The 57,671-nt window shown below is 60.4% G+C and carries 46 protein-coding genes (1 of these 46 cut by a window edge); 17 read left to right on the top strand and 29 right to left on the bottom strand.

All coding sequences use genetic code 11. The features are described from left to right. Nucleotides 1-42: 42 nt before the first annotated feature. The 3 genes from ACFOZ5_RS13050 to ACFOZ5_RS13060 all read left to right on the top strand — a co-directional run bounded on the left by ACFOZ5_RS13050 (nt 43) and on the right by ACFOZ5_RS13060 (nt 2,442). A complete protein-coding gene (locus ACFOZ5_RS13050) occupies nt 43-603 on the top strand; it encodes an aminoacyl-tRNA deacylase (RefSeq protein ID WP_379888007.1) in 561 nt (186 codons plus the stop codon). 93 nt (nt 604-696) lie between these two features. Further along, the gene (locus ACFOZ5_RS13055; RefSeq protein ID WP_379888009.1) at nt 697-2,004 is read left to right on the top strand and encodes an FAD-dependent monooxygenase; all 1,308 of its coding nucleotides are present in this window, start codon (nt 697-699) and stop codon (nt 2,002-2,004) included. Nucleotides 2,005-2,076: 72 nt separating this feature from the next. Then, nucleotides 2,077-2,442 (top strand): histidine triad nucleotide-binding protein, encoded by a 366-nt coding sequence (locus ACFOZ5_RS13060; protein ID WP_379888011.1) that lies wholly within the window; start codon nt 2,077-2,079, stop codon nt 2,440-2,442. A gap of 40 nt (nt 2,443-2,482) precedes the next feature. On the opposite strand, the gene ACFOZ5_RS13065 is transcribed toward ACFOZ5_RS13060, so the two are convergent. Further along, on the bottom strand, nt 2,483-3,742 hold the full coding sequence (locus ACFOZ5_RS13065) for a hypothetical protein (RefSeq protein ID WP_379888013.1): 1,260 nt from the start codon (nt 3,740-3,742) through the stop codon (nt 2,483-2,485). A gap of 192 nt (nt 3,743-3,934) precedes the next feature. Here ACFOZ5_RS13065 and ACFOZ5_RS13070 point away from each other — a divergent pair, with 192 nt between their 5' ends. Further along, entirely contained in the window at nt 3,935-5,407 is a 1,473-nt protein-coding gene (locus ACFOZ5_RS13070) for a hypothetical protein (protein WP_379888015.1), read from the top strand. Nucleotides 5,408-5,505: 98 nt separating this feature from the next. On the opposite strand, the gene ACFOZ5_RS13075 is transcribed toward ACFOZ5_RS13070, so the two are convergent. From ACFOZ5_RS13075 to ACFOZ5_RS13085, 3 genes are all read right to left on the bottom strand, one after another. After that, nucleotides 5,506-6,645: an acyl-CoA dehydrogenase family protein gene (locus tag ACFOZ5_RS13075; protein ID WP_379888016.1), complete on the bottom strand. Its 1,140-nt coding sequence runs from the start codon at nt 6,643-6,645 to the stop codon at nt 5,506-5,508. Between the two features lie 14 nt (nt 6,646-6,659). Next, nucleotides 6,660-7,838 carry an acyl-CoA dehydrogenase family protein gene (locus tag ACFOZ5_RS13080; RefSeq protein WP_379888017.1) on the bottom strand — a complete coding sequence of 393 codons (1,179 nt, stop codon included), beginning with the start codon at nt 7,836-7,838 and terminating at the stop codon, nt 6,660-6,662. A gap of 343 nt (nt 7,839-8,181) precedes the next feature. Further along, nucleotides 8,182-9,630, bottom strand: coding sequence for a rhomboid family intramembrane serine protease (locus tag ACFOZ5_RS13085; protein ID WP_379888019.1), 1,449 nt, complete (start codon nt 9,628-9,630; stop codon nt 8,182-8,184). A gap of 267 nt (nt 9,631-9,897) precedes the next feature. On the opposite strand from ACFOZ5_RS13085, the gene ACFOZ5_RS13090 reads away from it, so the two are divergent. After that, nucleotides 9,898-10,104, top strand: coding sequence for a hypothetical protein (locus ACFOZ5_RS13090; protein WP_379888021.1), 207 nt, complete (start codon nt 9,898-9,900; stop codon nt 10,102-10,104). A gap of 103 nt (nt 10,105-10,207) precedes the next feature. Here the strand turns inward: ACFOZ5_RS13090 and ACFOZ5_RS13095 are convergent, their stop codons facing one another. The 4 genes from ACFOZ5_RS13095 to ACFOZ5_RS13110 form a co-directional block, all read right to left on the bottom strand. Then, on the bottom strand, nt 10,208-10,609 hold the full coding sequence (locus ACFOZ5_RS13095; RefSeq protein WP_379888023.1) for an MAPEG family protein: 402 nt from the start codon (nt 10,607-10,609) through the stop codon (nt 10,208-10,210). Nucleotides 10,610-10,614: 5 nt separating this feature from the next. Beyond that, nucleotides 10,615-10,857: a GlsB/YeaQ/YmgE family stress response membrane protein gene (locus tag ACFOZ5_RS13100; RefSeq protein ID WP_379888025.1), complete on the bottom strand. Its 243-nt coding sequence runs from the start codon at nt 10,855-10,857 to the stop codon at nt 10,615-10,617. 166 nt (nt 10,858-11,023) lie between these two features. Continuing rightward, complete coding sequence (locus ACFOZ5_RS13105) at nt 11,024-11,623, bottom strand: class GN sortase (protein ID WP_379888027.1); 600 nt, start codon at nt 11,621-11,623, stop codon at nt 11,024-11,026. Nucleotides 11,624-11,625: 2 nt separating this feature from the next. Further along, nucleotides 11,626-13,752 (bottom strand): marine proteobacterial sortase target protein, encoded by a 2,127-nt coding sequence (locus ACFOZ5_RS13110; RefSeq protein ID WP_379888029.1) that lies wholly within the window; start codon nt 13,750-13,752, stop codon nt 11,626-11,628. Between the two features lie 207 nt (nt 13,753-13,959). Here ACFOZ5_RS13110 and pdsR point away from each other — a divergent pair, with 207 nt between their 5' ends. Then, nucleotides 13,960-14,661: a proteobacterial dedicated sortase system response regulator gene (gene pdsR / locus ACFOZ5_RS13115; protein WP_379888031.1), complete on the top strand. Its 702-nt coding sequence runs from the start codon at nt 13,960-13,962 to the stop codon at nt 14,659-14,661. Between the two features lie 3 nt (nt 14,662-14,664). Then, the gene (locus ACFOZ5_RS13120) at nt 14,665-16,674 is read left to right on the top strand and encodes an ATP-binding protein (protein ID WP_379888033.1); all 2,010 of its coding nucleotides are present in this window, start codon (nt 14,665-14,667) and stop codon (nt 16,672-16,674) included. Here ACFOZ5_RS13120 and ACFOZ5_RS13125 read toward each other — a convergent pair. The 4 genes from ACFOZ5_RS13125 to ACFOZ5_RS13140 form a co-directional block, all read right to left on the bottom strand. Beyond that, the gene (locus ACFOZ5_RS13125; RefSeq protein WP_379888035.1) at nt 16,667-17,440 is read right to left on the bottom strand and encodes an ATP-binding protein; all 774 of its coding nucleotides are present in this window, start codon (nt 17,438-17,440) and stop codon (nt 16,667-16,669) included. The genes ACFOZ5_RS13120 and ACFOZ5_RS13125 overlap by 8 nt on opposite strands. Next, nucleotides 17,437-18,171: a spermidine synthase gene (locus ACFOZ5_RS13130; RefSeq protein ID WP_379888037.1), complete on the bottom strand. Its 735-nt coding sequence runs from the start codon at nt 18,169-18,171 to the stop codon at nt 17,437-17,439. Before ACFOZ5_RS13130 ends, ACFOZ5_RS13125 begins: the two co-directional genes overlap by 4 nt. 152 nt (nt 18,172-18,323) lie before the next feature. Further along, nucleotides 18,324-20,060 carry a methyl-accepting chemotaxis protein gene (locus ACFOZ5_RS13135; RefSeq protein WP_379888039.1) on the bottom strand — a complete coding sequence of 579 codons (1,737 nt, stop codon included), beginning with the start codon at nt 20,058-20,060 and terminating at the stop codon, nt 18,324-18,326. Between the two features lie 232 nt (nt 20,061-20,292). Further along, entirely contained in the window at nt 20,293-20,733 is a 441-nt protein-coding gene (locus ACFOZ5_RS13140) for a VOC family protein (protein ID WP_379888041.1), read from the bottom strand. Between the two features lie 262 nt (nt 20,734-20,995). On the opposite strand from ACFOZ5_RS13140, the gene ACFOZ5_RS13145 reads away from it, so the two are divergent. From ACFOZ5_RS13145 to ACFOZ5_RS13155, 3 genes are all read left to right on the top strand, one after another. Beyond that, a complete protein-coding gene (locus tag ACFOZ5_RS13145; RefSeq protein WP_379888043.1) occupies nt 20,996-21,508 on the top strand; it encodes a hypothetical protein in 513 nt (170 codons plus the stop codon). Between the two features lie 110 nt (nt 21,509-21,618). Beyond that, entirely contained in the window at nt 21,619-22,551 is a 933-nt protein-coding gene (locus ACFOZ5_RS13150) for an aldo/keto reductase (protein WP_379888045.1), read from the top strand. After that, nucleotides 22,551-23,234 carry a DUF6064 family protein gene (locus ACFOZ5_RS13155; RefSeq protein ID WP_379888047.1) on the top strand — a complete coding sequence of 228 codons (684 nt, stop codon included), beginning with the start codon at nt 22,551-22,553 and terminating at the stop codon, nt 23,232-23,234. The genes ACFOZ5_RS13150 and ACFOZ5_RS13155 overlap by 1 nt, the downstream gene beginning before the upstream one ends. Here the strand turns inward: ACFOZ5_RS13155 and ACFOZ5_RS13160 are convergent. From ACFOZ5_RS13160 to ggpS, 5 genes are all read right to left on the bottom strand, one after another. Beyond that, a complete protein-coding gene (locus ACFOZ5_RS13160; RefSeq protein ID WP_379888049.1) occupies nt 23,210-23,812 on the bottom strand; it encodes a methyltransferase family protein in 603 nt (200 codons plus the stop codon). The two genes, ACFOZ5_RS13155 and ACFOZ5_RS13160, sit on opposite strands and share 25 nt — an antisense overlap. Nucleotides 23,813-23,920: 108 nt before the next feature. Further along, nucleotides 23,921-25,231: a glycerophosphodiester phosphodiesterase family protein gene (locus ACFOZ5_RS13165; protein WP_379888051.1), complete on the bottom strand. Its 1,311-nt coding sequence runs from the start codon at nt 25,229-25,231 to the stop codon at nt 23,921-23,923. An 85-nt stretch (nt 25,232-25,316) separates the two neighbouring features. Beyond that, nucleotides 25,317-25,568: a YkoF family thiamine/hydroxymethylpyrimidine-binding protein gene (locus ACFOZ5_RS13170; RefSeq protein ID WP_379888053.1), complete on the bottom strand. Its 252-nt coding sequence runs from the start codon at nt 25,566-25,568 to the stop codon at nt 25,317-25,319. A gap of 64 nt (nt 25,569-25,632) precedes the next feature. Further along, nucleotides 25,633-27,078: a sucrose phosphorylase gene (gene gtfA / locus ACFOZ5_RS13175; RefSeq protein ID WP_379888055.1), complete on the bottom strand. Its 1,446-nt coding sequence runs from the start codon at nt 27,076-27,078 to the stop codon at nt 25,633-25,635. Nucleotides 27,079-27,113: 35 nt separating this feature from the next. Next, a complete protein-coding gene (ggpS, locus tag ACFOZ5_RS13180) occupies nt 27,114-29,396 on the bottom strand; it encodes a glucosylglycerol-phosphate synthase (protein ID WP_379888057.1) in 2,283 nt (760 codons plus the stop codon). A gap of 259 nt (nt 29,397-29,655) precedes the next feature. On the opposite strand from ggpS, the gene ACFOZ5_RS13185 reads away from it, so the two are divergent. After that, the gene (locus ACFOZ5_RS13185; protein ID WP_379888059.1) at nt 29,656-31,533 is read left to right on the top strand and encodes an MFS transporter; all 1,878 of its coding nucleotides are present in this window, start codon (nt 29,656-29,658) and stop codon (nt 31,531-31,533) included. Here ACFOZ5_RS13185 and ACFOZ5_RS13190 read toward each other — a convergent pair. From ACFOZ5_RS13190 to aceE, 4 genes are all read right to left on the bottom strand, one after another. Further along, nucleotides 31,524-32,393 (bottom strand): DUF1853 family protein, encoded by an 870-nt coding sequence (locus ACFOZ5_RS13190; RefSeq protein WP_379888061.1) that lies wholly within the window; start codon nt 32,391-32,393, stop codon nt 31,524-31,526. The two genes, ACFOZ5_RS13185 and ACFOZ5_RS13190, sit on opposite strands and share 10 nt — an antisense overlap. A 64-nt stretch (nt 32,394-32,457) precedes the next feature. After that, nucleotides 32,458-32,811, bottom strand: coding sequence for an Hsp70 family protein (locus ACFOZ5_RS13195; RefSeq protein WP_379888063.1), 354 nt, complete (start codon nt 32,809-32,811; stop codon nt 32,458-32,460). A gap of 411 nt (nt 32,812-33,222) precedes the next feature. Beyond that, the gene (locus ACFOZ5_RS13200; RefSeq protein ID WP_379888065.1) at nt 33,223-34,530 is read right to left on the bottom strand and encodes a 2-oxo acid dehydrogenase subunit E2; all 1,308 of its coding nucleotides are present in this window, start codon (nt 34,528-34,530) and stop codon (nt 33,223-33,225) included. A gap of 10 nt (nt 34,531-34,540) precedes the next feature. Further along, nucleotides 34,541-37,189, bottom strand: a complete 2,649-nt coding sequence (aceE, locus tag ACFOZ5_RS13205) for a pyruvate dehydrogenase (acetyl-transferring), homodimeric type (RefSeq protein ID WP_379888068.1) — start codon at nt 37,187-37,189, stop codon at nt 34,541-34,543. A 402-nt stretch (nt 37,190-37,591) separates the two neighbouring features. Between aceE and malT the strand changes: the two genes are divergently transcribed. The 3 genes from malT (at nt 37,592) to malK (ending at nt 43,311) form a co-directional block, all read left to right on the top strand. Then, a complete protein-coding gene (malT, locus tag ACFOZ5_RS13210; RefSeq protein WP_379888070.1) occupies nt 37,592-40,345 on the top strand; it encodes an HTH-type transcriptional regulator MalT in 2,754 nt (917 codons plus the stop codon). Between the two features lie 209 nt (nt 40,346-40,554). Beyond that, complete coding sequence (locus ACFOZ5_RS13215; RefSeq protein WP_379888072.1) at nt 40,555-42,177, top strand: alpha-glucosidase; 1,623 nt, start codon at nt 40,555-40,557, stop codon at nt 42,175-42,177. Between the two features lie 18 nt (nt 42,178-42,195). Then, nucleotides 42,196-43,311: a maltose/maltodextrin ABC transporter ATP-binding protein MalK gene (malK, locus tag ACFOZ5_RS13220; RefSeq protein WP_379888074.1), complete on the top strand. Its 1,116-nt coding sequence runs from the start codon at nt 42,196-42,198 to the stop codon at nt 43,309-43,311. Nucleotides 43,312-43,465: 154 nt separating this feature from the next. Here malK and malG read toward each other — a convergent pair whose 3' ends face one another. The 3 genes from malG to malE all read right to left on the bottom strand — a co-directional run bounded on the left by malG (nt 43,466) and on the right by malE (nt 47,186). Beyond that, the gene (gene malG, locus ACFOZ5_RS13225; protein ID WP_379888077.1) at nt 43,466-44,356 is read right to left on the bottom strand and encodes a maltose ABC transporter permease MalG; all 891 of its coding nucleotides are present in this window, start codon (nt 44,354-44,356) and stop codon (nt 43,466-43,468) included. 20 nt (nt 44,357-44,376) lie between these two features. Continuing rightward, the gene (gene malF, locus ACFOZ5_RS13230; protein WP_379888079.1) at nt 44,377-45,873 is read right to left on the bottom strand and encodes a maltose ABC transporter permease MalF; all 1,497 of its coding nucleotides are present in this window, start codon (nt 45,871-45,873) and stop codon (nt 44,377-44,379) included. A gap of 116 nt (nt 45,874-45,989) precedes the next feature. Then, nucleotides 45,990-47,186, bottom strand: a complete 1,197-nt coding sequence (malE, locus tag ACFOZ5_RS13235) for a maltose/maltodextrin ABC transporter substrate-binding protein MalE (protein WP_379888081.1) — start codon at nt 47,184-47,186, stop codon at nt 45,990-45,992. Nucleotides 47,187-47,603: 417 nt separating this feature from the next. Here malE and ACFOZ5_RS13240 point away from each other — a divergent pair, with 417 nt between their 5' ends. Beyond that, complete coding sequence (locus tag ACFOZ5_RS13240) at nt 47,604-49,697, top strand: alpha-amylase (RefSeq protein ID WP_379888083.1); 2,094 nt, start codon at nt 47,604-47,606, stop codon at nt 49,695-49,697. Nucleotides 49,698-49,755: 58 nt separating this feature from the next. On the opposite strand, the gene ACFOZ5_RS13245 is transcribed toward ACFOZ5_RS13240, so the two are convergent. Together ACFOZ5_RS13245 and edd are read right to left on the bottom strand one after the other, a co-directional pair. Then, complete coding sequence (locus tag ACFOZ5_RS13245) at nt 49,756-50,721, bottom strand: glucokinase (protein ID WP_379888085.1); 966 nt, start codon at nt 50,719-50,721, stop codon at nt 49,756-49,758. Next, entirely contained in the window at nt 50,718-52,538 is a 1,821-nt protein-coding gene (gene edd, locus ACFOZ5_RS13250; protein WP_379888087.1) for a phosphogluconate dehydratase, read from the bottom strand. Before edd ends, ACFOZ5_RS13245 begins: the two co-directional genes overlap by 4 nt. Before the next feature lie 159 nt (nt 52,539-52,697). Here edd and gap point away from each other — a divergent pair, with 159 nt between their 5' ends. Further along, the gene (gene gap / locus ACFOZ5_RS13255; protein WP_379888089.1) at nt 52,698-53,696 is read left to right on the top strand and encodes a type I glyceraldehyde-3-phosphate dehydrogenase; all 999 of its coding nucleotides are present in this window, start codon (nt 52,698-52,700) and stop codon (nt 53,694-53,696) included. Then, nucleotides 53,696-55,144, top strand: coding sequence for a pyruvate kinase (pyk, locus tag ACFOZ5_RS13260; protein ID WP_379888091.1), 1,449 nt, complete (start codon nt 53,696-53,698; stop codon nt 55,142-55,144). Before gap ends, pyk begins: the two co-directional genes overlap by 1 nt. 139 nt (nt 55,145-55,283) lie before the next feature. Here pyk and ACFOZ5_RS13265 read toward each other — a convergent pair whose 3' ends face one another. The 3 genes in view from ACFOZ5_RS13265 to zwf are tightly spaced (at most 2 nt apart) and all read right to left on the bottom strand, a layout consistent with a single transcriptional unit that may run on beyond the window. After that, nucleotides 55,284-55,952, bottom strand: a complete 669-nt coding sequence (locus tag ACFOZ5_RS13265) for a bifunctional 4-hydroxy-2-oxoglutarate aldolase/2-dehydro-3-deoxy-phosphogluconate aldolase (protein WP_379888093.1) — start codon at nt 55,950-55,952, stop codon at nt 55,284-55,286. Nucleotides 55,953-55,954: 2 nt separating this feature from the next. Further along, a complete protein-coding gene (pgl, locus tag ACFOZ5_RS13270) occupies nt 55,955-56,668 on the bottom strand; it encodes a 6-phosphogluconolactonase (RefSeq protein ID WP_379888124.1) in 714 nt (237 codons plus the stop codon). Beyond that, on the bottom strand, nt 56,661-57,671 hold the 3' portion of the coding sequence (gene zwf / locus ACFOZ5_RS13275) for a glucose-6-phosphate dehydrogenase (protein WP_379888094.1). The gene runs 465 nt beyond the window's last position; 1,011 of the gene's 1,476 nt are visible here — the last part of the coding sequence; the start codon falls outside the window, past its right edge — the gene reads right to left on this strand; it ends in the stop codon at nt 56,661-56,663. Before zwf ends, pgl begins: the two co-directional genes overlap by 8 nt.

Consider the following 57,671-nt stretch of genomic DNA (forward strand, 5'->3'; position numbering starts at 1 on the left):
GTCGTGGCACAGTCAATACGTCGCACTGGCAGGAGGTACCCTATGCCGGGAAAACAGCTGAAAGCATTCCTCGAAAAATCCGGGGTCGACTTTATCGCCCTGTCACATCCCCCCGCCTACACTGCCCAGCAACTCGCCCACCATGGCCACATACCCGGAGACCGGGTGGCCAAAACCGTCATCATCGAACTGGATGGCAAGATGGCCATGCTGGTCATGCCCTCCACCTGGCGCATTCACTGGGACCGCCTGAGCGATGTACTGGAAACCGACTTCCTGGAGTTGGCGGACGAAATGGAATTCAAGGACCGCTTTCCGGACAGTGAAGTGGGCGCCATGCCCCCGTTCGGTAACCTGTGTGGCATGGCCGTCTACTGTAGCGAGGCCCTGACCCGACAGGCGGACATCGCCTTCCCTGCCGGCTCCCATGAGGAGTCCATCCACATGAAGACGGAAGACTTCCTGGCCCTGGTGGATCCGGTGGTTATCGAAAAAGGCTTTATCCGTCCCGGTGCCCGAAAACCGGCGTGGATGCAACGGCGCCGGAAAGCCACACTCCCGTCGGACCAACAGATTGAGCACTGGGAACTGGCGGGTTATTGATACCGGGCATGGATAGCCGCTTGCCTGCACCGGCAAGGTCCGTAAACTGGGGGTCTGAATAGCAGCCTGTCGGACTTAAGGCCGATTCTTCTTATGACCCAGACCTTCGATTTTATCGTAGTCGGCGCCGGCATGGTCGGCGCCGCCATTGCCAACGGCCTTGCCGGTAGGGGCCACACGATTGCCCTGATTGACCAGGCAAATGCCCCGGCTTTCAATGATCATGACGACCCCGATATCCGGGTATCGGCCCTCAGCGTGGGCAGTGAAACCTACCTCCGCAGCCTCGGCGTCTGGCACGATATGATGGCCATGCGGGCAACCCCATACCTTCGCCTGTCTGTGTGGGAAGCCCGCGACCATCCGCTCAGTCAGTGGCTGCCCGGCCAGCCGCCAAGAACCACCTTCTCCGCATCAGACCTGAAAACCTCGCACCTCGGCCACATCGTGGAAAACCGCGTCACCCAGGCCGCACTCTGGAAGCGAGCCAGCGGACAGGAAGCAATCACCGTGTTTTCCGGCTCCGGCGTCCACCGGCTGCACGAGCAGAGCGACAGTATTACGGTCATGCTGGAAGATGACATCGCCATCCAGGGCCGGCTGGTGATCGGTGCCGATGGAGCTGGCTCGAGAGTCCGCCAACTGGCCGGCATTGGTGTCACCCGTGACCAGTATCAGCAACAGGCGCTGGTAGCCAGCGTTCGCTATCGGGGTGCGCCACAGGACATAACCTGGCAGGCGTTTCACAGCTCCGGCCCGCGGGCCTTCCTGCCACTGCACGACGCCGGCCCGGCCCATGCCGGAGAGAGCTGGGCATCACTGGTGTGGTACGACGCCCCGCAAACCCTGGCAGAACTCAAGGCCCTGCCGGAAACGGACTTCCTGGCCCGGGTTCAGGCAGCCTTCCCGGACGAGCTGCCCCCGCTCACTGCCGTTTCGGCCCGGGCCAGCTTTCCCATTGCCCGCCAGCATGCACATCAATACGCCCGGGGCCGTGTGGTACTGGCCGGGGACGCCGCTCACACCATCAACCCCCTGGCCGGCCAGGGAGTCAACCTGGGCTTCCAGGACGCCCACTGTCTGCAGGAACTGCTGGACGAAGCCCGGCGCAACGGGCAGGATCCGGCGGCACCTGAGTTACTGGCCCGCTACGAGGAACAGCGCCGCCCGGCCAATCGTCGCATGATGCTGACCATGGATGTGTTCTACCATCTGTTCAGCAATTCGCTGACACCAGTATGGGCTGCCCGTAACCTTGGTCTGGGCCTGGCCCAGAGCCTGCCGTTCGCCCGCAACCGGGTGGCCCGGTACGCCATGGGCCTGGATGAGGGGTTGCCGGCGCCGGTCGAGGCATTGCTGAACCGGGCGCCGGCCCTGGGGCGCCTGACCGGGCTCAGGTAGCACCCCGGTCACCCGGGACGCTTCAGAAAGGCACAACGGATTACCACCCACACAACCAACAAGGACCCAGACATGGCGGAAACCATTTTCGACAAGATCATCAACCGCGAGATTCCCGCAGACATTGTCTACGAGGACGACATCAGCCTGGCGTTCCGGGATATCAACCCCCAGGCACCGGTGCACCTGCTGATTATCCCCAAGAAGGCGATCGCCACCATCAACGATATTGAAGAGGGTGACCGCGAGCTGGTGGGTCACCTGTACTGGGTGGCGGCAAAACTGGCCAAGGAGATGGGCTTTGCCGACGATGGCTACCGGGTGGTGATGAATTGCGGCGAGAACTCCGGTCAGACGGTGTTTCACATTCACCTGCACCTGCTCGCCGGCAAGCCCCTGGGCTGGCCGCCCTATACCGACCGTATGAAACAGGGCTGACGGCTGACAAGGGCCCGTATACCGGGCCCTTCAGCCTCCCTCAGTCGGTGGTGAGCCGCGCCTGCTGGATCCGTGCCAGCGGAATGGGCACCACCATGGTGCCGCCATGCAGACGCCGGTTGAACTGCACACGGCCATTCTCGATGCGCTTGATGCGACCGTCCAGACTCTGACCATCGGTCAGGGTGAGGCGCACATCCTGGTTCAGGTGCTTATGAAGGCTTCCGGTAATATCCCGTGGATCCGCAGTCCGGGTTTCCTCTTCCTGTCCGGTGTCTTCCACCACGTCCTCAACCACCGGTTCCACACTGGTGACACTGAATGACCGGGGTTCGACACCCGCTACCGCAACCGACGGGCTCAGGCGGCCTGACAGATAGGTGGGGTCCATGCTCATGGTACGGTCGTTGGCATTCAGAGTCGGATAGGGGTCGATGGCCAGGGTCAGGGTATCACTGGCTCCGGAGGTGAAGCTCCGGTAGGCGTTCACCAGGGTCTCGCTGGGCTCAAGGCCCTCCCGGTTCCATTCCCGCATCCAGGCCTGCTGGTGGTACTCGGGGTAAGTGGAGCGAGCCACCCCGGCCTCTCCCGCACAGAATTCATTACGGCGCTCGTTCAGCCCGGTGTCGGTAATGGCCACCTTTACGCGGCTTATCTTGGCGTCACCGGCGGTCTGGACATTCAGGGCAGCGGTGGGGTTAAGGTCTACCGCCATGTCGGTAGCAATCTTCACCATGCCCCGGGATACCAGGTCGAGATCCAGGTTCATGCGCGTTCCGGAATGGGACATCCGGTATCCGACGGTCATATCGGATACCGAGACACCGTAACCCATGGCCATGTAGTCCTCCACGCTGAAGTAACTGCGGTCACCACAGCCCGCCGTCACCAGACGCGACACCAGGCCGCCCTGCCCGGAAGCTTCGGCCTCGATATTGCGGAACAGGTCGGAATCCAGGTCCAGGCGGAGCCCGGAAATCACCATGTGCATCTGTTCGGGTATTTCACGCTGATCCAGCTGGAAGGCAATACGGTAGAGCTCGAACAGGTGGGCGGTTTCGAGGCGGATATCATCCACCCGGTACTCTTCCGGCAACCCGTGGGGACTGAACCGGATATCGGTGATACTCAACGCCCCCAACGGCGACACCGACACATCTCCCCAAGTGAACTCACCGAACATGGACAGGCCCATCTTCGACATCTCGAGCTGTTCTTCCACCTCACTGGTGATTCGGTAGTTGGCAAAGAAAACACCGGCGACGGCCGCCACCAGCAGGACCAGCAAAACGCGTTTCATAACGACTTCCTTTACGTCATTTTTACAGCCATCCGGCCCGCTGGGCACTCCCTGGGCCGACAATTCATTAACTAATATACATAATCAGAAAGTCGATGTGTGTGATTCGTGCAGCGCCCGTTCAAAATCGTTGCCCGTCGGTTACTATTGGGGCGGGCCAATGCACCAAACGGGACACCAGGGAACCAAACTGTGAAGAACGATTGCCATTACCACCCCGGCGAGCCTGCCAAGTGGCATTGCGGGGAGTGCCTGATCCATTACTGCTCCGGCTGCATGCCGGATGCCGATCCCCGACGGCAGATTGGCCTCTGCCCCCATTGCGGTCGGCAGATGCGTTACCTGGGTGCGGCCACCGAAGTGGAGCCTTTCTGGCAGCGGTTGTCGTCGTTTTTCCGCTACCCGTTCCACTCGGATCCGCTGTTGGTGGTGATCATCTGCACCGTAGTGCCACTGTTCCTCAACCCGGGCCTGATCGGTGGGCTGATCTACCTGGTGCTGCTACTGGTGCTGATCAAGTACTGCTATACCGTCATCCGCCACACCGCCAATGGCCACATGAAACCACCACCGGTTGCGGAAGCCTGGTCCGGAGACGGTTTTGCCCTGGGCCTGCAGAGCTTTGTAATTGTTTTCGTGATGATTGCTGCTGTGGTTTCCGCCTTTGCCCTGCTGGGGCCGATTCCCGGCGTCGTGGTCACCGGACTGGCCTACCTGGCGGTGCCGGCCGCAATCATGATCCTGGCCATGGAAGACTCCATATTCCCGGCCCTGAACCCCCTGAATATCACCGCGCTAATCTCTTCCATCGGCTGGCCCTACTTCGTCCTCTACGGGTTCCTGGTGCTGATGACCATGGCGTCGGCGGCCGCACAGGAGCTGGCCTTCGCCCATTTCCACCCGGTTATCGCCTACCCCCTCGGCGGCTTCCTGAGCAGTGTCTTTATCGTCATCGTATTCCACATGCTCGGCTACCTGCTGTTCCAGTACCAGGAAGAACTGGGCTTCGCCAGTGACTTCCAGGAAGTGGAGGAGCCTGCCGACCCGAACCGGGACCGCTCCCGTCGGGTGGACGCCGATATCGACATGAATGTGAAAGAAGGCAACTACAACCGGGTTGCCAGTATCCTGGAGGAAGCCCTGAAACGGGACCCGGCCAATCCCAACCGGCTCAGCCAGCTTTACCAGCTCTCGCTGGCCCGCCATGACCTGGACGCACTCAATCGCCATCACGCCAAACTGCTGCACTGGATGGTGGCCTTTCGCAAGCACAGCGACATGAAAACCCTGCTCACGCTGCTACGCCAGCATGACCCGCAATTCCAGCCCCAGGACCCGGAGCTTGTGGTGGCCTGTGCCGACCTGCTGTTCCTGCAGCACGAACCCAGGCCGGCCCTGCAACTGCTGAAAGACTTCCACAAGCGCTTTCCGGACAGCGACCAGATTGCCCCCGCCTACATCCTGGTGGCGCGCATATTGGCCAATGGCTTCGAGCAATGGGACAAGGCCACCAGTTTCCTCAAATTCGCGGATAAAAGCACCCTGGACGCGGACATGAAGCAGACCATTGCCGCGTATATGGCGCAGGCAGAACGGCGGGAACCACTAAAAGGTCCAAAAGCCAGCTTTGCTGCCGCAGCAGATCTCAGCGGTGGCACTGCATAACCGTGAGCAGAGACGAAAAAACGGCAGGGCCTTTCAGCCCTGCCGCTTTTTGATTTCTTTCACTTATGCCTGGAACGAGGGCGCTTATGGCTCAGGTATCAGAAACCCTTCAGGCTCGCCACACGATCGGCGTGGTAGCGGAAGTCACCCAATAGCAACTGCACCGGGCGGGCACGCTTCATGAACAGGCCGATATCGTATTCATCGGTCATGCCCATACCGCCGTGGAGCTGAACGCCTTCATTGGTGACCAGTTCCGCCACCTGGCTGGCCTTGGCCTTGGCAGCGCTGGCCAGCAGGGAAGCCTGCTCGTCATCGGCATCCAGCGCCATGAACGCCTTCAGTACTATGGACTTCACCTGCTCCAGCTCGCTCCACATCTGGGCAGCGCGATGCTGCAGGGCCTGGAAGGAAGAGATGTACACGCCAAACTGCTTGCGCTCCTTCATGTACGCCACGGTGCGGTCGAAGGCCTCACTGGACAGGCCCAGCAGTTCCGCCGCCAGGTGGGCGCTGCCGATGTCCAGTAGTTTCTGCAGGGGCTTTGCGCCCTGGTCCTTCTGTCCGAGCACCGCATCAGCGCCGACAGCCACATTCTGCAGCTGTACCTTGGCGTAGTTGCGGCCGTCCGGGAAGATGGTGCGCTCAACAGTCACCCCTTCCGCCTTCGGGTCCACCAGGAACAGGGTGATGCCGGATTCGTCACGCTCACCGCCGCTGGTGCAGGCTGACACGATCAGGGTGTTGGCGATATGGCCGTCCACCACAAAGGTCTTGCTTCCGTTAAGTACGAAACCGTCACCCTGGGCTTCCGCCTTTGTTGTCACGCGCAGTGGCTGGTGGCGTCCGGTCTCATCAATGGCCAGGGCGGTCAGGTGACTGCCGTCCGCAATACCCTTGAGGGTTTCCTTCTGGCTGTCATTGCCGGCCAGGATCAGGGCGCAGGCGCCCAGCACACCGGAGGCAAACAGCGGCGACGCAGCCAGAGTACGACCACCCTCTTCCATCACCTGCCCCATGCCCACGTGCCCGAACTCGGACCCACCGTGGCTTTCCGGGATCAGCGTGCCCGCCAGGCCCAGTTCCACCGCCTGGTTCCAGAATTCCGGCACATAGCCCAGCGGGTCTTTGTCGTCCCGCAGTTTACGCAGCTGGGATACCGGCGCCTGTTCGCCGAACAGGCCCTGGGCGGCATCCTTGAGCATCTGTTGTTCTTCAGTCAGTACAAGCTTTTGCATGATGGTCTCCGCCCTTAGCCCAATCCGAGAATGTTTTTCGCGATGATGTTGAGCTGCACTTCGGAAGTACCCCCTTCAATGGAGTTACCCTTAGTGCGCAGCCACTGCTGGGGCAGGGCCCCCGCGGGGCGATCATCCCCTTCCCACAGCAGGCCTTCGCTGCCATAGGCGGCTACCAGCAACTCGTAGCGACGCTTGTTCAGTTCGGTACCGGCAAGCTTGAGCATGGCCGACACATTGCCCACGCCCTGGCCGGACTTGGCCTGGTCCTTGGCACGCTCGGCGGTCAGCTCGTAGCCGATGGAATCAATGGCCCAGGAGGCAATCTCGGTCCGCAGCATGGGGTCCGCCAGCTTGCCATCTTCCAGACCGACGGCATCTACCGCCAGCTGGGACAACGTCTTCTGGCCGGCAGCCGTGCTGCCCATATTGCCGATCATGCTGCGTTCGTGGGTCAGCAGGTACTTGGCGATGGTCCAGCCCTTGTCGACCTCGCCCACCACCTGGTCCTTTTCCACGCGGACATCGTCCAGGAAGGTTTCGCAGAAGGGCGATTCGCCGGAGATCAGCTTGATGGGACGAGTGGATACTCCCGGGGTTTCCATGTCGAACAGTACCAGGCTGATGCCTTCCTGCTTCTTCACGTCCGGGTTGGTGCGCACCAGGGCGAACATCCAGTCGGCCTTGTCGGCGTAGGAGGTCCAGATCTTCTGGCCATTGACGATAAAGTGATCGCCCTTGTCCTCGGCCTTGGCCTGCAACCCTGCCAGGTCGGAACCCGCACCCGGCTCGGAGTAGCCCTGACACCAGCGGATCTCGCCACGCACGATGGGCGGCAGGTGCTGCTGCTTGAGAGCCTCAGAGCCGAACTTGAGAATGGCGGGTCCGATCATCCAGATGCCGAAACTGTTCAGCGGCGGGCGCGCCTGGATGCGGGCCATTTCTTCCAGCAGCACCTTGTGCTGCTCCCGGGAGAGGCCACCACCACCGTATTCGGTGGGCCACTCGGGCGCAGTCCAGCCCTTGTCAGCCATGCGCTCGAGCCAAAGGCGCTGGTCCTCGCTCTGGAACTTGAAGTTGCGACCACCCCAGCAAGCGTCTTTTTCGCTCTTGAAGGGGGAACGCATGCTCTGGGGGCAGTTCTCCTCAAGCCATGCCCGGGTTTCCTGACGGAAGGTATCCAGATCAGTCATGCTTGCTCTCCTTGGGGGCAGCCCACGAACGGCCCATTGGGGCCGGCTTGACAGTAATTATGGCGGCGCTGCCAGTTCACAATGGAATTCTGTTCCGCCCAGCAAAAACCGGAAGCGGAAAACCGAATGAATAATGCCTTATCACCAGGCTGCCTGTCATGCCCTGAACAACACCCAATGCGGGCGCCGACAGGAATATTGTTTATTTACAAACAGATGGAATAAAAAACAACAATACACCAATGTACGGAAGGGTACCGGAAGTGGATGACCATGACAAACCCGGGGAGTTCCGCACAGCGGACATATGATGACCGGAAGCCCCGAAAGAGCCCCGGCATGGTCAGAGGCTTTTTACCAACATCCGGTATTCGTTGGCCTTGGGCTCCATCTGCCGTTTGCTGAATTCATCGGCCAGCAGACGGCCCGCCTCCCGCACCATGTCCACGCTGCCGGACGCCTTCACCCTGGTAAAGGCCTTTTCCGCCAGCTTGAGATCATCACCACGCAGGGCCGCGAACAGCACCCGGTTGTGTTCTTCAGGAGCCAGGGGCTGGTTGGGCTCCCCCAGATCCAGGTATTCCTGCCAGGTCTTCAGCAGGTTCTCGGGCTGCTGCAGGCGCAAGTACTGGTGCATCAGGGCGACGGCCCGGTCCCGATAGGCGGGCTGGTCCGGGCGCAGTTTTTCCAGGTGGTACAGGTGCTCAAGCAGCACCGGCCGGTCCGGATGGGCCTGCCAGAGGGCTTCGAAACGTTGCCGGGCCAGCGTGAAGTCCATCCGCGACAGGGCTTCCATGGCCTTGGCATACTCGCGGGTGAACGCTTCATCCCGCTCCTCCGCTTCCGGCTCGTAGAAGGACTCCCGAGCCTGGAACCAGCCCCGGCCCAACAGCAGAATCAGGGCGGCGCCGGCCACCAGGCCACCGGCGTGGGCCAGGTAGGCGATGCCGTCACCACCGGAGGCCCAATGATGGTACATCTCCTTGCCCACCCAGATGGGCAGGATCACCAGCGCCGGGGCCCGGAAGTAATTGAAGTAGACCCCCAGGTAGTAGAAAAACCGTATCTTCCTGCGGCCAAAGAAGGCCACGTACATACCCATCAGCCCGGCTATAGAGCCGGATGCCCCCACCAGTGTCGTGGCCTCGCCCCAATGGAAGGCCGCGTGGGTCAGCCCCGCAACCACCCCGCACAGCAGGTACGCCAGCAAATAACGACCGGGGCCCAGGGCCTTTTCCACGGTGAACCCGAGCAGGAACAGGAACACCATGTTACCGATCAGGTGGTCCCAGCCGCCGTGGAGAAACTGGTAGGTGATCAGGCTGTAGAAATTCAGATCCGATGGCATCAGCCCCGCCTCATAGGCGCTCAGCCGCGAGATGTACCGCTCCTGAATCTGCTCCCGTTCCGACTGCCACAGCCTGCGCTCGCGACTGTTCATCAGCAGGTCGCGATTGTCCCGCAGGTACCGGTAGAAGGTCTGGTCAGACAGCATGAGCGACGCCAGACCAACCCGGTCCCCCTCCGACTCAAGATACTCGACCCAGTCCAGCAGCTGCTGCAGATCGGTATTGCCCTTCAGGCTGATTTCCCGCTCGAGGTAGTCCTGGTAAAGCGGCGCCTCCAACCGGTCCAGCTCCGCATCAAGATAAGTGCTTACCGCGCCCTGGATCAGTTCCGGATCCTTGCCCTGATAGAGCAGGAACGCCAGCAGGCTCACCAGCATCAGCGCGAAGGTCATCCAGGGGGGATGTTTCCAGTCAACTTTCTTTTCAGCGGGGATGATGATCATCAGCGGTCACTTTTCATCACAATGCATCGGTGATTACCCGGTTTTTTACCACAGCCCGGCCAGCTTTGCGCGTTGTAATAGGCATGAGGGGCGACAGACCGGTCGCCAATTCATGAAAAGGAGGAACAGCGCATGTCATACAGGCGTCACATCGATGTCATTAAATCAGGTCAACCGGCCTACGGGGGATTGCCAAGCCCCCGCATACCAACGATAGTATGCGGGAATAAGAACAATAGCCTGACCCAATAAACTAAGGAAAGCGACATGACGGTACTTGTACTGGATAGCCCGGAATTGATTGCCCGCGCGGCAGCAATGGAGGCGGCCCAGGCCAACGGAGAGGTCAAGGCGGAGGAAACCAGATCCGTTTACGCAGACGCACAGGTTTCAGCCCCCGGCCAACTGGCCTGCCTATCAGAAAACGACAGCCTACCCGAGCCACAGGAGGAATCCCTGGCCCTTGTTATGTAACCCATCCCACGGCACTGCCCGGTGATGATCTCGTCAGGGCAGCGCCGCCACGATGGCCCGGCACTCCGGGGACCACCTCCCGATTCCCCCGGCATCCGCCGCTTCAGGGCTGAACCTGAATCACGTTCCAGACCAACAGCATTGCCATCACCAGAATACTGAGCCAGGTCAGCAGGATACCCGCCAGCCGCGCCTTGTGCGGCCCACCGTGACCATTGAACATGCCGTAGGCATGCAGGATACGCCCGCCTACAAGCGCCATACCCACCCAGTAGATCCATTGAGCATTGACCCCGTTGAGTTCGCCAATAGCCATCAGAATCAGCGCTATGGGCGCATACTCGACCAGGTTGCCGTGGGCGCGGACCGCTACCTCGAAATCCTGATCGTCATTAACCCCCATGCCCTTCTGGTACTTGAGACGGTACCGGGACACCTGGACCGACAGGAACAACAGCAAAACTGCTGTAACAGCCGCAAACACAGCAGTAACAGGCATCAGCATAGTAGTCAGCCTTTCTTGATTGCGTTGATCGCGGCCAGCAGCAGAACGGCGCCTACCGTCGCCGTCACCAGCTCACCAATCGTTCCCCCTGCATGCAATTGCAGAAGACCAAACACGAAACCGCCGATAAACGAACCGACAATACCAATACCAATATTGGCCAGCACGCCAAAACCACGACCCTTCATGATCAGACCGGCAAGCCAGCCGGCAACACCACCGATAATGAGGAACAGAATCAGGTTCATCCGTGTTACTCCCTGAACTAGCTATAGGAACGGACGATCCTGTTGACGCAACCGCCCGCGCTTGGATGCACCGAGATTGCCGTGATTTTCAGACGCATGCAAGCGTGCCGGGGCAAACACCCCGGCACATGGGTCATGAGGAGAGGGCTTTGTCAGCGCACGTCCATCAGGCTCCGACGGCTGCCTGACCTCCGGTTGGCCATGCCATATCGCGACTGGCCTCCACCACGAAGCGTAGCGGGCCATTGGCATCCAGGGAGTCAAAAGGATAGCAGGTCACCAGCACCAGCGAGTTCCGGTCATAGCGTGTCAGGTCCATCTGCTCCTGGCGGCTGTCGACAATCCGCAGGGAATCCACCCGGTACCGGCGCCAGGCGCCGTCGGCAAACTGCAGGCGTATCTCCTGCCCCTGCTTAATGTCCTTCAGCGGCCGGAAGTGGGTATCGCGATGACCGGCAACTACCACCGGTGATCGGGGCCGCTCGCCCAGATCCGGACCCCGGACCTGTCCCGGACCAAAGGCCAGGCTTTCGCCGTGACCACCGGACAGCACCACCAGCGCGGACTCCTCGCCGGGCAACTGCAACCTCGCCACCGGCCAGGTGTCCGCCCAGGGCCAGGGCCGGCTTTCCACCTGGCTTGCCTGGGTGCGGGCCCAGGCCATGGTCAGGAGCTCCTGGGCCACCACCGCCTTGAAGGGAATCCACAGGCCGGCCAGCAACAGGCCCGCGGAGAGTGTCACCACTAAAAGCAACATGCGCCCCATAGCTACACCCTCCGCCGGCGAATCAGCGCCACGACACCCGACAGCGTCAGCCCCAGCAGACCACTGAGCATCAATAGCGGTGCCGGCGTGGCAGTCTGCGGGTAGCCGATACGCTGGTGGGCACTGCCCGCAGGCATCAGTGACGGCACGGCAGATTGCTCCAGGTTCTCTTCCACAGGCCTGGCCGGTGTCTTGTCGGTTGCCACAAAACTGGTATAGGGAGTCACCAATTGGTGTGTCAGGCCCAGGGCCAGCACCTGCTCCCTGGCGTCATCCCCGATCTGGCCTGACAGCCCCTGATCGAGCAACTGGTCAATCTGCGCCCGCGCCCAAAGCCGGTGGATGCCTGTGCCCGACGCAGCCTGATCCAGGGCAAGCCCCCGTTGCCATACCTGGCCGCCAGGCAGCGCGCCGGATACCGCCAGATCACCCTCTGGCGAAGCACCGCGAGCCAGCAGCATCATGGGTTCTCCCAGGTAAAGATCACCAACCCGCGCCGGGAAGTTATCACCGGCATCCACACCGGCCGGCCAGTTCACGTCGATATCCGTCAGCATCGGTGACTGCATCTTGCGGAAAAGGGTATCCAGTTGGCGGGAAACCTCCGACAGATCACTGATGGCGGTATAGGTACCACGGCCAAAACGCGCCGCCTGCCTCATGAAGTGCATATTGGGAGCCGATCCGATACCCACGGTAAACAGCCGGCTGCCGCCCAGTTGGTCACGGATCTGAGCGAACAGGGCCCTTTCGTTGCCCACCGCGCCATCGGTGACAAACACCACCTGGCGCAGGTCGGTGATGGCGGGTTCTGCGTCGCCATCCAGGGCCGCCTCCAGCGCGGAGGCCATCTCGGTGCCGCCATTGGCCTGCAAGCCACGAATATAACGCCGGGCCCGCTCAAGGTTGTCGACACCGGCGGTCACTGGCTGCGGGAACAGGCGACTGGTATGGCTGTTGAACTGAATAACGTTGAAGGTGTCCCCCTGTCCCAGAGTATCCAGCGAGGTCAGCAGAGCTTCCCGGGCCTGCCGGATAGAGGCGCCAGCCATGGAGCCGGAGGTGTCGATCACCAGAATCAGCTCCCGCGTCAGCACCCGGCCACCCTGCTCACCCGGCACCAGCATCGCCAGCAGGTAGTCATCACCCTGCCAGGCCTCATGGAACACCGCAGCCGCCGGCTCCTGCCCCCGTACAGGCTGCCATCGCAGCTGAAAGTCCCGGTCCATGGCCACCGTGCCGGATACCGGAGTGACCCGGATGGTGTCGCCGTCATGCTCATCCGCTACCTGGTGGCTGGGACTGCTCACCTTGCTCACCGGCAGGCCGGCCCGCAATTCTATGCCAATGGTGGCCTCGTGACTGCCGGTCGCCACATCCTCATGGGCGACCTGGGGCGGGGTAATCTGGTGGGCATCCGCCACTTCGGTGGTGGGCACTGCCCAGCCGCCGGTCCATTCCGTCTCTCCCGGCACCTCCGGAACGCCGGGAATATAGCGGGGCGTGAGGGTGGTGGGCAGGCGCAGGCTGAACTCGCCACTGTCGTAGTGCACCAGCTGCTGGTACTTCAGCTCCACGGTCACCGTCTTGCCCGGGGGAATATTGGCCAGGCGGGTGGTGAACAGGTTAGGGCGCTGCTGGTCCACCCGGGCCGCCTGACGACCCTCCTTTTTCGCCTGCTCGTATTCCCGCCGGGCCTGCTCCCGCTCCCGTATCTCACCGACAATGACTCGCTCGTCGGTAGTCATGGTCATGGCGTGAACCGAAGCGTTCTCCGGCAGAGGAAAGGTGTAGACCCCTTCCTGCCATTGATCCGAGGTGTTGCCGAAGCTCTGACGCAACCGGGTTTCAGCAATCAGCCCGGTCACCGTCACCTGGTAGTCGGTGCTGAGCATGGGGGCCGGCACGCGCCCCCGTTCACCCAGGTAATGGAACTCACCGGTGCCTTCCGCCACCTGGCGTTCCGTGGCCTCCACCTCCACGAACAGGGGCTGGACGAACAGCAGCATCAGCATTGCCAGCCACAGGCTGGCCCCCTCAATCCGTCGCACCTGGCGGCGGCTCAGGCGCTGGCCGCGTGGTGACTGGCGATCTTTCCGATACCCCGGTAATGGCTGGCTGGGCAGCATGGTTCAGGTTCCTTTTCTGTTGGACGTTGTATGTACCTGAAACCATTAAACCGAAAGGAAACGTCGATCCCGTGGTGCAATCTGGCCAGGATCCGGCCAGAAAATGATGAATTATGGCAATAGCCGGCAATTAGGCGTCCACCAGCTTGTCCGGCCAACCCGGGATGGTTACATTTGGACCAGGTTTAAAAGGAAGCGGAAACGTTGATGAAGAAACAGATCGTGCTGGTGGAGGATGAACCTGCCATCCGGGAGAATTACCGGGACGCTTTCGAGCGCCGGGGCTACAGCGTGGCGGTATACGGCGATCGCCAGAGTGCCTGGAGCACCCTGAAAACCTCGCTGCCCGACCTGGCGGTGATTGATGTGGGCCTCGGCGACGAACCGGAAGGCGGCTTCGAGCTGTGCCAGGACCTGCGCCGGCTGTCTGCCACCGTGCCCATTATTTTCCTCACGGCCCGCGACAGCGATATCGACTCGGTCCATGGCCTGCGCCTGGGTGCCGACGACTACGTCACCAAGGACATGAGCCTTGACCACCTGCTGGCCCGGGTGACCGCCCTGCTACGACGGGCAGACGCCTGGGCCGAGGCCCTGCAGCAGCCGGACGAAGTGATGACGCGGGGCCGGTTGACCATTAACGTGGACCGCATGACCGTGGCCTGGGACGACCTGCCGGTGGAACTGACGGTCACCGAATTCTGGATGCTCCATGCCCTGGCCCGCCACCCCGGCCACGTGCGCAACCGCGACCAGCTGATGCAGGCAGCCAGTACGGTAATGGACGACAACACGGTCACCTCCCATATCAAGCGCATCCGCCGCAAGTTCCAGCAGCTGGACCCGGATTTCGACGGTATACAGACCGCCTATGGCATGGGCTATCGCTGGCACGCCCGTGAGGTGTAACGCTTGTCCCTGAAACGCCAGCTCTTCCTCGCCAGCCTGCTGATGCTGCTGATCCCCTGGGCGGGATTGCAGTTCGTGCTGGAACTGGACCAGGCCCTGCGGGACCAGTCCACCAGCCAGCTCCAGGCCCAGGCACGACGCATGGCCGAAGTGGCGGCGTCAGAACTCGACGGAGTGGATCCGCTGACTGATGACGACAGCGTCATCTATATCCGCCAGGCGGACCAGCCCATCAAGGCAGATGGCCATGGCGACGACTGGCCCGGCTACGAGGAGGGCGAGCAGCCCTGGCAAACCAATGCCGACGCCGCCGGTGTGCTGGCCTGGCAAGCGTCTGTCCATGGCCGCTACCTGTACCTGATGCTGCGGGTCCAGCGGCCCGATCCACGCTACTTCAACCCCGCCAACCCGGATCAGCCCTATGAGCTCCTGCGGTTACGCTGGCGCTCCGGCAGCCTGGTGACCGAGCGCATCATCCGCACCTCTACCCCCGGCCAGGTGGTGGGACGTTACCCTTTCAACCCGGGGAAACAGGACTACCAGATAAGCGGCGCCTGGCAAAGCCGGGGCGACAGCTACCAGGTGGAATTACGCCTGCCGCGACTGCACCTGGGAGACCAGCTGTCCCTGGAAGTGGTCTGGCCTGATGCGGACAAACCGGAGTTCCTGCACAGTGCGGGCACCCGGCAATACCCGTTACCCGTTGTGACCGGCCGCAACCTGTCACTGGAAGCCAGGCTGAACACGCTGCTCTCGCCCGGCCAACGGGTCCTGCTGAGCGAGCCGGCAGGTTGGCTGATCGCCCGCAGTGCGCAGCCCCTGCCGGACAATGGTCGTGCCTTCGACAATCTGTCGCCGCTGGAGGTAATGGAACAGATCACCCTGAACATGCTGCGCGCCCTGGTCCGTTTTCACCAGCCGGACCCCATGCCTTTCCGGGATGACGAAACCCATTTGCAACAGCCGGATAGCGGAGGTCTGGTGCGGCACCCGGATAACGATGTCTACCTGATGGCAACGGCGCCGCTGGGGGATGGCAGAATGCTGGTTCTGGAACAGTCACTGGAGCAGATACTGGCACTTTCCGGCAACACCCTGGGCTCGGTCATCGCCCGCAGCGTTTTGCTGATCGTCGGCCTGATGCTGGTGCTACTGGGTTATGCCAGCTGGCTGTCCTGGCGCATTGCCCGGTTGCAGCGGGCGGTGAATGCCAGCGTCGACCCCGATGGCCGCATCCTGGCCAGCATTCCACGCAGCAGGGCCCGGGATGAACTGGGGGAGCTCAACCGGCAGTTCAGCCATATGGTGGACCGCCTGCAGGGCTACACCGACTATCTGGAAAGTTTCTCACGACGCCTCTCCCACGAGTTGAAAACGCCGGTGGCGGTGATCCGCTCCTCCCTGGACAACCTGGAGCATGCTGCCACCGAAGACGAACGCACCAGCTATCGGGACCGGGCCCGCCGTGCCACTGACCGGCTCAGCCAGATCCTTCAGGGCATGAGCGAGGCAGCCAGGCTGGAACAGAGCTTCGACCAGGCGGAGCCGGAAAACTTTGACCTTGCCGACGTGATGGCCGAAGCCACCGCCGCCTACCAGAGCCTCGACCCGGACCACCAAATCCGCTACCAGGGCCCCGCCAACGGCTGCCCCATGACCGGCTCTCCGGAACTCATGGTGCAGCTGCTGGACAAGCTGGTGGACAACGCCCGTGACTTCACGCCAGGGGGCGGACAGATCGTGGTCGCCGTGGCCGCGGCCGGACCGGTGTTGCGACTATCGGTATTCAATGAAGGGCCAGGCCTGCCCGAGACCCTGGCCCAGGACATCTTCAATCCGTTCGTGTCCGTGCGGGAAGGCAGCGGCGAGGGTCACCTGGGCCAGGGGCTGCTGATCGTTCGGCTGATTGCCGAACACCATGGCGGCAGCGTACGGGCCGGCAACCATGTCGATCAGGGCCTGGCCGGGGTACGGTTTGAGGTGGATCTGCCAGCAGGCAGTGCTGTCAGCTGAAATCGCCGCTGAACTGGCGGTAGAACTGCTGGGCGGTGCGACCGCTGCGACCGCCCCGGCTGGTGGCAAACCTCATGGCATGCAGATGCAGGGTTGCCCGGTCGGTTACGTCGGGAAACAGGGCATCAATGGCCTGCAGGTAGACGTCCTTGGGGAAGGGGTAAAACGACAACTGCAGCCCGAACCGGTCCGCCAGCGACACCTGCTCCTCAATGGCTTCCGCCGGATGCAGCTCACCGCCTTTCACCTCACTCTGGAGGTTGTCCGACATGAACTCCGGCATCAGGTGGCGACGGTTGGAAGTGGCATAGACCCGCACATTCTCCGGCGGCAGTTCCAGGGAGCCCTCCAGCACACTCTTCAGCGCCTTGTAGCCGGGCTCGCCGGCCTCAAACGACAGGTCGTCGCAATAGATAACGAAGCGCCAGGGCTGTTCAGCAATGTCGTCAACAATTTCCGGCAGGTTCACCAGGTCATCCTTGTCCACCTCGATCATGCGCAGGCCATCCTGGCCATAGCGGTTCAGCAGGGCCTTGATCAGGGACGACTTGCCCGTACCCCGGGAGCCCCACAGCAGGGCGTTGTTGGCGGGCTTGCCGGCCAGGAATCGTTCAGTGTTACGGGCCAGTTCGGCCTGTTGCCGCTCAATGCCCTGCAGCTGGTCCCAACGGACCGGATCGAGGCGACGAATCGCCCTCAGGCCATGACGGTGACGACGCCAGACCGCTGCAGAATGGCTGGCCCAGTCGATCACGGTACCGGTCATTGGTCGGTCGCCCCCTTCGCCCTCGCCAGATAGACGGTATTGGTGGCCTCCCGGTTCTGGAAAGGATTGAAGAAAGACACCACCCGGGCTTCCGGCGCTGCGAAGACCTGCTCCAGCACCTGCAGAAAGTCCTCGTCTGGCGGCTCGTTAGACCACATACCGAACATGCCACCGGGCCTGAGTTGCTGCGCCATACGACCCAGGGACTCGACATTGTAGAAGGTGGCGTTGGATTCGTTCAGCAACGCCCGGGGGGAATGGTCGATATCCAGCAGGACGGCATCGAACAGCCGCCCCGGCTGGCCCGGGTCGAAACCCTGCTGTGGCTCGGCGAGCTCGAAGAAACTGCCGTGGACATAACGGCAGCGCGGGTCATCATTGAGCGCCTGACCCAGGGGCACTTTCTCCTCTTCGTGCCAACGGATCACGGTGCCCAGGGCATCCACCACCAGCAGCTCGCCAACGCGGTCATTACGCAGCGCGGCCTCGGCGGTATAGCCCAGACCCAGGCCACCCACGACCACGGCCAGATCCTCCCCCTGGGTCACTTCCAGGGCCAGATCCGCCAGCGCCACCTCAGCATCCACAAACATACTGGACATGAGGAACTCCTCCCCCAGCTTCACTTCGTAGATGTCCCGGTCACCCAGGGCGGGTATACGGCGACGGCGCAGGGTTATCTCCCCCAATGGTGATGGCTGGCTGTCGATCTGTTCGAACAGAAGACCCATGGTCTGACTCCCGGGCAAAAGCGCCATCTTAGCACCTGTGGGAGGAGAGCTCATGTCGGGAGCAAAGAAAGCGGGCAGGGAAGGACGCTAAAGCCCCTCTCCCGTCAAGGGAGCGGGGCTGCTGAATGGAGACCAGAGAATGGCCGGTCAGGTTATTTATCGACACCAACCGCTTTCGGCACGATACCGGAGGTCATCACACCCCATTTCTTGCCATCCACGTACAGAGGTACGTAGATCACCAGCACGACATTGGTAGTACCCGGCAATACGAAGGTGCCCATGCTCAGATAGGTACACTTGCGCAGGTTTTCCAGCTCCTGCCCGCTTACGGTCATGCGTTTGTGCACACTGCGGGCGGCATCCACCCTCGGGTCGCCGGTCATGGGCTGGGCACTGGCACTGCGGGCAATGGCCAGGTAGCCGTTATTGTCCGTGGGCAGGGTATAGATAATGCCGTCCTTGCCACCCAGGTCCCACTCATCAAGGGTCGGCTGAATGCGCTTGCCCAGGGCATCGGCCCAGCTGGTGTCGAACTTCTGGCCGCCAGTGCCGGGGATTTCCTTGTAGTTGAAATCAAACAGGTTGTAGCCCTCCTTGCGGAGATCCTCCATGATGCCCTGAAGCTGGTCGCGACGATCGAACAGCTTGTTGATCATGCTCTCGAGCGGCCCCTCGCCCAGGTCAAAGCGACACAGGGCCTGAAGTACCAGGTTGGTGTTATCCCGCAGGGCATCGGTCTGGGTATAGATGCTCGACATGCCTTCCCGGATCTGCTCACTGCTGTCCCGGATTTTCGAGGCATGGCTGTGGGTTTCGGTGTTGGTGGCGGTCAGCTGCTCCAGGGAACTGCCCACCATCAGCAGGTCCTCGTGGGCCTGGGTGAAGTCATTCACCATGGCGCCGAACTGGTCGGCGGCGGCGCTGACGGACTCGCCGGCAGTGGCGCTCTGGGTCATGATCGACTGGGCCTGGTTGCCAGCCCCGGACATGGCATTGATCATTTCCTTGAGCAGAGAACCAATCTGGCTGGCGGCTTCGCCAACGCGCACGGACAGGTTGCGCACCTCATCGGCCACGACGGCGAACCCCCGACCCTGTTCACCGGCACGGGCGGCTTCAATGGCTGCGTTCAGTGCCAGCATATTGGTCTGTTCGGAGAAATCCTGAACGGTGCCGAGGATCTTCTGGATCTGGGTGGAGGAGTCTTCCAGCCGGGCAATGTTCTGCTGGAATTCCCCCATGGCATTGTTGATGCTTTCCACCTGGAACCGGGCTTCACCCAGTTGCTGGCTGGATTCCCGGGCCACGTCCAGATTGCGGGTGTTCATGTCGGTAATGGTGCTTGTGCGACCGGAGATATCCTGCAGGGCCGTCGTCGTTTCGTTGCTGGCCTGGAAGATCTGTTCGGACAGGCTCAGCTGGCCCTTGGCCTCCCGGGTAGCGAGTTCCGCCAGCAGACGACTGCGGGCGGAAGACAGGGAGATGCTGATGCTCTGGTGCTGGAAGTCCAGGATCATTTCCCGCAAACGTTTGTTGAACGCCTGCAATGCGCGGGCTTCCTCGGAGTCATCATTGGCTGTCAGGCTTTCCGAAATATCAATCTGCTGGCCGAGGGCCCGCTCGAATACCTGGCTGATGTTCCGGTCCCGGCGAGACTGCATGCCCAGGTACCAGGCCAGCGCCGCCACAGCCACGCCCAGCACGACGGCAATGGTGGCAGCGGTGCCGGAGGCCAGCCATACCACGGCCCCGATCAGCGCCACCTGTAGCACAATCAGTAGTATGGCAACCGGTGACGGCAGCCAGGCACTGGCGCCTGATGATCGGTCGGAGGCCTTGTGATGCCCTTGAGACACCAACCCGGCACTGACGGACGAAGATTGCATGCGTACCCCCCCTGCACAGCAGGAATTGATCTGGAATCAGAGTTTTTCGTTATTGTTGGCATTCCGTGTGGTTCATTGCCGGACCAGACGGCGTTACCGTCACCGGAAAAGCGATGACGATAGATACCTACATTATAAATACCGGCCTTGTCGCATGGGTGTTTTTTAAACAACTGTTTGGATGCTTTTTGTAATCCAAATGCAAAGTGGGTTTTGCAAACCCTCTGTCCGGCTACCAGCTACCGGTGTTTTCCATACTGGCCCATGGTTCAGTTATCGGCAGGGGTTCGTCTTTCTGTAGCAATTCGATGGAGATACCGTCCGGAGACCGCACAAAGGCCATCCGCCCATCCCGGGGTGGCCGATTGATGGTCACGCCGTTTTCCTGCAGGTGTGCGCAAAGGTCGTAGATATTGTCCACCCCGTAGGCAAGATGCCCGAAATTACGCCCCCCGGTGTACGCCTCCGGGTCCCAGTTCCAGGTGAGTTCGATCATCGGGGCGCGGTCTTCCCGGGCGCGCTGCGCGTCTTCCGGCGCCGCCAGGAACACCAGGGTGAAACGGCCCTTCTCCACCTCCTTGCGACTGATTTCCCTGAGCCCGAGCAGGTCGCAGTAAAAGCGCAGGGACTCGTTCAGGTCGCTCACGCGAATCATGGTATGAAGGTATTGCATGATGGCCTCCGGAAGGGGTTGTGAAGTCTTCGGTGAGTATAACGCCCCGGTGGTAACACCACATCTGTGGTATCGGCGCGACGGGACTAGCGCAACTTACAGCTTGGTAAATTGCCAACCATTCGATTCAAGTATGTCCGCCGCTGAGGCAGGATAGCCGATCCGTGGGAGCCGGAAGTCCCCGCGTCGAAAGCCAGCAGGCACCTCGCCTGTGGCCGGCTACGCCAATTCGACCCGTCACAAAACAAGGAAGAGAATACCGATGACTCCAATTCGCTTACTGGCCGTTTCCGTGGTGGTCCTGTTCGCCAGCAGCCTGCTTGCGGCCGGCGCCGGCGCGCACTCCACCCTGAGCGATATCACCGATGACGGCGAAGAGAAAGTCACCCTGCCGGTTGTGCCCGAGAGCAAACTGATCATCCACGCCACCCGGGGGATCGACAAGAGTACCGACGAGGGCACCGTGCAAAGTCTGCCGCTGGCGGTCTTCCTGACCCTGATGACGCCGGAAGAGGTGGTCGAGTGGTATCAGGCCCAATTGCCGGACTACACCGTGATCCAGAGTGACAGCGGCGAGCATGTCCAGATTCTGGAAAGAGCCGGCGACGATACCCGTATCGATGGCCCGGATACCTACCGCATTCCCAATGTTCGCATCCAACCTACCGACGCCCGCACCGCCACCCACATGAAGGGCGCCAAAACCATGCTGCAGGTCTACTATCAGCCCGCGCCGGAGCCCGACTCGGACGAAACGCCTGAGGATGAGTCCTGACACCGGGCACACGACTGCCTTCAATGATCTGCCTGGCTGGAACTGGACTTTCAGGAACTGTCGGTTATTGTCAGGGTCAGTGACGTTACATGCCCTGACCGGAGGCCATCATGGCAGACCAGTGGTCACTCCAGCGGCGACGCCTGCTGCAAGGCCTGGCAGCGGGCGCCGGGTTGGCCGCATGCCCGTTCTCGCTACCCCGGGCACAAGACAGCGGGCCGCTGACCCGTGCGCTGCCAGACACCGACATCATTCTTCCCGGCGTGGGACTGGGTACCTGGATCACCTTCAATGTTGGCGATAACCAGCGTTTGCTGGACAACTGCGCCGACGTGATGACGGCCTTTTTCAGGGATGGTGGCGCCATGATCGACTCCTCCCCCATGTATGGTTCGTCCCAGAACACGGTAGGTTATGGCCTGGATAAACTGGGCGCCCGCGATCAGGTGTTTTCCGCCGACAAGATCTGGACGCGGGACGGAGATGAAGGCCGCGGACAAAGCCGGGCATCCGCCAGGTTGTGGCAGGTGGACCGCTTCGACCTGCTGCAGGTGCACAATCTGGTCAACTGGCAGGCGCATATCGACACCCTCAAGGTCATGAAGGACGAAGGCGCCGTGCGCACCATCGGCATCACCACCTCCCATGGCCGCCGTCACCGGGAGATGGAACGAATCATGGAGAACGAGCCCATCGACTTCGTGCAGCTGACCTACAACCCGGTTGACCGTGAGGCAGAGGATCGTCTGCTGCCCCTGGCCCGCGAGAAAGGTATAGGCGTGATCGTCAACCGGCCCTTCCGCCAGGGCGCCCTGACCAAACGGCTGGCCAGCGAACCCCTGCCGGGCTGGGCCGGCGAGGTGGGTGCGCAGTCCTGGGCGCAACTGATCCTCAAGTTCATTCTGAGCCATCCAGCTGTCACCTGTGCCATACCGGCCACCACCCGGGTGGACCATGTACAGGAAAACCTGGCTGCCGCGACCATGCCCCTGCCCGACCCGGAGCTTCGGGCCCGCATCGCTGACACCATACGCTCCCTGTGATGGACGCTCTGCTGAGCTACCACCCCCGGGATCTGTTGCTGTTCTCCCCCAGGGTGTACTGGGCGCTGGTATCGGGCCACAACGACAGCTGGTGGCCCCTGGCTATGCTGGCGCCGGCGGCCGGGCTGGCGCTGCTCTGGTTGCTGGCTCACCACCCCCGTCGGCACGGGCGGGTTGCTCTGGTCTGTGTTGGCATCGCCTGGTGGTTCGTCACCTGGTCTTTTCTGTGGCAGACGTACCGGGACATCAACTGGGCGATAGACTGGGCCATCGTTCCCTGTGTAATGCTGGGCGGTCTGCTGATGGTGTTCGCCGCAACCACCCGGCCGACCACCCACCGGCCTCACCAGCGCCGAATCGGGCTGACCCTGGTGGTCTGGGGCACACTGGTCCACCCGTTGGGTTTCCTGCTGGATGAGCGAAGCATCCAGGCCGCGGATACCTGGCTACTGTTCCCGGATCCCCTGGCCCTCACCACCCTTGGCGTCGCCCTGAGCACCCTTGGTGGCTGGCGGTTGGCGCTCGCCCTGCCGGTGCCCCTGCTTTGGAGCCTGATCGGTGGCGCGACCCTGCTGGGGCTGGAATCCCCCATCGGCTGGGCGATGCTGGTTACGGCCGGGGCCGCAGTGGCGGGATGGCTGCCGCTAAGTGGCGTATCTCAGAGCCAGCGGGGCACCTGCTGACGATAGCGGCTGTAGGGCTCGCCATAATGCTCTGCCAGCGCGGCCTCCTCCGCCAGCGCCTGACGTCGTATCACCCACACACCCACCAGCAGGCAGATCAGCGAGAACACGCTCGGTAGCGACAGGAAGAAACCGACCTGACCCAGGATAACCGCCAGAAACAGGGGGTTGCGACTGCGCGCGTAGGGGCCCGACGTGAGCAGGTTGGGCGCCTGCTCGCGATCGATCCCGGAACGCCAGTCGGCGTGCATATAGGCCTGAAGGTAACTGGCCAGCCCGAAGGACAAGAGTAAGACCATGACCCCGAGCAGCAGAACAACCGGATGGTAGAGCCAGCCAATAACCCCCAGCCATGGGTCAATGGGCCAAAGGATGCGGAGCAGGCATACCAGCAGGATGGCGGCGCGAAACACGTTGAACAGTTGGCGGTTCCACCAGGTGGCGCTGCCGGTGGTGCCATAGTTGATATGGCTGAACCCCAGGCGGGCATACAGGCCAAGGGCACGACAGGCAAACAGGATACCGATCAGTAGAAAGAAACTGCCCAGAAAATGTCTGGTAAAGAGCTCTGCTGTCATGAACACCGCTGGTCCGGTAAAACTGGATTGGAGATTCCAGAATACCGGACCGGGTACCCACGGGAAAGTCCACCGGAGCCGGAAGACCCCGGCCCCGGAGACATCCGTCTAACGAAGTCCCATACAATTGGCGTAATAGGTGGTCGTCGCCGGCCAGTCGGAGAAAATGCCGATCACACCCACATCCCGGGCCAGCACATCAATCACATTCATCACATCGCCGTCGTTGTTGATGGCGTCGGTCACTGTCTGGTGGTACCAGCCGCCGCCATCGGCCAGCGGACCGCTGCGCTCAACCGTCCAGGCAATCAGGTCCAGGCCGGCGGCGCGGGCATTCTCCGCGTACTCCGACGGTACAATTTCCTGGTGGCCATTGAGGGTGAGCATCTTCCAGAGCGCCGGGGCCAGGATGTTCACACCCCGGGCCTTGAGATCTTCCATGTACGCCAGCGAGGAAGTCTCCGGGGTGATGGCTTCCTGGTCGAGGAACACGGCCTGTTGGCCGAAAGCCGGGGTCTCGTTCACCCAGAACAGCACATCGTCCAGCAGGAAAGACTGGGGCCACACCTCCTGCGGGTCGACACCGGCGTCGATGTAATCCTGGATCATCTGCCGGGCATAGTCCTCCTGCGTATAGCCGCCCTCAAAAGGCATGTCCACCACCGGGGTCTTGAGTTCCGGGGTCATCTTTACGCCCAGGGCCTGGAACAGCTCGATGCTTTCCCGGTGACTGAGCAGCGTGCCCCGGCTGGCGTAAAGGTCGGTGCGCCAGTCAGCGGTGCCGCCGACGTACTCCTCCGGGGTGGTCGCCATGGGATTGAAGGCATCCATCTTGCCTTCCAGCGACTTGAACTCCTCCAGGGTAATGTCGCTGGTGCGGCATTCAGCCTGGGCCGGGGTGCCGGAGGCCGGATCCGCCGGTACAAACGGCTGGGTGCACTTGGCGTTCAGCTCCGGGATGGTCACGATATTGGTGGTGGTGTGCAGGTCATTCTGGGCATGGCGGCAGACCAGCTCACGGTCGGCGGTGAAGGCCACGTCGCATTCCACGATGCCGGCCCCCATGCGGGCCGCCGCCTCATAGGACTCCATGGTGTGCTCCGGGAACTGCAGCGGCGCACCCCGGTGGCCGATGGAGAAATCGGTACGGTGCAGGCGCTTGTTCTCACAGCGCTGCAGCTTTACCTTCAGGGGGCCGTCATCCATGTCATCCACCAGCCAGGCCGGGCGGGGGCCCACCTGAACATTGGCGCGACGGTGTCTGAGGTCGTGCTTCAGTTTCTGAAACTTTTCGTGCAGGTGCTCCAGACGTTCGCCGATCCTGCCATCGTCGTCCTGATACCAGCCCCCGGTGGCGTGGGCAGGCAATGCAACCATAGCGGCCAGCAAAAGGGCCACGCCCGATCTGTGTAGCGTCATGATCTGCTCCTTGTGTGTGCGGAATGCAGGAACAGTATCGGTGTGGCAGATGACATGATCGTGAACCACAGACCGACCGCCGAAGCTATTCTTCCGGCCGCCGGTCACCATGGACAAAGTTGGCCACAAACACCGCCTCGCCATACTGCTCAAAGGCCCACTTCATGGTGTCGGAGAGCACCCGCATAACCTGGTCGTACTCGCCGAATACCTGGGTGCTGATGCGGTTGGCGTGAACCTCCAGGCCACTGCGCTGGAAGCGGTCGATCACGTCGCGGATGGGAGACTTATAATTATCCGTGAACGGGTAGAAACTGAGTTGAACAGACAGATACATGGCCCTCTCCCTGTGAGTTTTCCAGTGGTTGACTCAGCGTAGCACACCTTTGCAGCACTTCCGTTCAGCACTCCAGGGTCTGCTCGCTGAAGCCATTGTCAGGGTCCAGGTAGCGGATGCGGGCGGTATTGAAGTTCAGGTCCACGAACACGTGACAGTAGTAATCACCGTGCCGCCAGGCCATGGCCACGCTGGAACTGTTGGAATAGTTCAGTTCGAAGCGGCCGTCAAAGGCCGGGTACTGGCTGCGGAACCGCATCAGCGTCAGCAGGCGTTTGACCACCGGTTGCTGCACGGCCTCGTCGGTTTCCTCCAGGGAATAGAAATGCCGGTTGATATCCCGTAGCTCGCCGGTCTCGTCCATCAATTCCTGATCGTTACAGCCCGCCAGCAGGCCCACGTAGTAGACTTGGGGAATGCCCGGCGTGAAGAACTGGATCGCCCGGGCTGCAATGTAGGCGTCGTCGTTTTGCATCAGGGCGTCGTAGAAGGTGCAGGTCAGCTGGTAGATGGAACCGACACTGTGGATGTTGGCGGCGGACCGGCGCAGGATCGGGTCCGCACTGCGGGCGTCGATGTTGTCGATCAGGTCCTGGATGGCCTGGTCCGGCAGCACGCCCTCCACGTCGGGAATGCAGATGCCGTCGTGGGTATCCAGCACGGTGATCTGGTTGCGGGGGCACATGCGCAGCCAGTGCTTGAGGTACACGCTATTGGCGGCCATCAGTGAATACAGCACCAGCGGCGGCAACGCAAAACCATAGGGGTGCATGTTGCGACGGCCAATGGCGTACTGATAGCTGGTGTGGTCGTGCACCTCCGGCAGGCATTCAGCGCCATAGTGCTGGGCGGTTTCATTGACCCATTCGAGGATACGGTACACCTCCGGCTCTACCAGGAAGCAACTGGTGCCGATGCGTTTGGTGGTATAGCCAAAGGCGTCCAGCCGCAGCAGCTTGATGCCCTTGCCGGTGAGAAAATGGATGTAGTGTTCCATCAGCTCGTAGGTCTTGTCCGACTCGTAATTCAGGTCGATCTGCCGCTCGGTGAAGGTGCACCAGACCTGACCGGTGCTGCCATCGGCGAAGGTGACATCCCGGAACGGCTCCTTCTCCTTGCGGATATGGATCTTCGCCAGGTCGTCGGGACTGATTTCCCCGAAGGTATGGACATGCACGAACAGGTCGGCGTATTCCGACTCGTAGCCGTGCTTCACGAAATCCAGGAACTCCGGCGACTGGTCGGAAATGTGGTTCACCGTCAGGTCCGCGCAGATGTCGTAATCCTTCGCCAGGCGTTCGATATCCGACCAGTCGCCGTAGGCGGGGTCCACCTCGGTGTGGGTCAGGGGCGAGAAGCCGCCATCGGCGTTGGAGGGGTAGAACGGCAGGATATGGGCGCCACCGATGGCACCCTCCAGATGACGCTCGATAAAGGTGCCCAGGTCCGCCAGGTTACGACCGATCCGGTTGGGGTAGCACATCAGCTGGACGGCATTACGCAGGCTCATTAAAGCTCCCTGTTATTCGGTGGTTTCAGATTCTTTCAGGCGACTGAAGTGAGGGGCTTCACCCGCTTGCCCTGACTGGCCAGTCGCTTTTTTCGGCACTCTCCCACGGCCTCCAGGAATTCCCGGCCCCACAGTTCAATATCATAGTGGCTGACTACCTCGTAGCCTTTCTGCAGGCGGTCCTTGGCCTCGTCCTTCTGCATGGCAAGGGCCAGGTAGCAGGTGCGGGCCATCTCCACCGGATCATGGGGGTTGGTCAGAAGTGCACCCCGCAGTTCCGCCGCTGCGCCGGCAAATTCCGACAGCACCAGCACGCCGCGGCCATCGGTCATGCCCTGGGCGGCCACGTATTCCTTGGCCACCAGGTTGAGCCCGTCCCGCAGCGGCGTAATCCACATCACATCGGCCATGGCGTACCAGGCCACCAGTTCCTCGAACGGGAAGCCCCGGAAGAAAAACTGGATCGGCGTCCAGCCCACCCGGGCGTACTGCCCGTTGATGCGGCCCACCGCCTGCTCGATGTCGGTCTGCAACTGACGGTAGATGGTCATCTCCCGGGCCGCCGGCACGCATACCGTCATCAGGGTGACCTTGCCCACCAGCTCCGGGTGATCCTCCAACAACCGGCCGAAGGCCTCCAGTTTTTCCAGGATGCCCTTGGTGTAATCCAGCCGCTCCACCGACAACACCAGGCGAGTATTGCTCAGCTCGTTGCGCAGGTCTTCCATCCGCTTCTGCACATGCTGCTGTTTCAGGACCTCGCTGACCCGGCCCAGGTCCAGACCCACCGGGTGGGCACCCAGGCCAATCTCCCGGTCATTGACCCGGATGGTGGTGGTCATCTCATCGAGCCCCACCGCACAGCCATAGGTCAGGAATCGTGGTGCGCAGCCGCCACGGTCCACTACCTCCAGGGGAGTCACGCCCCGGGCCACATCCACGAAGTTCTCCGCCTGGCGGGGAATATGGAAGCCGATGTAGTCACACTGCAGCAGGCTGCCGACAATCTCCCGGCGCCAGGGCAGCACGTTGAACACGTCCGCCGAAGGGAAATAAGTATGGTGGAAGAACGCAATGGTCAGGTCCGGTCGCAGCTCCCGCAGGAACGCCGGCACCATCCACAGGTTATAGTCGTGCACCCAGACCACGGCGTTTTCCGAGGCTTCCGCCGCGGTGCGCTCGGCAAATAGCCGGTTCACCTTGAGGAACACCTGCCAGTGGTCCTCCCGGAACGTGGCCCGCTCCCAGAAGGTGTGCAGGGTTGGCCAGAAGGCCTCCTTGGAAAACCGCTTGTAGAAGATATCCACGTCGTCCTTGGTCAGCTGCACCCGCGCTGCCCGCAACCGGGCGTAACGGCTGGTGTCCACCTCGGTGTGGGTCTCGAAGGCACCCAGGGCCGGGTCGTGTACTGACCAGGCCACCCAGGAGCCGGCCTTGCCGTCGGCAAAGAAGCTCAACAGGGTGGGAATGATGCCGTTGGGGGATGTGGGACGACGACGTACCAGGGTGCCGTTCTCCGCCACCTCCTCGTAAGGCAGGCGGTGATAGACGATGACCAGGTCGGACTTGCCGGGCTTGAGGATATCCCGCGCTTCGGCCGCCAACCCCTGCGGACCCAGGAAGCCGAAGTGGCCGATGGCCTCGAGAATACCGCCACAACCGGACAGGGTGGCGTGGTAGACCCGGGCACGGCTTTCCGTGGCGTCCAGCAGGCCCGGCTCTGACTCGCCCACGCAGACACCGATAAAGCCCTGCTCGAACATGGACAGGTCATTGAGGGTGTCGCCGGCCACCAGCACATTTTCCGGGTCCGCGCCCAGGTGGTTCACCAGGTCCCGCAGGGTACGACCCTTGTTGACGTCCGGCGGCAGTACGTCCAGGTACAGGCCGGCGGAATACAGCAGGTCACAGGACAGTTCCTTCACCGCCGCCAACACCTCGTCGGTCACCGCGTCCGGTTCGCACAGGAAGGAACAGCGGCGTTCCTGGGGGACTTCCTGACGGCTCAGGCCGTCAAACGCGGCCATCACGTCTTCCACCACGTGCTCACCGGGCCAACGCTTCTCGATCTCCGCCTGGATCTCGATAATCGGCTGCTGGGTCTCCCCTTCCACCACGGTACAACCCACATCGCAGATAATGTAATCCGGCTGCGGCAGGGTCGGGTCCGCCAGCAGCGGCAGCACCGACTCCAGACCGCGGCCAGTCACGTAGACCAGGGTCAGGTCAGGGTGGGTGGAAATGAGTTGGTAGAGTTTCAGGCGATTTTCCGGATCGCCGGCGAGAAAGGTTCCGTCCAGATCAGTGGCAAGTATCACGTTCACTCCCGGCCATGCGGCCTCGGTTGTAGGGTGAGTCCTTATCCCGGGAGGTGCAGGTTCTGTGCCGGTGACCGGTTTTTCGCACGCTTTTCAAGCACTAGGCCTGACTCCCTTGCCTCACCCCCGAGTCAGAGCCGAGACGGAGCACCTTTTCGCACCAAAATGGTGCAATATCGCCATCTAATCGTGTGCCCGTTCCTTGACCCGGTCCGGGCAGGCTATATAGTGACGGGTCCGGGATAAGGAGATGCAGTACATGGAAGACAAGAGCCAGTTTCGCCTGCTGTCCGAGCGACGGTTCCTGCCCTTTTTTCTGACCCAGTTCGCTGGCGCCTTCAACGATAACCTGTTCAAGAACGCCCTGCTGCTGATCGTCACTTACAGCGCCGCCGGCCTGCTGGGGATGCCGCTGGATGTGATCACCAACCTGGCGGCCATGCTGTTTATCCTGCCGTTCTTCCTGTTCTCGGGTATTGCCGGGCAGGTGGCGGACCGCTACGAAAAGTCCTCGGTCATCCGCTGGATCAAGCTGGCGGAGGTGGTGATCATGGGGCTCGCTGCCATAGGCCTGTGGTACGGCTGGTACGAGGTCCTGCTCCTGCTGCTATTTCTGACCGGCACCCAGTCCGCCTTCTTCGGGCCGGTGAAGTACGCCATCCTGCCCCAGGTACTGAAGGACAAGGAACTGGTGGGTGGCAACGCCCTGGTGGAAACGGGCACCTTCGTTGCCATCCTGCTGGGCACCCTGGTGGCCGGGGTGATGATGAAATGGCCTCAGGCGCAGCAACTGGTGGCGGTGGCCGTGGCCCTGCTTGCCGTTGCCGGACTGATCTCCGCCCTGCTGATTCCGAAGGCACCGGCGGCGGCACCGGATCTGAAAGTCTCCCTGCACCCGCTGCGGGAAACCTGGAAACTGATGGCCATCGCCCGGGAGAACCACAACGTCTTCCTCAGCATCCTGGCGATCTCCTGGTTCTGGTTCCTGGGGGCCGCCTACCTGACCCAGTTCCCGAGCTTTGCCAAGTCCGACCTGATGGGTGACGAAACCGTCGTCACCCTGCTGCTGGCGATTTTCACCATTGGCGTGGCCGCCGGCTCCATCGCCTGCGAGCGCCTGTCCGGGCACCGCATAGAACTGGGCATCGTGCCCATCGGTTCCCTGGGCCTGAGCCTGTTCGGCCTCGACCTGTACCTGAACATGCCCGAGCAGCCCATCCCCTCGGACTGGTGGATGATCCTGACCGACGCCTACTACCGCCAGGTGGCGATTGATCTGCTGGCCATCGGCATCTTCGGCGGACTGTTTATCGTGCCCCTGTATGCCTTTGTGCAGCGGGAAACCGCGCCGGACAAGCGCGCCCGGGTAATCGCCGCCCTCAACGTGTTCAACGCCCTGTTCATGGTGGCGAGCGCGCTACTGGGCATATTGATGCTGGGCCTGTTCGGGCTGAGCATTCCCGAATTCTTCCTGGTGCTGGCGATCATGAACCTGGCGGTTGCCGCCTTCGTGTACCAGCAGGTGCCCGAGTTCGCCCTGCGCTTCGTGATCTGGGTGTTGTCCCATACCATCTACCGGGTACAGCACCACGACCTTGACCGCATACCAGAAGATGGCCCGGCGCTGCTGGTGTGCAACCATGTGTCGTATATGGATGCCCTGGTCATTGCCGGTGCCGTACGCCGCCCGGTACGTTTCGTGATGGACTACCAGATCTTCTCGACGCCGGTGATCGGCACCTTCTTCCGCCTGGCCAAGACCATTCCCATCGGCCCGAAATCGAAGGTTCCCGACATCTACGAGACGGCCTTCGACCGTATTGACGAGGAACTGGCCGCAGGCAACGTGGTGTGTATTTTCCCGGAGGGCAAGCTGACCCGGGATGGTGAGATCAACCCCTTCAAGTCCGGCGTCGATATGATCCTGGAACGCCGGCCGGTGCCGGTGGTGCCCATGGCCCTGCAAGGACTGTGGGGCAGCTTTTTCAGCAATTGTGGCGGGCCGGCCTTCGGGCATATTCCGAAGCGGTTCTGGTCCAGGATCCATTTGCGGGCGGGTGACCCGGTACCACCGGAACAGGCATCGGCCCCTGTTCTGGAACAGCAGGTTCGCGCCCTGAGGGGAGATCAGCTCTGATCCGCTGGGTTCTTTGAGTGGCGGGCCGCCTGTGGCCAGCCAGAGGGCACCACAAAGGTGCGTGCCGTCTCTTGCCACAGGCCGGTGTCCGGGGTTTCTTCCAGGGCGGCAAACAGTCGTGGCCGGTATTGTTCCTCCACGCTGGCCAGGGCAGCGATTGATATAGCCGGGTCTGGCGCCTCTACCTGCCACCAGGGGCCCAGCCAGTGGGGTTTGTGCAGTGGCACCCAGTGGCGGGTGTCCATGTTTTCGGTGTCATGGTGATAGAGCCAGTGCCCACGCAGATGATCCCGGGGCACAAAATCCGGCAGGTTGACCACCTGACCAGTGGGATAGAACAGGTAGCCGGGCATGAAAACCCTTGGCACCACCGGCCCATCGATACCCAGGCCTGACAGCAGGGCCCGGGTTTCCGGCCGCTCGCCCTGCTGGCTCTGGTGGTCCAGTAGCCGGTGCACCTTCACGTCCAGCCGGTCGCGGCTGTTGGGGCCGTACCACAAGGCGCCCGCCTCTTCCCCGCTGTCATAGCCCAGGTAGAACTTCACCGCAATCTCGTGATGCTCCACCGCGCCGGTGTGGGGATTACGCAGCACGAAATCCAGCTCACCCAGGGTACGCCCGCCCGCGTCCCGTATCGGCAGGTTCTTCGCGAGTAGCGTCCAGCCCATTAGCTCCGTCAGCACGCATTCGTAGAGTCGTTCAAAATAGTAGCCCAGGCGGGGATTGGCGGGTTCTGCCAGGGCGGCCGGGCGGGTTTCCGGGTCTGCCGCCCAACCTGACAGCCGCACGTGCCAGTCCTGCGGCAGGTAGTCCGCCAGGGGAAAGGTCACCGGGCTGTCGAGAAGCTGGGGGCCTGGCATAGCCAGGCCAGGTGGTTGGCGGGATGCCACTGGTGCACGGCAGTCTCTCTTGCGTGGATGACCGTTACCACGATACCAGCAGTGCGGTACCGGCCCAAATCCCCACCAGCGCCAGGTAGATCCCCGGATGGATACCGGTGATCCGCTCCTGCAGGCGTGTCAGTAGTGAACGCTTGCCCAGGGTCACCTTCTCATTGCTGCCCATCAGGCGCTTGAACTGGGAGGCAGTCTGCTCCGGGTGGAACACCAGCCGGTCTTTGGCGGCCCGGCCCACCAGCACCATGCCACGGTCATCAACGCTGACCAAGGACGGGGTGAGTAACTCGCCGAGTGGATTGGGAATAATGCGGCTTTCGCCGCTCTGCCAGACACTCACCAGGCTGTTGGTGGTGCCGAGATCGATGCCTACTACTGCCATGCGTCCGTCCTTGTGTGGGAGCCACTGAGCTGGCCCCGTATAGATCCTTAAGTTGTAATAGCGAAATATACCCAAGCCGGACGGACGGAAAAACGGGGCGTTTCAGAGTGAAGGGCAAAAAGGTGAATTCATGTGTCTAGTTATGTGATGCACCATCCATGGCGATTTCGGGGAAACTGAGCAACTCCGCTTCCAGATGTGCGAACAGCTCACTGGAGTTGGGGTGGGGCCAACAAGCCCAGCTCATCGGGACAGGATGCCATAGCTTCCAGGTAGAGGTTTGTTTGCGGATTGGATTGAGCAAAGAACCGACGGGACAACAATGCCGACCAGCAGAGAGCGCATCGGCACACAGGCTGGCGGCACCGGATAAACAGGGGGAACTCGATGGCTAATGTCCCGTCTGGCCAGTTAAAGGAGCATTCGTCGAACATCGCCCAGCAATTTCCCCACCAGGGTGGTAAAACGAGCCGCATCAGCACCGTTTACCGCTCGGTGGTCATAAGACAGGGATAAAGGCAGCATCTGCCGCGGCTCAAAAGATTCTCCGTTGAAGCGAGGCTGCCAGTCAGAACGGGAAACGCCAAGTATGCCAACTTCTGGGGTATTAACGATCGGAGTAAAGCCGCTCCCACCAATACCGCCCAGACTAGACAAGGTGAAGCACCCACCCTGCATCTGGTCTGGCTTCAGCTTGCGATCCCGAGCCAACGTCGCCAGCTCGGTCAACTCCTCGGCCAAAGCCCACAGGTTCTTGCAATCCACATCCCGAACCACTGGCACCATCAGCCCCTCGGGGGTATCCACCGCCACGCCGATATGCACGTAGTGCTTGTAAACCAACTCATTTCGCTCGATATCCAGGGAGACATTGAACTGGGGATAGGCCCGCAAGGCATAGGCAATGGCCTTGAGCAGGAATGGCACCAGGGTAAGTTTCAGCCCCTTCCGTTCAGCTTCACTCTTTTGTGCCTTGCGAAAACTTTCCAGAGCGGTGATGTCGGCATGATCGAACTGGGTAACGTGCGGAACATTCAGCCAGCTGCGATGCATGCTCTTCGCCGTGGCCTGATGAAGGCGGCTCATCGGTGCCCGTTCCACCGGGCCGAACGCAGCGAAATCAGGCAGCTTGACCTCCGGCAAGGTGCCGGCGACCCTTTCGGCCTTCTCCATCTGAGCGCGCACGAACGCTTCCAGGTCGTCCTTCAGAAGCCGTCCGCGAGGCCCACTCCCGGTCACTTTATCCAGCGGAACGCCCAGTTCCCGGGCCAACTTTCGTACGGCGGGCCCGGCGTAAACCATTGACTCTTTCGCCGGACTACCCGGAAGCTCATGGCCGGATCTGGCCGGTTCCGAACGGGCGGGTGGTTCCGGTGCCGGCTCTGGCATGCTGACCGTCGGCTGCCCGGTTTCGGGCAATGCCGATTGTGCGTTTGACTGCTGCCCCCCGTCACTGTCGTTCTTCTCCGACACCTCACCCTCGGCGGGTTCGAGCATCAGCATCAGGTCGCCGGTCTTGACCTGGTCGCCGACGGACACATTCAGGGACTGTACCTTGCCAGCGCCGCTGGCTGGTATTTCGATGGTGGCCTTGTCGGACTCAACCACCACAACCGAATCGTCCACCGACAACATCTGTCCGGGCTCGACGCAAAGCTCAATCACCTCCGCCTCACCGGGGCCGCCCAAATCGGGTACATTCATCTCAATAGCGGACATGGCAACCTCCTCAAACGTGTGGCGGGTAGGGCTTGTCGGCGTCCAGGCCGAACTGCTCCAGGGCTCGGGTCACCTGAGCCGGCTCGATCAGGCGCTGACGCCCAAGAGCTTCAAGGGCTTTGATCACGATGCTGTAGCGGTCCACTTCAAAATGGCGCCGTAGCTTGTCGCGGGTATCGCTACGCCCGAAGCCGTCTGTACCCAGCACGTAGTATTGCGCCGGCACATAGGCCCGGATCTGGTCTGCATACAGGCGCATATAGTCGGTAGCAGCGATGCAAGGACCGGAGGCTGGTTCCAGGCACTCCGTGACGTAGGACTTACGCTCCGGCGCCTCCGGATGGAGGCAATTCCAGCGTTCGCACTGGTAGCCGTCCCGGGCCAGCTCGGTGAAACTGGTAACGCTCCAGACGTCGGCCTGAACTCCGAACTCTTCGGCCAGCAGGTCCTTGGCCGCCAGAGCTTCGTGAAGAATGGCCCCGGAACCCATGAGTTGTACCCGGTGGCCGTCGCCGTCGGCGGAAGCCACCCGGTAAAGTCCACGCACGATGCCGTCCTCCACACCGTCGGGCATGGGCGGCTGGGGATGGTTTTCGTTAAGCAGGGTCAGGTAATAATAGATGTTCTCGTCCTCTGCATACATCCGACGCAGGCCGTCCTGGATGATCACCGCCACCTCATAGGCAAAGGCGGGATCGTAGGAGATGCAGTTAGGCACCGTACTCGACAGGACGTGGCTGTGGCCGTCCTGATGCTGCAGCCCTTCCCCGTTCAGTGTCGTGCGCCCGGCGGTCCCACCCAGCAGGAAGCCCCGGCTGCGCATATCGCCAGCCGCCCAGCACAGGTCGCCCACCCGCTGGAAACCGAACATGGAATAGAACAGATAGAAGGGAATCAGCGTACAACCATTGGTGCTGTATGACGTTGCCGCGGCGATCCAGGTGGACATGGCCCCAGCCTCGTTGATGCCTTCCTGAAGGATCTGCCCCTGCTGGTCTTCCTTGTAGTACATCACCTGATTCCGGTCGTTGGGCGTGTACTTCTGTCCTTCGCTGGTATAGATACCGAGCTGGCGGAACATGCCCTCCATGCCGAAGGTGCGCGCTTCGTCCGGCACGATGGGGACGACGTGACTGCCTATCTCCTTGTCCTTGACCAGAAGCCCGAGCAACCGCACACAGGCCATGGTCGTTGAGATGGCACGCTCGCCAGTGCCCTTTAGCAAGGGCTCGAAGGTATTCAGGGACGGAACCGGAATCGCCTCCAACTCACGCCGCCGCCGCGGCATTGAGCCACCCAGCGCTTCCCGGCGCTGCCTCAGGTACTTCATTTCCGGGCTGTCGGGATCCGGCCGGTAATAAGGCAATTCCGCCAGTTCGTCATCCTTGAACGGCAGGCCGTAGCGGTCACGAAAGGCCTTCAGGGTATCCAGATCCAGCTTCTTCAACTGGTGCGCCGTGTTCTGGGCCTGGCCCTGTTCGCCGAAGCCATATCCTTTGATGGTGTGGGCCAGAATCACTGTGGGTTGGCCCTTGTGATGAACCGCGCGGTGATAGGCGGCATAGACCTTGTAGGGATCGTGGCCACCCCGATTGAGGCGATAGATGTCATCATCACTCAGGTGCTCGACCCGCTTCTTGAGCTCCGGATCACGTCCGAAGAAGTGTTCTCGCACATGGCCGCCACCGTTAGACTTGAAGTTCTGCATCTCGCCATCAACTGTCTCGTCCATGACCTTCTGCATACGACCATCGGTGTCCTTTTCGAACAGCGGATCCCAGTGTCGACCCCAGACCACCTTTATGACGTTCCAACCGGCGCCACGGAAGTTGCCTTCCAATTCCTGCATGATCTTGCCATTGCCCCGAACAGGTCCGTCCAGACGTTGCAGATTGCAATTGACCACGAAGATCAGATTGTCGAGCTTTTCGCGACCGGCCAGGCCAATGGAGCCCAGGGATTCCGGCTCGTCGCACTCGCCATCGCCGATAAAACACCAAACTTTACGCTCGCCCTTCTCAGCTAACCCCCGGCAATCCAGGTACTTCATCATGTGGGCCTGGTAGATGGCCTGGATGGGCCCCAGTCCCATGGAAACCGTAGGAAATTGCCAGTAATCCGGCATCAGCCAAGGATGAGGGTAGGAAGAAAGCCCGTCACCATCCACTTCCTGTCTGAACCGGTCGAGGTGCTTTTCATCGAGACGCCCTTCGAGATACGAGCGGGCATAGAGGCCAGGTGAAGAGTGGCCCTGGAAATAGACCAGATCCCCTTCACGTTCATCATTCCCGGCATGAAAGAAATGGTTGAAGCCAACATCCAGAAGAGTCGCGATCGAGGCAAAACTGGAAATATGGCCGCCCAGATCCGCCTCGCGCCGGTTGGCCCGCATGACCATCGCCAAGGCGTTCCAACGAATCAGGGAGCGGATGCGACGCTCCATGAACAGATCACCCGGCATGGGAGCCTCTGCGTGGGGCGGAATCGTATTACGGTAGGGGGTAACACTGTGATCAGGCAGCGCATAGCCAGCCTGGATCGCGTGTTCAGACAGCCGCTTCAGCAGGAAGCTGGCACGCCCGTCCCCCACATGCTGGCTGACGGATGTCAACGCGCTCAGCCATTCATGGGTTTCAACGGGATCGATATCGACAGACATAGGCTACTCCAGATCCAATGGAATGGAACCGGCCCTCACTTGCAGCCGGCACAACGACAACGCAGCAACCGGCGTTTTTTGCCGGGCTGCGCGCCCTGGAGTCCCCTTTACCCGTGAAAACCGTCCGCCTCGATATAGAGACGGACTTGCTCACAAAAACGGGTTTACGAACACAGTCGCTCACCCTGCTATTCTGGCCCTGGGGTTTCGCTCGGCAACAAGGCGCTGCAGTGCTTTCCTGCTACCTACCGCGCAGAGCCCCAGAACGCGTACCATGGTTTCATTCGTGATTACGCCCACGGGATCGCGTTGTTATTTTACTATCTATTGTTCATTTTTTTCGGATTATATCCATTTTTTTGCTAAGTTAACAACACCGCCAACAACAAGATTCATAAAACAATGACAAAGCCTGTAGATCTGCGCGCACTGCCACTGATTGGCGCCAAACTTTTGCCTCCACCCCAGCCACCTCACCTACTGGAGCGGGAAAAGTTCAGCGAACTGCTGCATAACACACAGATTCCCAGCCTGCTCCTGATCCAGGCTCCGGCCGGGTATGGCAAGACGACAACCACTGCTCAACGCCTGGCCCGTCTTGATGCACGCACTGCCTGGTACCGCCTCGACACCCAGGATAACGAATGCACCCTGTTTGCGCGGTACCTGACGGAATCCATCCACCAGGCAACGGGCGCTTGTCCAGACACGCGAGAGTTGCTGAGAAATGCGCCCGGGACGCCGTTGCAAACGGCCCTGACGGCTCTGCTCTCGGAGTTGCCACTGGACGATGAACCGCTCTATGTCGTACTGGACGACTATCATCTGATCGACAACCCGGAGATCCATAAGGGCGTCCGCTTCCTGCTGCGCCATATGCCACCCTATCTCTGCCTTGCAGTGCTGACCCGTCGCCTGCCGCCCCTCGGAGTCGCCCAGTTGCGCATGCAAGGACGCCTCCTGGAAGTCACAGCGGTCAACCTTGCTTTCAGTGCTGACGAGGCTCAGGCCTACTTCGAAACCCGACAGCCTTTCGAAATCTCCCGGGAATCCATCGAACGGGCCGTACGACGTTCAGAGGGCTGGATCTCCGCCCTGCAGTTATTAGCCACCCACGCTGATACCAGTATTGTCTTTAACGAACGAGTGGAACAGCTGGAGACCGGCAACCAACACATTTTCGAGTACTTCGACGAGCTGCTGGAACAGAGCGTGGACGAGCGCCAGAAGGACTTTCTCATGCACACCAGTATTCTGGATCGCTTCGACGCCCCTCTGGCGGCACGCCTGATGGGCGCGGAGGACAGTCAGGAGCTGCTGCACAGCCTACTGGGTTCCGGCCTGTTTATCGTTACGCTGGACAGCAGCGGGCTCTGGTTCCGCTATCACGCGCTGTTTGCGGTCTACCTCAAACATCTGCAGGCGTGCCTGTTGCCTCAGAGGAGCCGCTCACTACATCAAGCTGCGTCAGATGCCTGGTATGAGCGAGAGTGGTACGACGCAGCCGCTCATCATGCGGTCCAGGCTTACGATGAGGAGCGGATTACCCGATTGCTGCAACAAAAAGGCCAGCAGTTTTTCAAGGAAGGACGACTTTCGATACTCCAGCGCTGCCTGGACGCCCTGAACCAGGACGCAATTGCCGCCGACCCCGTGCTGACGCTACTGCAAGCGTGGATTGCCCAGAACCATTATCGTTTCAACGATGCCGAAAAGTGGCTGGCCGCGGCTGAACGCAGTCTGCAATCCAATGTGGAAGTTCAGACAGTGGAATCCATCCAGAGCGAGTTCAATGCCGTCCGTGCCCAGATAGCGATGAATCTGGGCGAACCAGAACGGGCGTTGGTGCTGGCACATTCAGCACTGGCCCACGAGGCCCGATACCTGCCGCCATCCAAGGTCGCTGCTGCCTCAGTCATTGGTGAGGCCCTGTTCGTGCAAGGTAACCTCCACGAAGCCCTGGAGCATATGAAGCGTACCGAGCAGGTCGCCCTGGCCATGGGCGCGCACCAGAATGTTCTCTGGGCGTTGTGCCAGCAATCGGAGATCAGCGTGGCCCAAGGCTATCTGCAAAAGGCATACAACCTTCAGGAGCGGGCGTTCCAGTACACGGAGGAAAACCATCTCCAGCACCTGCCGATCATGGAGTTCCTCTACCGAATCCGCAGCCAGATCATGTGGGAATGGCACCATCTGGAAAGTGCTGAGAGTTGCGCCCTGAAAGGGATTGAAATCCTTGAAGCTCAAGGGGAGCGCTGGCATGTGCAGAGCTACATTACTCTGGCCAAGGTGGCCCAGGCCCGGGGTCGCCAAACGCTGTGCGCCGACTACATTCAGAAGGTCCAGAGGATGCTGTCAGCCGGCGAATACCATATCGACTGGATGGCCAACGCCCATGCAGCCATGCTTGCATACTGGCAGGCGGCGCACGACCGCGAATCCATTCTGCACTGGCTGACGATTGCCCCACCCTACGACGTAGACAAGGCCACCAACCACTTCATGCAGTGCAATGCCCGCAACTGGGCCCGAGCCTACACTTCCCTGGAGCAATACGACCAGGCAGAAAGCATTCTGAAAGCTCTTGAAGAGCGCGCGGAAAACCTCGGCCTGTGCACGGACGAGAACCGCAATCACATCAGCCTTGCCTGGCTCTACTGGCTGCGCAATGACCGCGAACAGGCACTGGATCATGCCTGGGAGGCGCTACGTCTGGCCAGCACCACTGGCGCCGTGGGCAGTTTCCTGAGGCTTGGCAAGGTGCTGATCAACCTGCTCAAGGCTTTGATAGCGGAGCGGGAGCTGGAAACCATGGAACGACAACGGGCTGAACGCCTGATCCAGCTCGCTCAACAGCAACGGGATTTCTCCCGCGCTATCCGCATCAACCTGGATGAGGCCATTATCCAGGACATCATCGACCGTCCGGATGTTCCCGAACTGATCCGTACCTCTCCCCTGACCCGCAGGGAATGGCAGATACTCAGCCTGATTCACGCCGGTCTATCCAACGATCAGATCTCGGAGCACCTGAAGGTGGCTCCCACCACGGTCAAGACGCATATTCGCAGTCTCTATCAAAAACAGAACATCACCCACCGATCGGAGGCAATTGAGCTAGCGAAGAATTTGTTGAGCAAGATTCAGGGAGAATGATTACAGCGACAGTCGTACCGTGCGCCAGAAGCCTGGCAGCACGCCCTGACTGGCATCTACTCCTCTCCTCCTCCCCACTACTACGCCGATAAAAACCCCAGGGGGAGGATGCTCCGGCATCATGGGAATCACACCATAGAGGTCTCAAGAAATCCCGTTCAGAAAAATCAACGGGTAGCCCCTATCCCTTATAGCTGAAGTGAGGCGTAATGCAGAACAACAACGAATGGTGGCGCGGTGCCGTCATCTACCAGGTTTATCCTCGAAGTTTCTTCGATTCCAACGACGATGGCATCGGCGATCTGCCGGGGGTCACGGCCAAGATGGACTACATTGCCAGTCTCAACGTCGATGCTATCTGGCTGTCCCCTTTCTTTACCTCTCCGATGAAGGACTTCGGTTACGATGTCGCGGACTACCGGGACGTCGACCCGATTTTCGGCACCCTGGACGATTTTGGCCGGTTGATCGATGCTGCCCATACCCGGGGCTTGAAGGTGATGATCGACCAGGTCTTCAGCCACACCTCCGATCAACATGCGTGGTTCAAGGAAAGCCGCCAGGACCGCACCAACCCCAAGGCCGACTGGTACCAGTGGGCCGATCCCATGGCCGACGGCACTCCACCCAACAACTGGGTATCCGTTTTCGGCGGATCGGCCTGGGCCTGGGAAAGCCGGCGCAAGCAGTACTACCTGCACAACTTCCTGGCCAGCCAGCCCGATCTCAACTTCCACAATCCCGAAGTGGTCGATCAGGTCCTGAGCGACGTTCGCTTCTGGCTCGACCAGGGCGTGGACGGCTTCCGCCTTGATGCCATCAACTTTTGCTTCCACGATCCCATGCTGCGGAACAATCCCCCCAGCGGCGTGATCCGGGAGGGCTCCATCGGCGTTCGGACGGAAAACCCGTACGCCTACCAGCTACACCAGTTCGACAAGACGCGCCCGGAGAACCTGGAATTTCTCAAACGCTTGCGACGGCTACTGGATGAGTACCCAGGCACCACCACTGTCGGCGAAGTTGGCGACGACAATTCGCTCAAGACCATGGCAGAGTACACGCGCGACGGTGACAAGCTGCACATGGCCTATTCCTTCGACCTGTTAACCAGTCAGAGCGGGGCCGACTTCATCCGTAACACCGTGAAAACGGTTGAAGCCGAAATGATCGACGGCTGGCCCTGTTGGGCTATCGGTAACCACGACGTGACCCGGGTTGCCAGCCGTTGGCAAGCCCAGGGAGTGGAACAACTGACCCAATTCATGGCCACACTACTCAGCCTGCGAGGCAGTGTCTGCCTCTATCAGGGTGAAGAACTGGGTCTGCAAGAAGCCGAACTCGCTTACGAGGATCTGATGGATCCCTACGGAATCAACTTCTGGCCGGAATACAAGGGCCGGGACGGCTGCAGGACACCATTGCCCTGGCAGTCCGACAGTCAGCATGGCGGTTTTTCCGCTCACAAGCCCTGGCTGCCCGTAGCCACACCCCACCTGCAACTCGCGATCGACCAGCAGGAAGCCGACCCCGATTCGCTCCTCCACCGCTACCGAGAATTCCTGGCTTTGCGACGCCTTGAACCGGCGCTGCGTATCGGCGATATCCGTTTCCTGGAATCGCCTGACGGCACCCTGCTTTTCAAACGTCGCACCCACAACGAAGCGCTCCTGGTAGGCATAAACTTCCAGGGGCAAGACATCGACATTGACACTCCGTCGATTCAGACCCCGGTTGACCAGGCCCCGCTGGTCGTCAACGGCAAATGGAGTGACAATCGTCTTCATCTCCCTCCCTTTGGTGTGGGCATTGCCCGAATCGCCCCAGAATAAAGACAGGCAGGTTTCACCATGGCAAGCGTCACATTACGCAATATCTACAAACGATACGACGAGGCCCAGATCACCACGAATGTCAGCCTCGACATTGATGACGGCGAATTTGTAGTCTTCGTCGGCCCCTCAGGATGTGGCAAGTCCACCCTGCTACGCATGATCGCCGGGCTGGAAGACATAACCGAAGGTGACCTTTTCATCGGTCAGGATAAGGTCAACCACATTCCGCCCAAGGACCGCCAAGTGGGCATGGTCTTTCAGTCCTATGCCCTTTACCCGCACATGAACGTGGCCGAGAATATGGCCTTTGGCCTCAAACTGGCCCACGTCAAGAAGCGGGAAATCGATAAACGCGTGCAGGAAGCAGCCGAGATTCTGCAGCTGGAAAGCCTGCTGACTCGTAGACCCAAAGACCTCTCCGGTGGCCAGCGTCAACGGGTCGCCATTGGCCGAACCATGGTCCGTGAACCGGCGGTGTTCCTGTTTGACGAACCGCTCTCCAACCTTGATGCGGCGTTGCGTGTGCAGATGCGCATCGAGATTTCCAAACTCCACAAGCGCCTCAACGCCACCATGATCTATGTCACCCACGACCAGGTGGAGGCCATGACCATGGCCGACAAGATCGTGGCGCTGGACAATGGCCAAATTGCCCAGGTCGGTAAACCACTGGAACTGTACTACTACCCGGCCAACAAGTTTGTCGCCGGCTTCATCGGCTCGCCCATGATGAACTTCATCCCGGCAGAAGTGTTGGACGCCGACAGCCAATGCGCCAGGGTCAGGTTAATCGGTGGCCTGGAAGTGACCCTGCCGGTCAATGGCTCGCGCCTGGAGGTGGGCGAAAAAGCGACTCTGGGCATTCGTCCAGAGCGATTCTGCGACGAGGACGACGCGACGGTAGTAATTCACGGCACGGTCCAGGTTGTGGAGCGACTCGGATATCAAACTCTTATCCACACCGAGGTCGAAGGCCTTGACAGGGTGCTCACACAGCGGGCCCAGGGCACACAACCTATCGACGAAGGCGCCTCCATCGCCCTGGGCATTACGCCGGCAGCCTGCCACCTCTTCGCCAGCGATGGTGAAGCCTGCCCCCGGTTGCATCAGGAACCGTGTGTCGATTTCTGATAATAGATAACGTCTGACGCCGAAAGTCCGGCGTCAGACGCCACCTCCGTTTAGACCGTCGTTACCTGTTTCAGCCTCCAACACCCCACAAAAAACCCGGCCATAAGGCCGGGCAATGCGCAAGAGAGGAAGGCGGTGCCCTCATGCGCAAAAGCTAACCCTTCACCCCACCGGCGGTGAGACCGCCGACAATCCATTTTTGGCAATACAGGAAGACAACCGTGATGGGCAGGCCGGACAATACGGCCGCCGCAGCGAAGTCGCCCCAGAGATAGTTCTGCTCGTAGAGGTACTGGTTAGCTCCGACTGCCAGTGTCAGTTGATCCACATCGAGCAACAACACAGACGCCATGGGATACTCCATGATGTTCATAATGAAGGCGAGGATGAATACCACCATCAGGATTGGCACCGATAAAGGCAAGAGGATGTAGCGAAACGCCTGCCAGGTCGTCGCGCCGTCTACGATTGCCGCCTCTTCCAGTGATTGATCGATGGATTCGAAATACCCTTTTAGTGTCCAGATGTGTAAAGCCACCCCTCCCAAAGAAGCGATGATTACAGCACCATGGGTGTTGATGCCCAGCCAGGGCACGTGGTTGCCAATCTGGTCGAACAGGGCATACAACGCCACCAACGAAAGCACTGGCGGAAACATTTGGAATATCAGCATTGATTTAAGCATTACTCCCTTCCCCTGGAAACGCATGCGGGCAAAGGCATAGGCGCTGGTCGTCGACAGCAACAGGATCAGAACAGACGAGATTACCGCGATTTTCACCGAGTTCCACAACCACAGCAGCACCGGAAATGGTGGCTGTAGCACTGTTCCGTCTGCCTGTTCGTAGGGAATGCCCAGAGCCAGATACCAGTGCTCCAACGAGGGGGACTGGGGCAGCAGACTGCCCGTCGCGAAGTTCCCGGTACGGAACGAAATCGAGGTCACCATCAGCAACGGGAAGAGGATGATGGTTATGAAGCCCAGAAGGGCCAGATGGGAAGCCCAGACCCGATAACGGGTTGAAGGCGGTTGTACCATAGCCATAAGTCAGTTTCCTTCAGGAGTTACACCTTGACCTTGGACAGTTTCAGATTGATCAGCGAAAGCGTCCCCACCAGGAGGAAGATGATGGTGGCGATGGCTGCCGCGAGGCCGAAGTTCTGCCCCGAATCCTGAAACGCGATCCGGTAGGTATAGCTCACCAACAGGTCCGTAGTACCCGCCGGGGTGCTGGCGCCGATAATATCGGGGGCGCCACCGGTCAACAGGGCAATCAGGACGAAATTATTGAAGTTGAAAGCAAAGCTGGCAATCATCAGCGGCATCATCGGCTTGATGATCATCGGCAGGGTGATCCGGAACAGGTTGTCAATGGGGCCTGCCCCATCCATAGCTGAAGCCTCGTACAGATCACGGGGGATGGCCTGCAAAAGCCCCATACTCAGCAACATCATGTAGGGATAACCCAGCCAAGTGTTGACGATCAGGATCATGGTGCGTGCCAGCGCCGGGTCGCTGAACCAGTCAGGGCGGGCGCCGAACAGGTTCTCCAGCACCAGGTTGATCTCACCGAAATTCTGATTGAACAGCCCCTTGAAGACCAGAATCGAGATAAATGCCGGCACCGCGTAGGGCAGGATCAGCATGGTGCGGTAAAAGCCCTTGGCACCAATCCTGTCCCACTGCAGAAGACTGGCCAGCACCAGGCCCAGAATGAAAGTGAACAACACGGTCAGTCCGGCGAAGGTGAAGGTCCATATGAAGATTTTCATGAACGGACCGCTAATGCTGGGATCTGTCAGGACACGCATGTAGTTGTCGAACCCGATGGTGACGGCCCATCCCGGGGTCAGCCGTTCACCTTCTCCATTCTCAAAAAAACCGGATTCCTGATTGGGGAAATAGAGCTCCCCCGTGCGGTTGTCCACCAGGCTGCCATTATCCTGCTGCGAATAGACCGGAGCCAGGGAAGCGAAGCTACGCAAACTGGCCAGTTCCAGCGGTGTGCCGTCAGGCTTTGTCAGCGTCAACTGCTTTAAAGCCTCACGGTTCCGGATCACCGTTCGCAGTCCCAGTGCATCGCCGGCCGGGGGGACCCCCACCTCTTCCAGCATCACCGGTTCTTCAAAGTCGCCCCCGTTCAGTGGCAGGGGTGGGCTGACATAACGTGTGCCGTTTTCCAGATAAGCGATGACCCCGCCCGGTGTTTCATACAACTCGAATCCGAAACGGCCCTCATCTTTCTGGTAGCGTTTGGCCAGGAGTTGATCAGTAACCCGCTCCTGACTCAGCAGGTTGGACGCACTATAGTTGGTGAAGCCAATCCCTACCGTATAGAACAGTGGGAAGATGACAAACAGCCCCATACCGGCGACAGCGGGATAAACATACCGGTATTTATACGCCCTCTGGCTGGCGAAGATATAAATGGCCGACCCGGTCAGCACCAGGAACAGCAGGGCAAACACGAACTCACGCTGCAGGTACAATGCGGTGATCAGATAGAAGGCCAAGGTGAATACACCGCCCAGAATGGGCCACTTGAGAAAAACCCAAGGCATAGAATGGTTGCCTTTCGGCAATGAAAACGTCGCGGTCTGCGTCGACATGCTGGACACCTAATGTCTTGAGGTGGAGAGGGCCCGGTACAGAACCGGGCGCCAGGGCCACAACTGAATTAGCGTACGATCCGCTCAGCAGCGGTATCCAGGGCACTCTCGACGGACTGGCGTCCGGAAGTCATATTCTGCAATGCCGGCCCCATGGATGACCAGAAAGCGCCCATAGCCGGCACATTGGGCATCGGCTCGCCCAGCCGCGCGTTCTCGAACGTCGCCTTGATATTCGGGTCTTCAGAGAGAGTTTCCATAAAGGCCTTATCCGCGACCGCTCCCAGGGGAACATCGGCATTGACGGTTTGCAGCCCCTTCTGGGAAAGCATGTAGTTCTCGATGAATTCGACCGCCAGTTCCTTGTTGGGGCTGGCCGCATTGATGGTCGCGGCCATGACCCCAACGAACGGCTTGCCCGGTTCGCCATCGATCGTGGGAATGGTGCTGACCCCGAAATCAATACCACTCTTACGCAGGTTGGACCAGGCCCAGGGTCCAGTGATCATCATGGCCACTTCACCCTTGTTGAACTTGGAGTCCATGACACCGTAATCGGCACCACGAGGCATGATGCCTTCCTCAATCAGGCGCGTAATGGTCTTGGCACCCTTGAGCGCGCCCTCGTTGTTCACACCCGTGTCCGTGACGTCATAGCCATTCTCCGTTTTCTTGAACGGGTAACCCCCATTGGCCGCCATCAGGGGCCAGGAGAAATAGGTATTGTTGTAGTCCCAGAGGATCGCTTTCTTGCCGTCCTCGGCAAGTTCACGACCGAGCTTTTCCACCTCCTCAAAGCTCTTGGGTGGCTCCTTCACCAGATCCTTGTTATAGATCAGGCCAATGGATTCCACCGCCATCGGGTAGCCGTAGATGTCGCCATTCCAGGTAACCGCATCCCACGTGAAATCGAAGATACCATCCTTCACGGATTCGGAGGGAGTCACCGGCACAATCAAACCGCTCTGGGCCCATTCGCCGAAGCGGTCATGGGCCCAGATGAAGATGTCCGGTCCATTACCGGTGGCTGCAGCTTGCTGGAACTTATCGGTCACGCTGTCTGGATGCGCCACTTCCACGGGAATACCCGTTTCTTTGGTAAACCAGTCACCGACATGCTGCAGGCCGTTGTAGCCCTTGTCACCGTTGATCCATACCACCAGCTTGCCTTCCTCGATTTCCGCGGCGGCCGGTCCGGCCAAGCCCGCGGTCAAGGCGACGGTGGTGAGGAGAGCTTTACTCAGATTGTTGTTGAACGGTTGCATAATCAGAACCTCAATTGGCTTAGGAACGATCACACCACCCGCAGCCTTTCGTTTTGTAGTTAGCTTCGCCTGCCAGTAATCGCGTTACCTGGCGCGCAGACTACAACTGCCGGTTGCTAAGAACGTTCCTTATTCTTGTTTTGATAGTGACGATCTGACACCGCCACTTCGTATTCGTTACCGATGCTCTGTGAAACTTGCATTATGCACATCCCCCTTGATTTTCATCCCTGAGGCGTAGAAGAGGGGCGTAGCCCGGTGTAGAAATTCCCCCTGTTAAGTCTGCTGCTGATCTGCTGAGATGCCTTCATAAAGCAACGACCAGCCCTGCCGGCAGGATGTCGCAAAGCCCGGGTGCGGGAGCCGCCGACGCTGGGCCTGCCCGACACATAATGACAACAATGGAGTAGGCTTTTTATGTTCCGCAGCTGTTTCAGTATTACTCTGGCCTGTCTGCCCATATTGGCTCTTCTCGGCTGTGCAACTCCGCAACCAGCCGGTATCCAACTTTCCGCTGCCAGTGGCCCGACCGAATGGGCCGATTCCGAGGCCCGGATCGCCCATTTTGCAGCCGGTGACTACGAACTGAAATTTGGCTCCGGCAGTTCGGAGGTCCAGCCCGCAAAGGTCTATCTCCGCAATGATTTTACCCCGCCCCATAACGCCACCTACCAGTTTACGGTGAAAAAGGCAGGGTTCTATCGACTCCATGTCGCCTCTGGAACCCGGTCACATTTTCGCATTGTCAAGGCCAAGGCCCCACAAAAGAACATTGGCGCCGCCCCCCTGCGCCCGGCAAATAGTGGTCCGGATAGCTGTAACGCAGACTACCGGCCCCTCACCGTGCCGGTAAGCGATGTCTTCAATAACGGAGAATGGCTTCAGGATGCCTACTCAGGCCGAAAGGCCCAGGTGAAAAATGGCACCATAACGCTGGCGCCTGCGCCGGACTCGAATGGCTTGCTACTCCTTGAGGCGGCCAACGCGCAAACCCACGAATTCCACTGGGCCAACGCTACCGTCTACTTCGTCATGACCGATCGCTTTGCCAACGGCCGTGCCAACAATGATCACAGTTACGGACGACAATCCGACGGCAAGCAGGAGATCGGCACCTTCCACGGCGGTGACTTCGCCGGGCTCACGGAAAAGCTGGACTACCTGGAAGACCTGGGCATCAACACCCTTTGGCTGTCCCCACCCTTCGAGCAGATACATGGCTGGGTCGGCGGCGGCGATCGGGGCGACTTTCGTCATTACGGCTACCACGGCTACTACACGCTCGACTTCACTCGACTGGATGCCAACATGGGGACCCGTAAGGAGTTACGGACTCTGGTTGAACAAGCACATCAGCGGGGTATCCGGATCCTGTTCGACGTGGTCATGAACCACCCAGGCTACGCTACTTTGCAAGACATGCAGACATTTGAGTTCGGGGGCTTGAGAGAGGGCTTCGAGCAGTATCTGCCGGATCGCTGGGGCGACTGGCGGCCCAGCGGCTATGACGACTTCCACGACTACCACGCCATGATTGACTACGGTCACGAAGGCTGGAGCCGCTGGTGGGGCAAGGATTGGGTGCGCGCCAGCATCGCAGATTACCACCAGCCTCCCAACCTTACCGTAGACCCGCAAAAAGGCTCACTGGCCTTCCTGCCGGACTTCAAGACCGAGTCGGACGATCCGGTCAAGCTGCCTCCCTTCCTGGCTGAAAAGGCCGATTCCGGTGCCAGCCCTCTACGCGATGCCGCCGTGCGAGACTACCTGATCAACTGGCTGACCGGCTGGGTACGCGAGTTCGGCATTGATGGGTTCCGGGTCGACACCGCCAAACACGTGGAGCCCCAAGCTTGGGCTGAACTGAAACAGGCCGCCCAACAAGCCTGGGAGGACTACTACAACAACCATCCCGACCAGCAGAGACCGTCGAACCAGTTCTGGATGGTGGGTGAGGTGTTCCCTCACGGTATGCAGAAGAGCCGATACTTCGACTATGGCTTCGATGCCATCATCAACTTTGACTTTCAGAAACGCCACGCCAGGGACGGCGCCCGCTGCCTGTCCAATATGGAACCGGTGTTTGCCGAATACGCCGACAAACTGAACAGCGACGAAGACTTCAACGTCATGAGCTACATCTCATCCCATGACACCAAGCTGTTCAGCCAAATGGCCGACGATGAGTCGATGCAGAAGGGCGTGGCGCCCGCCCTACTGCTGCTTCCCGGCGCCGTGCAGTTGTTCTACGGCGACGAAACAGCCCGCCCCTTTGGCCCCAGCGGCTCCGACCCGACCCAGGGCACCCGTTCCGATATGAACTGGACGGCAATCAAAGATGAGGAGACAGCGGCGTTACTTGAGCACTGGCGTAAAATCAGCCAGTTCCGGAACCGCCACCCAGCCATTGGCGGCGGAACCCATCGCAAGCTGTCGGATGCACCCTACGCCTTCAGCCGGACGCGTGGCGCTGACCGTGTAATTGTTGCAGTGGGCGAAAAGCGCCGATAGGCCTGGCTTGCCAGGCAATCGGGTTAACCCCGGGACCAGGGACGTCTGCTCCAGCCAGTCAGACTTCCTCATTGTCCAGCGCCTCTGCGGCACCCAGAAGGCCCGTATAGGGTTCGGTCACGACATAGGTGGGTATCGACTCCATCAGCGGACGCATGCGCCCCTTTTCCTCGAAGGCCACACGGAACGGGCTGTCACGGAAGAAATCAAGGAAACGCGGTACTATGCCACCACAAACATAGACCCCTCCCAGGCTGCCGAGTGTCAGCGCGGCATTCCCGGCTACCCGACCCAGAATTTCGCAGAACATCCTTAGTACCCGTCTGGCGAATGGGTCGTGTTGCTGCAACGCCGCCTGAGTGACAGCCTGAGGGGTGTGCAGCCTCACGGGTTCTTGCTCGATTTCAGCCAGCGCCTGATACAGATTGAGCAAACCCTGCCCACTGAGAATCCGTTCCACGCTGACACGGCCAAATCGGGCACGCAGGGTCTGCTGAACCGCCACCTCCAACTCGTCCGTGGGAGCAAAGTCCACGTGCCCACCTTCGGTAGCCAGGGGGACAAAGTCGTGATGGGTGGGCACCAGCGCCGAAACACCGAGGCCTGTGCCAGGTCCGATAACCAGGCGCGGTCGGTGCATATCCCGTACACCACCACCAACGGGGTGCAGCTGGTCGGCGGTAACGTGGGGCACTCCCAGAGCCATGGCAGTGAAATCGTTGACAATCTTGAACAGTTCCAGGCCCAGAGCCTCGCGCATCGCCGTCTTGCGAAAAACCCAGGGGTTATTGGTCATACGCACCGTCTCGTCATTCACTGGACAGGCGAAAGCCATGCAGGCCCGATTCACGTCACCAGCACCTGCCTGTTGCAGGTAGTCCCTTACCGCCCCGTCCAGGTTGTCGTAGTCGGCGCAGGGCAGCACCGCGACCGAATTCAAGGTAACCGAGCCCGGCTCCACCAAGGCGAAGCGGGCATTGGTTCCACCGATATCTCCAACCAGTGCCAAAGGTGTATTAGTCATTCTGTCTGTGCGGTCCAAAAAAAGGAGGCTCCGTTTTCCGGCGTGTCGGCCTTCGCACGCATCCAGCCAAAGAGCTCGCGCCCATAGTCGTGTTGATGAGCCGCCAGATCGGCCTGGACCGGCTCCCGATACATCCAGTCATTCAACCCGACAACATCCAGAGTGCCTTCCCGGGCGTCCAGCCGGATGTGGTCGCCGTCATGCACTTTCGACAGGGGGCCACCGTCCGCAGCTTCGGGATAGACATGGATAGCTGCCGGCACTTTACCAGAGGCTCCGGACATGCGTCCGTCGGTAACTAGCGCCACCCGGTAGCCGCGATCCTGCAGTACACCCAAATAGGGCGTGAGCTTATGCAGCTCCGGCATACCTATGGCTCTGGGTCCCTGAAAACGAATCACCACGACGCAGTCACGATCAAGCCGACCTTCTTCGAACGCTTCAGCCACAGCTTCCTGACTATCCATCACCAGGGCCGGGGCTTCGATCACATGGTGTTCCGGGGCCACCGCCGACACCTTGATCACGCCACGCCCCAGGTTACCGTCCAGGACCCGCAGGCCTCCGTCCTTGGCAAACGGTTCCCTGGCTGACTCCAGCACGGCGGGATTGAGCGAACAGACCGGCGCGGGCTCCCACAACAGTCTGCCCTCACGCCATTGCGGCAACTCGGTATACCTGCGAAGCCCGTGACCCACCACGGTCTCCACGTCCTCATGCAGCAGCCCGGCATCCAGCAGCTCGCGGATCAGGAAGGCCGTGCCGCCGGCGTCATGGAAGTCGTTGATATCCGCCTGCCCATTGGGATAGATCCTGGTCAGGCCAGGCACAACCCCGGAGAGGTCATCGAAATCATTCCAATCAATCAGGATGCCTGCAGCACGGGCAATCGCCACCCAGTGCATAGTATGATTGGTCGAACCACCGGTGGCCAGTAAGGCGACCAGCGCATTGACTATATTCTTCTCCGCAACCATATCGCACAGGCCCATCTCGCCTCCGTTAGGCGCCGACAGACGGATCACCTGCTCGGTTGCCTCGCGGGTCAACGCATCCCGAAGTTGCGTCCCGGGTTGCACGAATGCCGAACCGGGCAGATGCAGCCCCATCACTTCGACCAGCAACTGGTTGCTGTTGGCGGTGCCGTAGAAAGTACAGGTGCCCGGGCTGTGATAGGACCGGCTTTCTGCCTCCAGCAGATCCTCCTTGCCCACCTTGCCTTCGGCATAGAGCTGACGTACTCGCTGCTTTTCCTTGTTGGGCAGGCCGGAGGGCATGGGCCCCGCAGGTATGAGGACCGTCGGCAGATAGCCGTAGCTCAAAGCGCCAATCAGCAGGCCGGGCACAATCTTGTCGCAAATTCCCAACATCACGGTAGCGTCGAACATGTTGTGGCTCAGCGCCAGGGTCGTGCTCATGGCGATCACATCCCGGGAAAAGAGACTGAGATCCATGCCTGGCTGACCCTGGGTGATGCCGTCACACATCGCCGGCGTGCCGCCGGCAAACTGGGCCACGCAACCCATGCCAGCCGCGGCCTGTTTTATAACCTCCGGGAAATCACGGTAAGGCTGATGGGCGGATAGCATGTCGTTGTACGCCGACACTACCGCCACGTTGGCCTGATTCATGAAGCGCAGGGTTTCCTTGTCACCAGAGCCACAAGCGGCGAAACCATGTGCCAGGTTGCCACAGGACAAGACTTCCCGCTGCGGACCTTCGCGCCGCAACCGCGCCATCCTCGCCAGATAACGCTTACGTTCCTCACGACTCCGATCAATGATGCGCTGAGTGACCCGCTCGACCATCGGATGCATAGCTAACCCCTTTGTGGTGAATATTCATCCAATCCAGATTTGTATCGGTAATATTACTATATTTATTCCACATTTTCACACAAAGAGCTACCTAATACGGTTTTTGTTTGTTATGTTTACTACATCGTGAATAATTCAAACAACCCCGGAGAGTGCATCATGACATTGCGTGTCGCTATCAATGGCTTCGGCCGCATAGGCCGAAATGTTCTCAGGGCCGTCTACGAAGGCCAGTACCGCGACCAGATACAAGTCGTCGCCATCAATGATCTGGGCGATGCCGCCATCAACGCCCACCTGCTCAAGTACGATTCCGTCCACGGCCGCTTTCCTGGCTCGGTCAGCCATGATGAGGAATCCATCTCTGTGAACGGGGATCGTATCGCCATCTCTTCCATTCGCCAGCCCAGTGAGCTGCCCTGGCGGGCCCAGCAGGTTGATATCGTCATGGAGTGCACCGGCTTGTTCACCACCCGCGACAAAGCCCTGGGCCATCTGACCGCTGGCGCCAGAAAGGTCATTATCTCCGCCCCCGCCCATGACGCTGACGCAACCATTGTCTATGGAGTCAATCACGAGGCGCTAAACAGCCAGCACCAGATCATCTCCAATGCCAGCTGCACCACCAACTGTCTGGCTCCGATCGCTCAGGTACTGCACCAATCGGTAGGCATCGAGAGCGGACTGATGACCACCATCCATTCCTACACCAACGACCAGAACCTGAGTGATGCCTATCACAAGGACCCATATCGGGCCCGCTCGGCTACCCAGTCCATGATTCCAACCAAGACCGGCGCCGCTGCTGCAATCGGCCAGGTTCTGCCGGACCTGGATGGCAGACTGGACGGCATGGCGGTACGCGTGCCAACCATCAACGTCTCCCTGGTAGACCTCTCCTTCATCGCCGCCCACACGACCAGTGTCGAAGAAATCAACGGCATCATGAAGATGGCCGCCGAAGGCTCGTCGGTGCTGGGGTACAACCCGGACCCCCTGGTCTCCAGCGACTTCAATCATGAAGCCCTCTCCAGCGTGTTCGACGCCAACCACACCAAGGTCAAAGGCCACCACGTCAAAGTCATGGCCTGGTATGACAATGAGTGGGCCTTTTCCAACCGCATGCTGGACAACGCACTCGCACTGGGAAACCAATAATGCTCAGAAGGACCAAGATTGTGGCCACCCTGGGCCCCGCGACCACCGAAGAGGACTCCATCAGGGACATAATCGCTGCGGGCACGGATGTGGTACGACTCAACTTTTCTCACGGCAACGCCGAAGAGCACATAGCGAGAGCCAGGGCTGTGCGTCGCATTGCCCGCTCGGAAGGCCGCACCGTCGCCATCCTGGCGGACCTGCAGGGACCCAAGCTGCGGATTGCCCGCTTCAGGGAGGGCAAGGTCAATCTGGCGGCTGGCGACCAATTCACCCTGGACACGACGTGGCCAAAGGACGCCGGCACGGAAACCTGCGTTGGCCTGGACTACGAGCATCTGACCCAGGATGTTGAGCCGGGTGACATCCTTCTGCTGGACGACGGGAGGATCGAACTGGCCGTACAGCAGGTGGAAGGCACCTCAATTGCCTGCCAGGTGCGACTGGGTGGAGAGCTTTCCGATAACAAGGGCCTTAACAAGCGCGGGGGGGGCCTCTCCGCCCCCGCCCTCACCGATAAGGATCGCAGGGACCTGAAGACCGCAGTGGAACTGGACACGGACTATGTGGCGGTCTCCTTTACCCGGTGCCGTGAAGACATCGACCAGACCCGCGCGTTACTTCGGGAGTGCAACTCCCAAGCGGGTGTCATCGCCAAAATCGAGCGTGCCGAGCTGGTGAACGACACCGACCAGTTGGACAAGGTTATCATTGCCTCGGATGCGGTCATGGTGGCCCGCGGAGACCTGGGAGTGGAAATCGGCGACGCCGAGCTGGTTGGCGTGCAGAAGCACATCATCGGCCGGGCACGCGCCCTGAATCGCGTGGTGATAACGGCCACACAGATGATGGAGTCCATGGTCACCAGCCCCATACCAACCCGGGCGGAAGTTTCCGACGTGGCCAACGCCGTCCTCGACTACACCGACGCCGTGATGCTGTCGGCGGAGAGCGCAGTCGGGCGATACCCGAAAGAGGCGATAGAGGCCACGGCACGCATCTGTGTTGGCGCCGAGAGGCAGTCGTCGACCCACCACTCCAGGCACCGCATCAACGAAACCATGGAGAAGGTGGACGAAGCCATCGCCCTGTCAGCCATGTATGCCGCAAATCACCTGGAAGACGTCCGGGCCATAGTCTGCATGACGGAAACCGGGGCCACCCCGCTAATGATGTCCCGCATCAAGTCTTCGTTGCCCATCTTCGCTTTCAGCCGACACTTAGCCACACAGGCCCGGGTGACTCTCTATCGGGGCGTTCAAACCGTTCCCTTCGACAGCAGAACCATACCCAACGAAGCCATAAATGCCAGCGTCGTTCTGGAACTGGAGCGGCGCGGCGTGATCAAGGCCGGCGATCGAGTGGTTATCACCAAGGGCGACTACGCCAACGCCCAGGGTGGCACGAACACGATGAAGATCGTCAAGGCAGGCAGCAACATCCGATAGCCTGGCTCATCTCAGCCAGGACCAACCTTTCTCACCCACTGGGTGCCTTTTGCAGGGTTTTGGAGTCCCCTCCTACCCTGCCTTTTTTTGATCGCTCAAAGTGGATGCCTGACGGAGGCCCGCCTGACAAAAGGTTTTATCAGGTGCCAAGAGACCGGATGGCTTCCAGGCTATCCCGGGCTACCCGTGTCACAACCTGCCAGTCACCATTACTGAGCGCGCTCTCTGGCGTCAACCAGGTGCCGCCCACCGCAGCCACATTGGCCAGGGCCAGGTAATCACTGGCAGTGGCTTGACGAATCCCGCCCGTCGGACAAAAACGCACATCGCCGAAGGGGCCACCAAAAGCCTTGAGCGCTGCCACACCACCGGCGACCTCGGCAGGGAAGAACTTGAAGGCCCGATATCCCAATCGATAGCCTTCCATAAGCTCCGACAGGGTGGCGACGCCGGGCAACAGCGGCGCAGTCGCACGAGAGCCATAGTCAAGCAACTCCCGCGTCAACCCCGGCGTGATCACGAACTGACCGCCGGCATCCTCAACTGCTCTATATTGATCCAGGGTGGCAACTGTTCCTGCTCCAATCCAGACGTCGGGGTGGCGCGCGCGCAACCTGGAAATGGCATCCAGCCCATGCGGTGTTCGAAGGGTAATCTCGAGAACCCGTAGGCCTCCGGCCACCAACGCGTCCCCCAAAGGAACCACCTGAGCCGGATCCTCGATGGTGATCACCGGAATCAGCGGGGAGGCATCCAGAATCTGGTTCATACGATTCTTGAGTGACACAGAAAGCTGGTAGTCTGCCATGATCAAGCACTCCAATATACGGCCAACCCACTACGCAGAAAGGCACGGATGGGCATGGAAAGGATAAGTTCGGGGCTGGCCAACGCCTTCTCCAGCGTGACGAGCTTGTCTTCACCGGCAATGTGCAGAACCCGGTGACGGGCAGCATCGATCACCGGGCGGGTGAGCGTGATTCGCTCCTGCAAAGCCTCCGGGGGGCTCATTGCCTGGCAGCGAGAAGGACAGTCTGGCCTCAAGGCCTGCTCAAGCCCTGGCGTACCGGGAAACAGGGAGGCGGTATGGCCGTCTGTACCCATACCCAGAATTACCACGTCCAGGGTGGCCGGCAAGGCAGCCAACTGCGCCTGGACCTCAGGCTGCCCCTCCCCCGGAGAGGCCGCATTCGTCACCAGAGGCGTGAAGTTCGCTTGAGCAGCCGCCCCCTTCAGCAGATGCGCTCGCAGCAAGCGGGCATTGCTGGCCTGATGGGATTCCGGCACCCAGCGCTCATCTACCAGGGTGACGGTCACCCGCTCCCAGTCGAGCGGCTGGCGGGCCAGCGCCTGAAAGAATGGCACCGGCGTGCTGCCTCCGGACACAGCCAGGGTCGCCACCCCGCGTTCAACCAGCGCTTCACGCAGCCATGCCGCGACCTGCATTGCCAAAACTTCGCCCAGAGCCCCCCTGCTCTCTGCGGAATTCGTGGAGACACCTTCCGGCCAGCCGAGCTCAGACATCCTCCTCATACCAGCTCCTTCCGTCCCGGGCCATCATCGCAATGGAGGCAACGGGCCCCCAGGTACCAGCCACATAGCGCCTGGGCGCCTCGCCGGACGACTCCCAGTCAGCAATAAGCCGGTCGACCCAGCGCCAGGCGAACTCCACCTCATCGCGACGGACGAACAGATACTGGTTGCCTTTTATCACCTCCCACAGCAAGCGCTCGTAGGCATCAGGAATACGGGCAGTATCGAAGGCTTTCGAAAAATTCAACTGCAGCGGCCCCTGACGCAGACGCATCCCCTTGTCCAACCCCTGATCTTTGGTCAGCACTTCCAGGGAAATGCCCTCGTCCGGTTGCAGACGGATAATCAGCTTATTGTGGGCCAGGTGCTTCTGGTCCGGGTCAAAGATGTAGTGTGGTGCAGGCTTGAAGTGGATAATGATCTGGGACACCTTCTCCGGCAGACGCTTTCCCGTACGCAGATAAAACGGTACGCCAACCCAACGCCAGTTCTCGATCTCGGCCTTGATCGCCACGAAGGTCTCGGTGCAGCTTTCTCGCACGGCCCCCTCCTCCTCCAGGTAACCCGGAACCGGATTACCATCGGAGGTACCGGCCGTATACTGACCGCGCACCAGATGGGTGGCCATCAGGTCCGGCGTTATGGCCCGCAGCGTTTTGAGAATCTTCACCTTCTCATCGCGAATGCTGTCGGCGGACAGGTCCGAGGGCGGATCCATGGCAATCAGGCACAACAGCTGCAAGAGATGGTTCTGCACCATATCGCGCATCTGGCCGGCTTCGTCGAAATAGCCCCAACGGCCTTCAATGCCCACCCTCTCGGCCACGGTGATCTCTACGTGGGAAATATGGTTCTGATTCCACTGGGCCGCGAACAGGTTGTTGGCAAAACGCAGGGCAATCAGATTCTGAACCGTTTCCTTTCCCAGATAGTGGTCAATACGGAAGATCTGGCTCTCATTAAAGTAGCGGGCCAGTTGATCGTTGATCTCACG

Origin of the sequence: Marinobacter lacisalsi (genome assembly GCF_042651045.1) — a bacterium.
Classification (GTDB): Bacteria; Pseudomonadota; Gammaproteobacteria; order Pseudomonadales; family Oleiphilaceae; genus Marinobacter; species Marinobacter lacisalsi.

Excerpts from the sequence above, each read along its gene's own strand:
- pdsR (WP_379888031.1), top strand. The coding sequence starts at position 13,960 with ATGAAGAAACAGATCGTGCTGGTGGAGGATGAACCTGCCATCCGGGAG.
- ACFOZ5_RS13245 (WP_379888085.1), bottom strand. The coding sequence starts at position 50,721 with ATGACTAATACACCTTTGGCACTGGTTGGAGATATCGGTGGAACCAAT.
- ACFOZ5_RS13160 (WP_379888049.1), bottom strand. The coding sequence starts at position 23,812 with ATGACAGCAGAGCTCTTTACCAGACATTTTCTGGGCAGTTTCTTTCTA.
- ACFOZ5_RS13155 (WP_379888047.1), top strand. The coding sequence starts at position 22,551 with ATGGACGCTCTGCTGAGCTACCACCCCCGGGATCTGTTGCTGTTCTCC.
- ACFOZ5_RS13065 (WP_379888013.1), bottom strand. The coding sequence starts at position 3,742 with ATGAAACGCGTTTTGCTGGTCCTGCTGGTGGCGGCCGTCGCCGGTGTT.
- gap (WP_379888089.1), top strand. The coding sequence starts at position 52,698 with ATGACATTGCGTGTCGCTATCAATGGCTTCGGCCGCATAGGCCGAAAT.
- ACFOZ5_RS13125 (WP_379888035.1), bottom strand. The coding sequence starts at position 17,440 with ATGACCGGTACCGTGATCGACTGGGCCAGCCATTCTGCAGCGGTCTGG.
- ACFOZ5_RS13060 (WP_379888011.1), top strand. The coding sequence starts at position 2,077 with ATGGCGGAAACCATTTTCGACAAGATCATCAACCGCGAGATTCCCGCA.
- ACFOZ5_RS13140 (WP_379888041.1), bottom strand. The coding sequence starts at position 20,733 with ATGCAATACCTTCATACCATGATTCGCGTGAGCGACCTGAACGAGTCC.
- ACFOZ5_RS13130 (WP_379888037.1), bottom strand. The coding sequence starts at position 18,171 with ATGGGTCTTCTGTTCGAACAGATCGACAGCCAGCCATCACCATTGGGG.
- ACFOZ5_RS13110 (WP_379888029.1), bottom strand. The coding sequence starts at position 13,752 with ATGCTGCCCAGCCAGCCATTACCGGGGTATCGGAAAGATCGCCAGTCA.
- ACFOZ5_RS13080 (WP_379888017.1), bottom strand. The coding sequence starts at position 7,838 with ATGACTGATCTGGATACCTTCCGTCAGGAAACCCGGGCATGGCTTGAG.
- ACFOZ5_RS13075 (WP_379888016.1), bottom strand. The coding sequence starts at position 6,645 with ATGCAAAAGCTTGTACTGACTGAAGAACAACAGATGCTCAAGGATGCC.
- gtfA (WP_379888055.1), bottom strand. The coding sequence starts at position 27,078 with ATGAGCCTGCGTAATGCCGTCCAGCTGATGTGCTACCCCAACCGGATC.
- ACFOZ5_RS13195 (WP_379888063.1), bottom strand. The coding sequence starts at position 32,811 with ATGGCAGTAGTAGGCATCGATCTCGGCACCACCAACAGCCTGGTGAGT.
- ACFOZ5_RS13165 (WP_379888051.1), bottom strand. The coding sequence starts at position 25,231 with ATGACGCTACACAGATCGGGCGTGGCCCTTTTGCTGGCCGCTATGGTT.
- malE (WP_379888081.1), bottom strand. The coding sequence starts at position 47,186 with ATGCAACCGTTCAACAACAATCTGAGTAAAGCTCTCCTCACCACCGTC.
- ACFOZ5_RS13150 (WP_379888045.1), top strand. The coding sequence starts at position 21,619 with ATGGCAGACCAGTGGTCACTCCAGCGGCGACGCCTGCTGCAAGGCCTG.
- ACFOZ5_RS13095 (WP_379888023.1), bottom strand. The coding sequence starts at position 10,609 with ATGCTGATGCCTGTTACTGCTGTGTTTGCGGCTGTTACAGCAGTTTTG.
- ACFOZ5_RS13055 (WP_379888009.1), top strand. The coding sequence starts at position 697 with ATGACCCAGACCTTCGATTTTATCGTAGTCGGCGCCGGCATGGTCGGC.
- aceE (WP_379888068.1), bottom strand. The coding sequence starts at position 37,189 with ATGTCTGTCGATATCGATCCCGTTGAAACCCATGAATGGCTGAGCGCG.
- ACFOZ5_RS13135 (WP_379888039.1), bottom strand. The coding sequence starts at position 20,060 with ATGCAATCTTCGTCCGTCAGTGCCGGGTTGGTGTCTCAAGGGCATCAC.
- edd (WP_379888087.1), bottom strand. The coding sequence starts at position 52,538 with ATGCATCCGATGGTCGAGCGGGTCACTCAGCGCATCATTGATCGGAGT.
- ACFOZ5_RS13100 (WP_379888025.1), bottom strand. The coding sequence starts at position 10,857 with ATGAACCTGATTCTGTTCCTCATTATCGGTGGTGTTGCCGGCTGGCTT.
- malT (WP_379888070.1), top strand. The coding sequence starts at position 37,592 with ATGACAAAGCCTGTAGATCTGCGCGCACTGCCACTGATTGGCGCCAAA.
- malF (WP_379888079.1), bottom strand. The coding sequence starts at position 45,873 with ATGCCTTGGGTTTTTCTCAAGTGGCCCATTCTGGGCGGTGTATTCACC.
- ACFOZ5_RS13265 (WP_379888093.1), bottom strand. The coding sequence starts at position 55,952 with ATGGCAGACTACCAGCTTTCTGTGTCACTCAAGAATCGTATGAACCAG.
- pgl (WP_379888124.1), bottom strand. The coding sequence starts at position 56,668 with ATGTCTGAGCTCGGCTGGCCGGAAGGTGTCTCCACGAATTCCGCAGAG.
- ACFOZ5_RS13190 (WP_379888061.1), bottom strand. The coding sequence starts at position 32,393 with ATGCCAGGCCCCCAGCTTCTCGACAGCCCGGTGACCTTTCCCCTGGCG.
- ACFOZ5_RS13215 (WP_379888072.1), top strand. The coding sequence starts at position 40,555 with ATGCAGAACAACAACGAATGGTGGCGCGGTGCCGTCATCTACCAGGTT.
- ACFOZ5_RS13145 (WP_379888043.1), top strand. The coding sequence starts at position 20,996 with ATGACTCCAATTCGCTTACTGGCCGTTTCCGTGGTGGTCCTGTTCGCC.
- ACFOZ5_RS13200 (WP_379888065.1), bottom strand. The coding sequence starts at position 34,530 with ATGTCCGCTATTGAGATGAATGTACCCGATTTGGGCGGCCCCGGTGAG.
- ACFOZ5_RS13185 (WP_379888059.1), top strand. The coding sequence starts at position 29,656 with ATGGAAGACAAGAGCCAGTTTCGCCTGCTGTCCGAGCGACGGTTCCTG.
- pyk (WP_379888091.1), top strand. The coding sequence starts at position 53,696 with ATGCTCAGAAGGACCAAGATTGTGGCCACCCTGGGCCCCGCGACCACC.
- ACFOZ5_RS13240 (WP_379888083.1), top strand. The coding sequence starts at position 47,604 with ATGTTCCGCAGCTGTTTCAGTATTACTCTGGCCTGTCTGCCCATATTG.
- ACFOZ5_RS13105 (WP_379888027.1), bottom strand. The coding sequence starts at position 11,623 with ATGGGGCGCATGTTGCTTTTAGTGGTGACACTCTCCGCGGGCCTGTTG.
- ACFOZ5_RS13085 (WP_379888019.1), bottom strand. The coding sequence starts at position 9,630 with ATGATCATCATCCCCGCTGAAAAGAAAGTTGACTGGAAACATCCCCCC.
- ACFOZ5_RS13050 (WP_379888007.1), top strand. The coding sequence starts at position 43 with ATGCCGGGAAAACAGCTGAAAGCATTCCTCGAAAAATCCGGGGTCGAC.
- ACFOZ5_RS13090 (WP_379888021.1), top strand. The coding sequence starts at position 9,898 with ATGACGGTACTTGTACTGGATAGCCCGGAATTGATTGCCCGCGCGGCA.
- malG (WP_379888077.1), bottom strand. The coding sequence starts at position 44,356 with ATGGCTATGGTACAACCGCCTTCAACCCGTTATCGGGTCTGGGCTTCC.
- malK (WP_379888074.1), top strand. The coding sequence starts at position 42,196 with ATGGCAAGCGTCACATTACGCAATATCTACAAACGATACGACGAGGCC.
- ACFOZ5_RS13170 (WP_379888053.1), bottom strand. The coding sequence starts at position 25,568 with ATGTATCTGTCTGTTCAACTCAGTTTCTACCCGTTCACGGATAATTAT.